Source organism: Microbacterium azadirachtae, assembly GCF_000956505.1.
Taxonomy (GTDB): domain Bacteria; phylum Actinomycetota; class Actinomycetes; order Actinomycetales; family Microbacteriaceae; genus Microbacterium; species Microbacterium azadirachtae_A.
Window position 1 is genome coordinate 56607 of sequence record NZ_JYIX01000027.1, and the last position, 57671, is coordinate 114277.

General features: G+C 68.4%; 41 protein-coding genes (1 of these 41 only partly in view). 31 read left to right on the top strand and 10 right to left on the bottom strand.

Annotated elements, in window-relative coordinates:
• From RS86_RS04075 to RS86_RS04125, 11 genes are all read left to right on the top strand, one after another.
• Nucleotides 1-290, top strand: partial view of an NIPSNAP family protein gene (locus RS86_RS04075; RefSeq protein ID WP_045270935.1) — the 3' portion only. It extends 37 nt beyond the left edge of the window; the window shows 290 of its 327 coding nt (coding positions 38-327); its start codon lies off the left edge, out of view; it ends in the stop codon at nucleotides 288-290.
• A gap of 183 nt (nucleotides 291-473) precedes the next feature.
• Nucleotides 474-2336, top strand: a complete 1863-nt coding sequence (gene dnaK, locus RS86_RS04080; RefSeq protein ID WP_045270936.1) for a molecular chaperone DnaK — start codon at nucleotides 474-476, stop codon at nucleotides 2334-2336.
• On the top strand, nucleotides 2336-2998 hold the full coding sequence (gene grpE, locus RS86_RS04085; RefSeq protein ID WP_045270937.1) for a nucleotide exchange factor GrpE: 663 nt from the start codon (nucleotides 2336-2338) through the stop codon (nucleotides 2996-2998). Before dnaK ends, grpE begins: the two co-directional genes overlap by 1 nt.
• 3 nt (nucleotides 2999-3001) lie before the next feature.
• Nucleotides 3002-3988 (top strand): DnaJ C-terminal domain-containing protein, encoded by a 987-nt coding sequence (locus RS86_RS04090; RefSeq protein ID WP_045270938.1) that lies wholly within the window; start codon nucleotides 3002-3004, stop codon nucleotides 3986-3988.
• A gap of 222 nt (nucleotides 3989-4210) precedes the next feature.
• Nucleotides 4211-4675, top strand: a complete 465-nt coding sequence (locus RS86_RS04095) for a heat shock protein transcriptional repressor HspR (protein ID WP_045270986.1) — start codon at nucleotides 4211-4213, stop codon at nucleotides 4673-4675.
• A 255-nt stretch (nucleotides 4676-4930) separates the two neighbouring features.
• Nucleotides 4931-6301, top strand: a complete 1371-nt coding sequence (locus RS86_RS04100; protein ID WP_045270939.1) for an ABC transporter substrate-binding protein — start codon at nucleotides 4931-4933, stop codon at nucleotides 6299-6301.
• 83 nt (nucleotides 6302-6384) lie between these two features.
• Nucleotides 6385-7311 (top strand): carbohydrate ABC transporter permease, encoded by a 927-nt coding sequence (locus RS86_RS04105; protein ID WP_045270940.1) that lies wholly within the window; start codon nucleotides 6385-6387, stop codon nucleotides 7309-7311.
• Entirely contained in the window at nucleotides 7311-8222 is a 912-nt protein-coding gene (locus RS86_RS04110; protein ID WP_200892745.1) for a carbohydrate ABC transporter permease, read from the top strand. Before RS86_RS04105 ends, RS86_RS04110 begins: the two co-directional genes overlap by 1 nt.
• 29 nt (nucleotides 8223-8251) lie before the next feature.
• Nucleotides 8252-9355 (top strand): DUF4185 domain-containing protein, encoded by a 1104-nt coding sequence (locus RS86_RS04115; RefSeq protein WP_045270941.1) that lies wholly within the window; start codon nucleotides 8252-8254, stop codon nucleotides 9353-9355.
• Nucleotides 9356-9504: 149 nt separating this feature from the next.
• Nucleotides 9505-11238: an ABC transporter transmembrane domain-containing protein gene (locus tag RS86_RS04120; RefSeq protein WP_052680063.1), complete on the top strand. Its 1734-nt coding sequence runs from the start codon at nucleotides 9505-9507 to the stop codon at nucleotides 11236-11238.
• The gene (locus RS86_RS04125; RefSeq protein ID WP_052680064.1) at nucleotides 11235-12998 is read left to right on the top strand and encodes an ABC transporter ATP-binding protein; all 1764 of its coding nucleotides are present in this window, start codon (nucleotides 11235-11237) and stop codon (nucleotides 12996-12998) included. Before RS86_RS04120 ends, RS86_RS04125 begins: the two co-directional genes overlap by 4 nt.
• Nucleotides 12999-13053: 55 nt before the next feature.
• On the opposite strand, the gene RS86_RS04130 is transcribed toward RS86_RS04125, so the two are convergent.
• A complete protein-coding gene (locus tag RS86_RS04130; RefSeq protein WP_045270942.1) occupies nucleotides 13054-13713 on the bottom strand; it encodes a fasciclin domain-containing protein in 660 nt (219 codons plus the stop codon).
• 163 nt (nucleotides 13714-13876) lie between these two features.
• On the opposite strand from RS86_RS04130, the gene RS86_RS04135 reads away from it, so the two are divergent.
• The 4 genes from RS86_RS04135 to RS86_RS04150 all read left to right on the top strand — a co-directional run bounded on the left by RS86_RS04135 (nucleotide 13877) and on the right by RS86_RS04150 (nucleotide 17612).
• Nucleotides 13877-15595, top strand: a complete 1719-nt coding sequence (locus RS86_RS04135; protein WP_045270943.1) for a cytochrome c biogenesis protein DipZ — start codon at nucleotides 13877-13879, stop codon at nucleotides 15593-15595.
• Between the two features lie 57 nt (nucleotides 15596-15652).
• A complete protein-coding gene (gene sigK / locus RS86_RS04140; RefSeq protein ID WP_152642060.1) occupies nucleotides 15653-16252 on the top strand; it encodes an ECF RNA polymerase sigma factor SigK in 600 nt (199 codons plus the stop codon).
• Nucleotides 16249-17034, top strand: a complete 786-nt coding sequence (locus RS86_RS04145; RefSeq protein ID WP_045270944.1) for an anti-sigma factor — start codon at nucleotides 16249-16251, stop codon at nucleotides 17032-17034. Before sigK ends, RS86_RS04145 begins: the two co-directional genes overlap by 4 nt.
• A gap of 146 nt (nucleotides 17035-17180) precedes the next feature.
• Nucleotides 17181-17612 (top strand): DoxX family protein, encoded by a 432-nt coding sequence (locus RS86_RS04150; protein ID WP_045270945.1) that lies wholly within the window; start codon nucleotides 17181-17183, stop codon nucleotides 17610-17612.
• 119 nt (nucleotides 17613-17731) lie between these two features.
• Here RS86_RS04150 and RS86_RS04155 read toward each other — a convergent pair whose 3' ends face one another.
• On the bottom strand, nucleotides 17732-19267 hold the full coding sequence (locus RS86_RS04155) for a DUF4185 domain-containing protein (protein ID WP_045270946.1): 1536 nt from the start codon (nucleotides 19265-19267) through the stop codon (nucleotides 17732-17734).
• A 49-nt stretch (nucleotides 19268-19316) separates the two neighbouring features.
• Nucleotides 19317-20444, bottom strand: a complete 1128-nt coding sequence (locus RS86_RS04160; RefSeq protein ID WP_045270947.1) for a glycoside hydrolase family 172 protein — start codon at nucleotides 20442-20444, stop codon at nucleotides 19317-19319.
• A gap of 142 nt (nucleotides 20445-20586) precedes the next feature.
• Here RS86_RS04160 and RS86_RS04165 point away from each other — a divergent pair, with 142 nt between their 5' ends.
• A complete protein-coding gene (locus tag RS86_RS04165; RefSeq protein WP_045270948.1) occupies nucleotides 20587-21567 on the top strand; it encodes a LacI family DNA-binding transcriptional regulator in 981 nt (326 codons plus the stop codon).
• 8 nt (nucleotides 21568-21575) lie between these two features.
• Here the strand turns inward: RS86_RS04165 and RS86_RS04170 are convergent, their stop codons facing one another.
• On the bottom strand, nucleotides 21576-21851 hold the full coding sequence (locus RS86_RS04170) for a hypothetical protein (protein ID WP_045270991.1): 276 nt from the start codon (nucleotides 21849-21851) through the stop codon (nucleotides 21576-21578).
• A gap of 183 nt (nucleotides 21852-22034) precedes the next feature.
• Between RS86_RS04170 and RS86_RS04175 the strand changes: the two genes are divergently transcribed.
• From RS86_RS04175 to RS86_RS04190, 4 genes are all read left to right on the top strand, one after another.
• Nucleotides 22035-23558 (top strand): FGGY-family carbohydrate kinase, encoded by a 1524-nt coding sequence (locus tag RS86_RS04175; RefSeq protein ID WP_045270949.1) that lies wholly within the window; start codon nucleotides 22035-22037, stop codon nucleotides 23556-23558.
• Nucleotides 23555-26194: a GH116 family glycosyl-hydrolase gene (locus RS86_RS04180; protein ID WP_082076552.1), complete on the top strand. Its 2640-nt coding sequence runs from the start codon at nucleotides 23555-23557 to the stop codon at nucleotides 26192-26194. Before RS86_RS04175 ends, RS86_RS04180 begins: the two co-directional genes overlap by 4 nt.
• Complete coding sequence (locus tag RS86_RS04185; protein ID WP_045270950.1) at nucleotides 26191-27822, top strand: fucose isomerase; 1632 nt, start codon at nucleotides 26191-26193, stop codon at nucleotides 27820-27822. The genes RS86_RS04180 and RS86_RS04185 overlap by 4 nt, the downstream gene beginning before the upstream one ends.
• 276 nt (nucleotides 27823-28098) lie before the next feature.
• A complete protein-coding gene (locus RS86_RS04190) occupies nucleotides 28099-28509 on the top strand; it encodes an MmcQ/YjbR family DNA-binding protein (RefSeq protein ID WP_045270951.1) in 411 nt (136 codons plus the stop codon).
• A 128-nt stretch (nucleotides 28510-28637) separates the two neighbouring features.
• Here the strand turns inward: RS86_RS04190 and RS86_RS04195 are convergent, their stop codons facing one another.
• Complete coding sequence (locus RS86_RS04195; RefSeq protein ID WP_235281603.1) at nucleotides 28638-29033, bottom strand: winged helix-turn-helix transcriptional regulator; 396 nt, start codon at nucleotides 29031-29033, stop codon at nucleotides 28638-28640.
• A gap of 123 nt (nucleotides 29034-29156) precedes the next feature.
• On the opposite strand from RS86_RS04195, the gene RS86_RS04200 reads away from it, so the two are divergent.
• The gene (locus tag RS86_RS04200) at nucleotides 29157-29687 is read left to right on the top strand and encodes an SRPBCC family protein (RefSeq protein ID WP_082076554.1); all 531 of its coding nucleotides are present in this window, start codon (nucleotides 29157-29159) and stop codon (nucleotides 29685-29687) included.
• A gap of 177 nt (nucleotides 29688-29864) precedes the next feature.
• Here the strand turns inward: RS86_RS04200 and RS86_RS04205 are convergent, their stop codons facing one another.
• Nucleotides 29865-30467, bottom strand: coding sequence for a hypothetical protein (locus RS86_RS04205; protein ID WP_045270952.1), 603 nt, complete (start codon nucleotides 30465-30467; stop codon nucleotides 29865-29867).
• Nucleotides 30468-30607: 140 nt separating this feature from the next.
• On the opposite strand from RS86_RS04205, the gene RS86_RS04210 reads away from it, so the two are divergent.
• The 3 genes from RS86_RS04210 (at nucleotide 30608) to RS86_RS04220 (ending at nucleotide 35754) form a co-directional block, all read left to right on the top strand.
• Nucleotides 30608-33067, top strand: a complete 2460-nt coding sequence (locus RS86_RS04210) for a polysaccharide lyase 8 family protein (RefSeq protein ID WP_235281605.1) — start codon at nucleotides 30608-30610, stop codon at nucleotides 33065-33067.
• 282 nt (nucleotides 33068-33349) lie between these two features.
• A complete protein-coding gene (locus RS86_RS04215) occupies nucleotides 33350-34510 on the top strand; it encodes a glycosyltransferase (protein ID WP_235281607.1) in 1161 nt (386 codons plus the stop codon).
• Nucleotides 34511-34515: 5 nt separating this feature from the next.
• Nucleotides 34516-35754 (top strand): glycosyltransferase family 4 protein, encoded by a 1239-nt coding sequence (locus RS86_RS04220; protein WP_045270955.1) that lies wholly within the window; start codon nucleotides 34516-34518, stop codon nucleotides 35752-35754.
• A gap of 75 nt (nucleotides 35755-35829) precedes the next feature.
• Here RS86_RS04220 and RS86_RS04225 read toward each other — a convergent pair whose 3' ends face one another.
• Nucleotides 35830-36324, bottom strand: coding sequence for a hypothetical protein (locus tag RS86_RS04225; protein WP_045270956.1), 495 nt, complete (start codon nucleotides 36322-36324; stop codon nucleotides 35830-35832).
• Nucleotides 36325-36905: 581 nt separating this feature from the next.
• A complete protein-coding gene (locus tag RS86_RS04230; protein WP_045270957.1) occupies nucleotides 36906-38132 on the bottom strand; it encodes a DUF2130 domain-containing protein in 1227 nt (408 codons plus the stop codon).
• A 97-nt stretch (nucleotides 38133-38229) separates the two neighbouring features.
• Here RS86_RS04230 and RS86_RS19780 point away from each other — a divergent pair, with 97 nt between their 5' ends.
• From RS86_RS19780 to RS86_RS04265, 7 genes are all read left to right on the top strand, one after another.
• The gene (locus RS86_RS19780; protein ID WP_152642061.1) at nucleotides 38230-40302 is read left to right on the top strand and encodes a hypothetical protein; all 2073 of its coding nucleotides are present in this window, start codon (nucleotides 38230-38232) and stop codon (nucleotides 40300-40302) included.
• 8 nt (nucleotides 40303-40310) lie between these two features.
• Nucleotides 40311-41993 (top strand): type I restriction-modification system subunit M, encoded by a 1683-nt coding sequence (locus RS86_RS04240; RefSeq protein WP_045270958.1) that lies wholly within the window; start codon nucleotides 40311-40313, stop codon nucleotides 41991-41993.
• On the top strand, nucleotides 41990-43216 hold the full coding sequence (locus RS86_RS19785; protein WP_052680068.1) for a restriction endonuclease subunit S: 1227 nt from the start codon (nucleotides 41990-41992) through the stop codon (nucleotides 43214-43216). The genes RS86_RS04240 and RS86_RS19785 overlap by 4 nt, the downstream gene beginning before the upstream one ends.
• 71 nt (nucleotides 43217-43287) lie before the next feature.
• Nucleotides 43288-44604 carry a hypothetical protein gene (locus RS86_RS04250; RefSeq protein WP_045270959.1) on the top strand — a complete coding sequence of 439 codons (1317 nt, stop codon included), beginning with the start codon at nucleotides 43288-43290 and terminating at the stop codon, nucleotides 44602-44604.
• On the top strand, nucleotides 44601-45818 hold the full coding sequence (locus tag RS86_RS04255) for an exonuclease domain-containing protein (protein ID WP_045270960.1): 1218 nt from the start codon (nucleotides 44601-44603) through the stop codon (nucleotides 45816-45818). The genes RS86_RS04250 and RS86_RS04255 overlap by 4 nt, the downstream gene beginning before the upstream one ends.
• Nucleotides 45819-45824: 6 nt before the next feature.
• Nucleotides 45825-49007, top strand: a complete 3183-nt coding sequence (locus tag RS86_RS04260; RefSeq protein WP_045270961.1) for a type I restriction endonuclease subunit R — start codon at nucleotides 45825-45827, stop codon at nucleotides 49005-49007.
• Nucleotides 49008-49091: 84 nt separating this feature from the next.
• Entirely contained in the window at nucleotides 49092-55577 is a 6486-nt protein-coding gene (locus RS86_RS04265) for a DUF3320 domain-containing protein (protein ID WP_045270962.1), read from the top strand.
• A 604-nt stretch (nucleotides 55578-56181) separates the two neighbouring features.
• On the opposite strand, the gene RS86_RS04270 is transcribed toward RS86_RS04265, so the two are convergent.
• Nucleotides 56182-56877 (bottom strand): lipoate--protein ligase family protein, encoded by a 696-nt coding sequence (locus RS86_RS04270; protein ID WP_045270963.1) that lies wholly within the window; start codon nucleotides 56875-56877, stop codon nucleotides 56182-56184.
• Nucleotides 56874-57581: an NRDE family protein gene (locus RS86_RS04275; protein WP_045270964.1), complete on the bottom strand. Its 708-nt coding sequence runs from the start codon at nucleotides 57579-57581 to the stop codon at nucleotides 56874-56876. The genes RS86_RS04270 and RS86_RS04275 overlap by 4 nt, the downstream gene beginning before the upstream one ends.
• Between the last annotated feature and the right edge of the window lie 90 nt (nucleotides 57582-57671).

The window sequence follows — 57671 nt, forward strand, 5'->3', positions numbered from 1 at the left end:
CCGGTGCCCGTCAGAGCTTCCACGACCTCTTCCACACGAAGGTCATGCCGATGCTCGCCGATCAGGGGATCCGCGTGGTGCGCTACGGCGCGAGCGAGCACGACGACGTCTCCTACGTCCTCATGCGCGCGTTCGATTCGACGCTCCACCGGGACGAGCAGGAGGACCGCTTCTACGGCAGCGCGCTGTGGCGAGAGGGGTACCGCGAAGAGGTGCTGGCGATGATCGCCTCCTATCAGGAGGTGGTCCTCACGCTGGACGACGCGACGGTGGACGCGCTCGGAGCCTGAGGTTCACGACGACGCGGGCCACCAGCACTCAAACTTGAGCCGACTGGTATCAAGTTTGTTGACAACGCTTGACGTCGGGCGTACCCTTGAGTCATCGCGACTCAGGTTTCGGAGGGATCTTCTCCGGCGGAACAGGGGATCGCGCAGACTTTCCCAGAAACTTCCGACTGAAGGAGAAAACAAATGGCACGTGCTGTCGGTATCGACCTCGGTACGACGAACTCCGTCGTCAGCGTCCTCGAGGGCGGCGAGCCCAAGGTCATCGCCAACGCAGAAGGCTTCCGGACCACCCCCTCGGTGGTCGCCTTCACCAAGGACGGGGAGGTGCTCGTCGGCGAGACCGCGAAGCGCCAGGCCGTCACCAACGTGGACCGCACGATCGCATCGGTCAAGCGCCACATGGGCACCGACTGGTCGTTCGACGTGGACGGCAAGAAGTGGACGCCGCAGGAGATCTCCGCGCGCATCCTGCAGAAGCTCAAGCGCGACGCCGAGGCGTACCTGGGCGACACCGTGACCGACGCGGTCATCACGGTCCCCGCATACTTCAACGACGCCGAGCGTCAGGCCACCAAGGAGGCCGGCGAGATCTCGGGCCTCAACGTCCTGCGCATCATCAACGAGCCCACCGCCGCGGCCCTGGCCTACGGCCTGGACAAGGGCAAGGAGGACGAGCTCATCCTCGTCTTCGACCTCGGTGGCGGCACGTTCGACGTCTCGCTGCTCGAGGTGGGCAAGGACGACGACTTCTCGACGATCCAGGTGCGCTCCACCGCCGGTGACAACCGCCTCGGCGGCGACGACTGGGACCAGCGCCTCGTCGACTACCTGATCAAGCAGTTCAAGGACTCGACCGGCGTCGACGTCTCGGGCGACAAGATCGCACTGCAGCGCCTCAAGGAGGCCGCGGAGCAGGCGAAGAAGGAGCTCAGCTCCTCGACGTCGACCAGCGTCAACCTGCCGTACCTGTCGCTCACCGAGAACGGCCCCGTGTCGCTGAGCGAGACGATCACCCGCGCGAAGTTCGAGGACCTCACCAAGGACCTGCTCGACCGCACCAAGAAGCCCTTCGAGGACGTGATCCGCGAGGCCGGCATCAAGGTCGGCGACATCGCCCACGTCGTGCTCGTCGGCGGATCCACCCGTATGCCCGCCGTGGCCGAGCTCGTCAAGCGCGAGGCCGGCAAGGAGGCCAACAAGGGCGTGAACCCGGACGAGGTCGTCGCCGTCGGCGCAGCCCTCCAGGCCGGTGTCCTGAAGGGCGAGCGCAAGGACGTCCTCCTCATCGACGTCACCCCGCTGAGCCTCGGCATCGAGACCAAGGGCGGCATGATGACCAAGCTCATCGAGCGCAACACGGCCATCCCGACCAAGCGCAGTGAGACCTTCACGACCGCCGACGACAACCAGCCGTCGGTCGCGATCCAGGTCTTCCAGGGCGAGCGCGAGTTCACCCGCGACAACAAGCCGCTGGGCACGTTCGAGCTGACCGGCATCGCGCCGGCTCCGCGCGGCATCCCGCAGATCGAGGTCACCTTCGACATCGACGCGAACGGCATCGTGCACGTGTCCGCCAAGGACAAGGGCACGGGCAAGGAGCAGTCGATGACCATCACGGGCGGCTCGTCGCTCTCGAAGGACGACATCGACCGCATGGTGCGCGAGGCCGAGGAGCACGCCGCCGAGGACAAGAAGCGCCGTGAGTCGGCCGAGGTCCGCAACCAGGCCGAGACCCTGTCCTACTCGATCGAGAAGCTCATCTCGGAGAACGAGGACAAGCTGCCGGAGGACGTCAAGACCGAGGTCAAGGCCGACGTCGACGCGCTGAAGACCGCGCTGGCCGGCGAGGACGACGAGGCCGTGAAGACCGCGTTCGACAAGCTGAACGCGTCGCAGTCGAAGCTGGGCGAGGCGATCTACGCGCAGTCCCAGGCCGACGCGGCGGCCCCCGGTGCCTCCGAGGGCGCCCCGGCCGGCGAGAGCGCGGCGTCCGATGAGGACGTCGTGGACGCCGAGGTCGTGGAAGACGAGGACGAGAAGAAGTGATGACGGATCCCAAGGACTTCGAAGAGCCCGAAGAGGGTCGTGAGGTCGGCGGTCAGGGGTCGGACGCGAACGCGTCCGGCCCCGGGCCGGTCCCTGAGCCCGTCGAAGGATCCGATGACGCGCAGGACGCCGAAGAGCTCACGGTCGACGACATCCTGAACATCGCTCAGAACGACGACGCGCTCGCCGAGGACGCCGTGGAGGATGCGGCCCTCCACGACGCCGAGCACACCCTGCTCGTCGACCTCAAGCGCCTTCAGGCCGAGTACGCGAACTACCGCCGCCGCACCGAGGAGCAGCGCGGTGTCGAGATCCAGCGCGCGAAGGGCGAGGCCGCCAAGGGCCTGCTCCCCGTGCTCGACGACCTCGACCGCGCCGCCGCGCACGGCGATCTGGAGGAAGGAAGCCCCTTCGCCGCGATCGCCGACAAGATCCGCTCGGTCGTCGAGCGCCTCGGCGTGGTCTCCTACGGCGAGAAGGGCGACGAGTTCGACCCGCAGCAGCACGAGGCGATCTTCCAGCAGCCCACTCCGGGTGTGGAGAAGACCATCGTGCTCGAGGTCGTCGAGGTGGGCTACCGCCTGGGCGATGTCGAGCTGCGTCCCGCCAAGGTCGTCGTCGCCGTTCCCCCTGACCCTTCGGCAGGCTCAGGGACCGCTTAGCATATGGCTAGCCAGGACTGGTTCGACAAGGACTTCTACAAGACCCTCGGCGTCTCGAAGGACGTGTCCGAGGCGGATCTGAAGAAGACCTACCGCAAGCTCGCGCGCAAGTACCACCCCGACTCCAACGCCGGCGATGCCGCGGCGGAGGCGAAGTTCAAGGAGATCAGCGAGGCGTACTCGGTGCTCTCCGACAAGGAGCAGCGTGCCGAGTACGACCAGATCCGCGCCATGGGCGCCGGCGGCGCGCGCTTCACGGCTCCGGGGAGCGCCGGCAACGGCGGCTTCGACGACGTGTTCAGCGCGTTCGGCCGTGGCCGTGGCGGGCAGCAGGGCGACTTCGACGACATCTTCGCGATGTTCAACCAGGGCGGCGGATCCTTCGGCTCCGGGCGCTTCGGTCAGCCGTCCGGCGGCTACCGGGGCTTCGGCGGCCCGCAGAAGGGCGCCGATGTCACGGCCCGCACGACGCTGTCGTTCGCGACAGCGGTGCAGGGCGAGACCGTGACGCTGCAGGGCGAGGACGGCCGGCCGCTCAAGGTGAAGATCCCCGCCGGCGTCAAGGACGGGCAGAAGATCCGGCTCCGCGGCCGGGGGCGTCCCTCGCCCGATGGCGGGGAGAACGGCGACATCGTGGTGCAGGTCGCCGTGAAGCCGCATCCGGTGTTCACCCGCGACGGGCTGAACCTGCGCGTCACCGTGCCGATCACCTTCACCGAGGCCGCGCTCGGCGCCACCATCGAGGTGCCGACGCTCGGCGGCGATCCGGTCAAGCTCAAGGTCGCGGCGGGCACGCCGTCCGGCCGGGTGCTGCGGGTCAAGGGCCGCGGGGTCACCACGTCCAAGGGCACCGGCGACCTGCTCGCCGAGGTCCAGGTCGCCGTGCCGTCGCACCTCGACGACGCCGCGCGCGAAGCGCTGGAGCGTTTCCGTGCCGCCGAACCCGCGGAGAACCCGCGTACCGAGCTGCTGGCGAAGGCGCGGGCGTGATGAGCCTCTCGGTCGTTGAGCGTCCTTCGTCTCGTCGCTGCGCTCCTCGCTCAGGAACCGGTTCGCCGGTCCCTGAGCGCCTCGCTTCAGGAACCGGTTCGTCGGTCCCTGAGCGAGCCGCTTCAGGAACCGGTTCGTCGGTCCCTGAGCGAGCGCAGCGAGACGAAGGGCGTCCGATGACCGGAACGGCAGTGCCGGAGGTGCGCCGTGGGCGATGAGCGCATGAGCGCGGACACCCCGGTCTTCGCGATCGCGGTCGCCGCCGAGCTCGCCGGGATGCACCCGCAGACCCTGCGGCAGTACGACCGGATCGGCCTGGTCGTGCCCGGTCGCACCCGAGGCGGGTCCCGCCGCTATTCGATGCGCGACATCGAGCAGCTGCGCGAGGTCGCCCAGCTGTCCAGCGAGGGCATGAGCCTGCCCGCGATCGCGCGCCTCCTCGACCTCGAGGACGAGGTGCGCACGCTGCACCGCCGCGTGGTCGAGCTCGAGCTCGCACTGCGCGAGGAGCGCGCCAACCGTCCCGGTCTGCGCGTGTTCGCCGCAGGCACGTCCGGATCCGTCATGGCCGTCCCGTCGGGCCGCCGGATCCGCCGCTCCACCGAGGTCGTGCTGTGGCGGCCGTGGGGGAGCACTCCGGAGCACCCCGACGACCTCGCCGACGACCCGGACGACAGCGCCCGCTGAGCGGCGCCGCGGGCGCCGTCTGCGCGCCCGCGATCGGTCCAATAGTATCTGAAATCGATTTCCATTGCGAAGCGTCTCACTGCCCGGTGGCGGGTTCGGAAGCGAATCCGCGAAGAGTGTCTTGTGTCTGAAATCGATTTCGCCTACTCTGAGTGCAGCCCGGTCGATGCCGACTCAGCGCGACCGCGGACCCGGCCCCCCGTGCCGGACCCAGCACCGAATCGACGAGGAAGTCGTGTTCCCGAGGAGGAACCCATGAAGACGGACACACAGCGCACGCGCCGGGTGGTGATGGCCGCTCTCGGCGGCATCACGGCGGTAGGACTGCTCGCAGGCTGCGGCTCGAGCACCCCTGGTCAGGCCGCAGGGGGCGGAGGCGATTCCTCCGGCAAGACCACGATCGAGTTCTGGCACCGCACGTTCACCCCGCCGGAGAACGCCTGGTACAAGGACATCGTCAAGAAGTTCAACGCCTCGCAGGACAAGATCGTCGTCAAGGACACGGAGATCCCGGCCGACGCCTGGGACCAGAAGATGAAGGCCGCCCAGGCCGCGGGCAAGGCCCCCGACATCTACACGCACTCCGGCAGCATCCAGGACGCGGTGAACGCGGGGCAGCTGTACGACCTCGGCAAGGTCGTCGACAAGTCCAAGCTCGGCGAGATCATCGACTCCGCGAAGTCGGTGTCCGAGATCGGCGGGACCTACTACGCCTACCCGCTCCTGCAGGAGGCCCAGACGGTGCTGTTCTGGAACAAGGACATGCTCTCCAAAGCCGGCGTCGACACCGACAAGGCCCCGGCCACCTGGGACGACCTGCTCGCCGACTGCGCGAAGATCCAGCCGACGCTCGCCCAGGGGCAGTACTGCATCTCGCCCTCGTCCGACGCCATCACCTTCGCCTGGTCGACCGTCGGCCAGCAGTACAACTTCGCCGGGCACACCGCGCTCACCGACGACTGGAAGTCGCCGAACATCGACAACGCCGGGTACCGCGACCTGATGTCCAAGTACAAGGAGCTGTGGGACAAGGGCTACATGCCCAAGCAGGCGCTCGCCGCCTACGTCGAGGGCAAGGACTTCGGCCAGAAGAAGGTCGCCTTCAAGGTCTCCGGCTCGTGGATGATGTCCGAGATCGGATCCGACTATCCCGACCTCCTCACCAAGACCGGGATCGGCGCCTTCCCGAACGCCTCGAACGCCGATGGTCGCACCGCCACCACGCTCGGCAACTTCAAGTGGGTCATCGACGCGAAGACCAAGAACGCCGAGGCCGCGGGGAAGTTCCTGGAGTGGTCGCTCGCCGGCGACCCGCAGAACCTCGTGCCCTTCTTCGTGAACACGCAGTTCACCAAGGTCCCCGTGCGCAAGTCGGTGCAGGACGCTGTCGCGAAGGACGAGGCCGCGGCCAAGGCGCCGTGGTCGACCGTCATCACGAACGACATCGCGCCCGACGCGATCTCCGAGCCGACCTACCCGTGGGACGTCTCGCTCGCGGTCGGCACCGCGATGGAGTCGGTGATGAAGGGCGCAGCCTCGCCGGATGACGCGATCAACACGGCGAACGCCGCGATCCAGAAGGTCATCCAGTCGCAGGACCTGCCCAGCAAGGCTCCCAAGAAGTGAGTGCGGCGCGGTCGGGGACCGCTGCGCGGCCGTCCCCGACCGCGCGGCCCGCGCCCAGCACCTCAGAACGACGGGGAGAGACGATGGCCACCGAAGCGATCGACGACCGGCGCACGATCAAGCGCCGGCACGCCAAGTACCGCAATCGCGACACGAAGCTCGCCTACCTGATGCTCGCGCCCGTGGTGATCCTGCTCGGCGTCTTCGTCGCGTGGCCGGCGGTGTACGCAGGGTTCCTGTCGTTCCAGGACTGGAGCTTCTACAAGGATCCGCAGTTCGTCGGCGTGAAGAACTACGCCGACGTCCTGACGGACCCGCTGTTCGTCGCCACGATCGGCCGCGGCTTCCTGTTCGTGCTGCTGACGGTGCCCCCGATGCTCGTTCTCGCATTCCTGTTCGCGAGTCTCGTGGTGACGCTGTCCCGCCGCCTGGCGACGATCCTCAAGGTCAGCATCTACATCCCGACGATCATCTCCGGCGTCATCGCCTCCATCATCTTCGTGGTGATCTACGCCTACGACGGCGGGATCCTGAACGCGGTGCTCGCCGCATTCCACATCGACCCGGTGTCCTGGATCGGGGATCCGGCGTGGGCGCTCCTCTCCGTCGCCGTGCCGGCGGTCTGGCTCGGCATGGGCCTGACGTCGCTCATCATGGTCGCCGCGATGGTCGACATCCCGACGGAGTACTACGAGGCGGCCGCGATGGAGGGCGCGGGGTGGTGGCAGAAGACCTTCTACATCACGATGCCGCAGATGAAGAACGTGTTCCTGTACCTGCTCATCACGGGCTTCGTCGCCGCGATCCAGCAGTTCGAGCTGCCCCTCGTCATGACGCAGGGCGGGCCGCTGGACTCGACCACCCTGCCGAACCTGTTCATCTTCAACCACTTCCGCAACGACGTGAACGTGGGCTACTCGATCGCCGCGGCGCTGCTGCTGTTCGTGGTGCTGGGATCCGTGTCGGCCCTCGTGTTCAAGTTCATCAACTCCGAGAGGCTGGTCGACTGATGAGCGCGACGCGCCAGAGCACCGTGCCCGAGACCACCCGGATCGTCCTCGACGGCAAGGATCACCGCCGCTTCACGATGCCGCGCGGCATCGGAGGCTGGGCCGCAGTCGTCGGCAAGGGCGTGGTGGGCCTGATCTTCCTGCTCGCCGCGCTGTTCCCGCTCGCGTGGATGGTGATCGCCGGCTTCAAGGCGAAGACCGAGGTGCTGAGCACGCCCTTCCAGTTCTTCCCCGAGGTGTGGCACTGGGAGAACTACGGCAAGATCCTGGGCGACGAGACCTTCCTGCGCACGCTCGGCTGGACCTTCCTCGGGGCGATCCTGTTCACGGTGCTCAGCCTCACCGTGAACTCCTTCGCGGCCTACGCGTTCGCGCGGCTCGAGTTCCGGTTCCAGCGGACGCTCTGGGTCGCCGTCATCACGACCATGTTCATCCCCGGGATGACGATCCTGCTCACGAGCTTCATCGTGGTGACGAAGCTCGCGATGCTGGACACGCTGGCCGTGCTGGTGATCCCGGGGGCGGCGAGCGCCGCGTCGGTCTTCTTCATCCGGCAGTTCTACCTGAACATCCCGGCCAGCCTCGAGGAGGCGGCGATGCTCGACGGATGCGGCCGGTTCGGGATCTTCGTGCGGATCTTCCTTCCGCTGTCGAAGCCGCCGTTCGTCGTAATGGGCATCACCGCGTTCCTCGCGTACTGGAACTCCTACGTGTGGCCGATCATGACGATCACGTCGCCGGAGAAGTTCGTGCTGCAGCAGTACCTCGCCGAGTTCCGCACCGGCCGAGGCTCGAGCGAGCTCGGCCTGCTCATGGCCGGATCCGTGCTCGCCGCGGCGCCGGTCGTGATCCTGTTCCTGATCTTCCAGCGTCAGATCATCGGCAACATCAAGATGGCCGGACTCAAGTAGCCGGTCGCGTTCTCGAAGAGGAGAAGGCCATGTCCGAAGAAGCGATCCGTCCTGCCCACCGGCTGACCCGCCGCGGCCTGCTGCAGGGAGCCCTCGCCGCGGGCGCCGCGCTCGGCGTCTCGGCGCTGGGGGCGAGCCCCGCGGCGGCCGCCGGGCTCACCGTGACCCGCATGAAGGTGCTGGCCGGCACGCAGGCCGGTGTCCAGTACGGGATCGGCGCGACCGATCTCGGGATCCCCGCGCGCACGCCCGACGGGCGGCTGCTGTTCATGTTCGGCGACACCTGGGCCGATGCGGTGGGAGGTGCGAGCTGGCGCTCCCCTGTCGCGCTGTACTCCTCGACGGCGAACCTCGCCTCCGGGGTCGTGTTCGACGGGGCGGCGGGGGCCGGCACCAACACCCAGGTCACCGCCCCGCAGCTCTGGTACTACCCGCACGACGCGTACTACGAGACCGTGATCCCCTCCGACGTGATCACGATCGGCTCGCGGATGTACCTGCACGCGATCGTGAACGGCCCGACGTTCGGTGCGGTGCGCTGGACGGAGCTGTGGCAGTCCGATGACTCCGGCGCGACCTGGCAGCACACCGGGCTGACCTTCCCGGCCGACATGGCCGACGGGCACTTCCAGTGCATCACCTGGGGTCAGGGCAACGACGGGTACGTCTACATCTACGGCACCGGGTTCCAGCGCGACAAGGGCATCGTGCTCTACCGGGTGCCGCAGAACAGCATGACCACCTTGTCCGCGTACCAGCCCTGGGGCTTCGCGAACGGCTCCTGGGGGTGGGGAAATCCGGCCACAGAGGTGCTGCCGGGCAAGTTCGGCGAGATGTGCCTGCGGCCCCTCGGCGGCAAGTGGATCCTGACGTGGTTCAACGCCGACGCCTACCGGATCGACGCGATGATCGTGAACACCCCGACGGACAACCTCTACACGGCCGCCAAGACGACGCTGCTGTGGGGCGGGAACTGGGGCGCCGAGGACGCGACCCATGTCGCCCAGCTCTACGGCGGGTACATCCTGCCCGGCTCGACGCTCTCGGATCTGCACCTGAGCGTGAGCCAGTGGAACACGGGGAACAACAGCGTCTATCACGTCGAGCAGTTCCGGATCCAGGGTCTCGCCTGAATCGGTGATATCGATTTCGCGCGAAAGTCGCTAGGGTGGCGACATGCGCCGTTGAACAGAGACTCCGCGGATCCTCGTGATCCTCCCCGACCGCCGTGCCGAGAGCCCGGGGTCGACGACTCTGTTCCCGCTGCGAGAGGAGACGGGCGATGATCGCCCTTCCCGAGAAGTACGTCCCGCCACCGGCCGGGGTGACCCCGGTGGGGTTCCTCGCCTGGCTCGTCCGCAGGCAGTGGACGACCGTGCTGCAGGGCGTCGTCTGCGACGTGATCTGGCTGCTCGGTCTCGCCCTCACCCCCTGGGCGATCGGCCGCGCCGTCGATGAGGGGCTGGTGGCGGGGGACTACGGCGCCTTCCTGAGGTGGCTGGGCGTCGTGGTGTGGTTGCAGCTGCAGCACTCCCTGATCCAGGGGCTCAGGGACAGAGCCGGATCCATCAACTTCGCCCGCGCATACTCGCGGCTCGAGATGGTGCTCGCGCGATCGACCTCGCACGTGACCGTGGCCGCAGAGCGCGCTCTGGCGCCGGGCGCGGTCGTGACGATGGCGGCGGAGTCGTGGAGCGCCACGTTCCTGCCGATCAACGTGGGCTCCATCACCTCGGCGCTCGTGGCCTTCATCACGGTGTCGGTGCTGCTGCTGCGGGACTCTGTGATGCTGGGGCTCTTCGTGATCGTGGGGGTCCCGCTGTTCTCGGCCGCGTCGTTCCTGCTGGTGCGCACGCTCAACGCTCGCAGCGAGATCGCCTGGGGTGCGCGAGAGGCGATGAACGCGGTCGCCCTGGACAGCGTGAAGGGCCTGCGTGTGCTCCGCGGTGTCGGTGGCGAGCAGCGCTTCCTCGCACGCTACCGCGAGCGCTCCGCCGAGCTGCGCGTCGCGGGGATCCGCCTCGCCCTGCCGAGAGCGGCCGCGGAGGCGCTGAACCTGCTCATCCCCGGACTCTTCGTCGCGGGGCTGACCTGGGTCGGAGCGGTCCTCGTGAGCCAGGGGCAGCTTCAGGTGGGCGCGCTCGTCGCCTTCTACGGCTACGCAGGCTTCCTGGTGCTGCCGGTGGCTCTCATCAACCAGGCGATGACGGTCGCGGTCGATGCGCGGGTGGCGGCGAGACGCATCATCGGGCTGCTCGCGCTGCAGCCGCTCTGGGCGGACGGAGCGGCCTCGGGACGTATGCCCGAACCATCGCCGGAGGAAGACGATCTGCTGCGCGACGACGTCACGGGGCTCGTCGTGCGGGAGGGCGAGCTCTTGGGCGTCGTCGTCTCCGAGGAGGGCAGCGCCCGGGCCCTGGTCGACCGCGTCGGTCGTCTCCTCCCCGACGTCGGTGAAGGATCCGTCGTGCTGCACGGTCGTCGCCTTGAGGACTGGGACATCGCCGTCGTGCGGGAACGGATCGTCGTGTCGGATCCTGTGCCGTTCCTCTTCAGCGGCACGCTGCGCGAGGTGCTCGATCCCTGGGGCCGCCATGACGACGATGCCGTTCTCGCCGCCGTCGCCGCGGTGGACGCCTCCGACATCGTGAAGTCGGTCCCCGGTGGCCTCGACGTGCTGGTCGGCGAACGGGGCGTCGAGTTCTCCGGCGGCCAGCGCCAGCGGCTCGGTGCGGCACGTGCCCTTCTCGCCGAGCCCGAGCTGCTGGTGATGCACGATCCCACTTCGTCGGTGGACGCTCCGACCGAGGAGCGGATGTCGTCGGGGATCCGTTCGCATCGTCGAGGACGCACCACGATGATCGTGACGACGAGCCCACTCGTGCTCGCACTCGCCGCTCGGGTCGTCCTCGTCGTCGGCGACCGGATCGTGGCGGACGGCACGCACCTTGGTCTTCTCGAGAGCCACCAGGAGTACCGCGCGCTCGTGATGCGCGCCGAGGGGGTGGAACGATGAGCGCTTCCGCGCTGCCCACAGCCGGGCGCCCGCACGTGTACGCCGCGATGCGCGCCATCTGGCGCGCGCGGCGGGCGACGTTCATCGCGGTGATCGCCCTGTTCGCCGGCGCGGCCGTGGCAGGACTCGCCCCGCCGCGCCTGATGGGGCTGCTCATCGATCGGCTTACGGCGGGCGCCGACGCGGGGGAGTTGGCGCTCTACTGTGCCGGCATGCTGGGCTGCGCGCTCGCGCAGGGCGTCCTCGTGCTGAGCGCGAGCAGGCTCGCCTACGTCGCGGGCGAGCATGTCTTCGCGCAACTGCGGGAAGAGTTCCTGGCGAGCGCGCTCGCGCTGCCGGTCGGCGTGCTCGAGAGGGGCGGCACGGGAGATCTCGTCGCACGCACCACCCAGGACATCTCCGCCGTGTCGGACACCGTGCGTCGTGCGCTCCCGGAGTCGCTGATCGCCGGGATCACGGTCGTCCTCACGCTGGCCGCCGCGGTACTCACCTCTCCGGTCATCGCCCCGGTCTACCTGCTCAGCGTGCCGATCCTCGTGCCGGTCATGCGATGGTTCATCCGTCGGGCCGGCGGTGTCTACGAGACACTCGGCGCGAGCTGGGGCCCGATCTTCGCCTCGATCAACGAGACGGCGACGGGAGCGCGGACGGTGGAGGCCCTGGGCATCGCCGGAGCGCGGGACCGCTCGATGGAGGCGGCGATCGCCGACATCGGCGTCGCCTGGTACGCGCGCATCCGGCTGCGTCAGGTGATGCTCCCGTGGACGAACCTCGCGTTCGCGATCCCTGTCTTCGCATCGCTGGCCTGGGGCGGATGGCTCGCGGCACAGGGCCACGTGTCCATCGGCACGGTCGTGAGCGTCACCCTCTTCGCGTCGGCTCTGGTCGCGCCGCTCGAATCGCTGATCGGCTGGACGGATGAGCTGCAGAAGGGATTCGTGTCATTCGCGAGGATCCTCGGAGTGGGCGAGGCCGCGGCAGACCGCACCGACTCTTCGGCCGAGCCGGCGACGAAGGACGTCGAGTTGCGCGACGTGCGCTTCAGCTATCGCGCAGGGTACGAAGTCGTCCACGGTGTGACGCTGCTCGTGATCCCGGGGGAGCGACTCACTCTCGTGGGCCCATCAGGGGCGGGGAAGTCGACCCTCGCACGGCTCTTCGCGGGGATCGACTCTCCGATGGGCGGGCGCGTGCTGATCGGAGGCGTGGACGCGGACAGGATCGCGCTGGATCGCCGGCGCCGTGAGGTCATGCTGGTGTCGCAGGAGAGCCATATCTTCGCGACGACGATCCTGGAGAACGTGCAGCTCGCACGGGGCGACGCCCGCGAGGGCGAGGTCCGCGATGCGCTCCGCACCATGGGTGCGCTCGAATGGATCGACGCGCTCGACGACGGGTGGGACACCGTGGTCGGATCCGGCGGGCATCCGCTCACCGGAGCGCAGGAGCAGCAGCTCGCGCTCGCCCGCGTGCTGCTCGCGGATCCGCACACGATCATCCTGGACGAGGCGACGAGCGCGATGGATCCCACCGCGGCGCGCGACCTCGAGGCCGCGCTGGCGGCGACCATGCAGGGGCGCACGGTGATCGCGATCGCGCATCGGCTGTCCACCGCCTATGAGGCCGACCGGATCGCGGTCGTCGACGGCGGCAGGATCGTGGAGCTCGGATCCCACGACGAACTGGTCGAGGCGGGCGGCGCATACGCCCGGCTCTGGGCGCTCTGGCGCGACGACGGCGCCCGCTCCGACGGTCGCTGAACCTGTCGGGGCGGGCGCACGGTCCGGGATCCGGACCCGGGGTGGAGGGGGCGGGTCAGTTGGCCGGCGGCATCAGCACCGAGTCGATCAGGTAGACGGTGGCGTTGGCGGTGTGCACGCCGCCGCAGATCACCTTGGCGTCGCCCACCATCAGGTTGTCGCCACTGCCGGTCACGGTCAGATCCGCGCCCTGCACGGTCTTGTGCGTGCCGGCGATCTTCGACGGATCGATCTGGCCGGCGACGACGTGGTAGGTCAGGATCGACGTCAGCGTCTTCGCATCCGTCTTCAGGCCGTCGATCGTCGAGGCGGGGATCTTGGCGAACGCGTCGTCCACCGGCGCGAACACCGTGAACTCGCTGCCGTTCAGCGTGTCGACGAGGTTGACGTCGGGGTTGAGCTTGCCGCTGACGGCGGAGACGAGCGTCTTCAGCATCGGGTTGTTCGACGCGGCCACGGCGACCGGGTCCTGCGACATGCCCTGGATCGACCCTGCCCCATCGGGAACCGCCTTGGCGTAGGCCGCGCATCCGGGGCCGACCAGGTCTGCGGCCGGATCCATGGTCGGCGCCGCACTCGGCATGGCCGACGACGGAGCCGCCGAGGAGGACGACCCCGCCGCCGAACCGGATCCCATCGAGCATCCCGACAGGACGAGCAGGCCCGCGAAGCCGAGAGATGCTGCGGCGGCGAACTTCTTGGTGGTGCTGAACATCGTGTACCTCCGGAGATTCGCGTCGCGGACCTCCCGCGGCGTCGAGCATTCTTCGGAGCGCTCCGGCGATCGGATGGGAGCGGATCCGATCCGTCGTCCGTCCCGGCGGAAACCAATCCGTTCCGGCCTCTCGTCCGAACTACCGGCGACGGAAGGCGGGCACATGGACCTGGTCATCATCGGAGTGCTGGGCGGGCTCATCACGGGTATCTCGCCCTGCATCCTGCCCGTGCTGCCGGTCATCTTCCTCACGGGAGGGACCCCGTCGGCGCGCGACGGGGCGGGCGACGGTGAAGTCCTCCCTGCACGCCGCAGCCGGCCGTTCCTCGTGATCGCGGGACTGGTGCTGAGCTTCTCGCTCGTCACCCTGGTCGGATCCCTCCTGCTCGGCCTGCTGCATCTGCCGCAGGACGTGATCCGCTGGGCCGGGATCGCGGTGCTCGTCGTCCTCGGCGTCGGCCTCATCATTCCGCGGTTCGAGCAGCTGCTCGAGAAGCCGTTCCAGTGGCTGCCGCGCAGGAACGTCGAGAACCGCGGGAGCGGGTTCGGCGTCGGCCTCGCCCTCGGAGCCGTCTTCGTGCCGTGCGCCGGCCCTGTGCTCGCCGCGATCATCGTCGCGGGCGCGACGGGGAGGATCGGCCTGGACACCGTGGTCCTCACCGTCTCGTTCGCGGTGGGAGTCGCGCTCCCGCTGCTGGTCTTCGCGCTGGCCGGCCGCGGAGTGATCCAGCGGATCCGCGCGTTCCGCAACCGCGAGCGCGGCCTGCGGATCACGGCCGGCGTCGCGATGATCGCGCTCGCGATCGGCCTGGTCTTCAACGTGCCGCAGATGCTCCAGCGCCTGGTGCCGGACTACACCGCAGGGTTCCAGCAGGGACTGGCGAACTCGCCGCAGGGTGGCGCGCTCGGGCTCGGGGGCCTCGTGACCGATGAGAACCGTGACCTGGACAAGTGCACGAACGATGCGACCCCGCTGCAGAGCTGCGGGACGGCGCCGCAGATCCGGGGGATCCAGCAGTGGCTGAACACCCCCGGAGGGGCGCCGATCGATCTGAAGAGCCTGCGCGGCAAGGTCGTGCTGATCGACTTCTGGGCGTACTCGTGCATCAACTGCCAGCGTTCGATCCCCCACGTCGTGGCCTGGGACAAGGCCTACTCCGCGGCGGGGCTGCAGGTGATCGGCGTGCACTCGCCCGAGTACGCGTTCGAGAAGGATCCGGGCAATGTGGCCGCGGGGGCGCGGGATTTCGGGATCGACTATCCGGTGGCGCTGGACAACTCGCTCGCGACCTGGACTGCCTACCGCAACCGCTACTGGCCGGCGCACTACCTCATCGACGCGAAGGGCGTCGTGCGGCACATCTCCTTCGGCGAGGGCGACTACGCCACCACGGAGCGGCTGATCCGCGAGCTGCTGCAGCAGGCGGATCCCCGGGTCGAGCTGCCGAAGCAGACCGAGGTCGCCGACCGCACGCCGAAGGCCGGATCCACGACGCGGGAGACGTTCCTCGGTGCGACCAAGGCGGTGAACTTCGGGGGAGGGACGGCATACCGCGCCGGCACGGCGGACTTCGCCCTGCCGTCCGCCCAGCCCGAGGACAGCTTCGCGATGGACGGCGCGTGGGACGTGCAGACGCAGTACGCGACCCCGAAGGACCTGCCGGCACAGGTCCGGCTGCGCTACCACGCGACCGAGGTGCGGATGGTGCTCGCGGGAAGCGGTGAGATCACGGTCCGGGACGACGAGGGCGCGACGAAGACGATCGCCGTCAGCGGGACGCCGCGGTCCTACGCGCTGCGCACCGGGTCCTCCTCGCATCAGGGCACCCTCACCGTGACCGTTCCCGCCGGCGTGCAGGCGTACTCGTTCACCTTCGGGTGAGGACGGACGCCGGGGCAGCGACGCGCGTTGCGATACGGGAGGAGCGGGAGGTGAGGCATGCTGGACACGATGGTGATCGACGACAGAGAGCACGTGGAGCGGGACGGCGGCGACGACCCCGCGTCCGCCCTGCTGACGCGCATCGCGGGCGGGGACCAGGCGGCGTTCGCCGATCTCTACGACCTGCTGTCGTCGCGCGTCTTCGGCCTCATCCTCCGCGTGCTGGTGAACCGGTCCCAGAGCGAGGAGGTGCTGCAGGAGGTGTTCCTGGAGATCTGGCAGACCGCCTCGCACTTCACCGCCGACCGGGGACGGGGAAGGACCTGGATCCTGACGATGGCCCACCGCCGTGCGATCGACCGCGTGCGGTCCTCGCAGGCGAGCGCCGACCGCGATGTCCGTGCCGGTGCCCGGGATCTCGACGTCGCGCACGACAGCGTGGCAGAGCAGGCGGAGCTGTCGATCGATGCGGAGCGGGTCGTCGACGCCCTCTCCGCACTCCCGGAACCGCAGCGCGAAGCGCTCGTGCTGGCCTACTACGGCGGATACTCGCAGAGCGAGATCGCCACGATCACGGGCTCGCCGCTGGGAACGGTGAAGACCCGGATGAGAGACGGACTCACGCGCCTGCGGGCGCACTGGGGGGTGAACGCATGAACGAGCCGGAGTTCGCAGAACTGGCGGCCGGCCGCAGCCTCGGCGCGCTGTCCGCGGCGGACGAGCAGCGCTTCCGCGCCGCTCTGGCCGAGCACCCGGACTGGACGGCGATCGCCGACGACGACGCCGGAACGGCCGCGCTGCTCGCTGAGGGCGTCCCTGCCGTCGCGCCGCCGCCCGGGATCCGCGACGCGCTCCTCGCCCGCATCGCGGCGACGGCGCAGGAGCAGGGCGACGTCGCGGAGACTGCGGGGGAAGCGCGCCCCGAGGAGGCGCCGCGTGCGGCCGTGTCCGCGGGCGCCGGAACCGTCGCGCCGTCGATCCGCCGGCCGCGGCGACTTCTCTTCGGACTCGCCGCCGGTCTCGTGCTGCTCATCGGGCTCGGCGTGGGCGCCTCCGTCGTCATCCCGCAGCTGCTCCGCCCTGCCGCCGTGGTCGCGCTCGACCGGATCGAGAACGCGCCGGACGCCGCGGAGAAGACCGTGCCGCTGCCCGAAGGGGGCAAGGCCACGGCGCACTGGTCGGCGTCGATGGGCGCCGCGGTGCTGGTGGCGGACGGACTCGGGCGGCTGGAGGCCACGCAGACCTACGAGCTGTGGTTCGTCCGCGGCAGCACCCCGGTCTCGGCCGGAGTGTTCGAGGCGGCGCAGGGAGTGACCACGGCGCAGCTCAAGGGCGCCATGCACGCGGGCGATGCGATCGCCGTCACGGTCGAGCGGGCCGGCGGATCGCCGACGGGAAAGCCCACGAGCGAGCCGATCCTCGTCATCCCGACCTCTTGATCCGGACGGCACGGACATGTGCCGAACGCGCAATATCCGTCTCGTGTTCAGAAACATGACAGGCGCGGCTCCGTAGCGTGGAAGACCGGGGCGGACGCCCCGAGCCGCGCTCGCCGCGGTGTCCTGCCACGAAGGAGCTGTCCGGAATGACGAACACCACGAAGCCCGCCGCCTCTCTCGGACTCCTGGTCCTGCGCCTCGTGATGGGCGGCGTCTTCGCCGCGCACGGTGCGCAGAAGGTCTTCGAGTTCACTCTGCCCGGCACGGTGCAGGCCTTCGCGGGCATGGGCGCCCCGCTGCCGGAGATCGCCGGACCCGTGATCGCGTTCCTCGAACTCATCGGAGGGATCCTGCTCATCGCCGGCCTGTTCACGCGTCCGGTCGGCGTGCTGCTGGCCGCGGACATGGTCGGCGCCATCGTGCTCGTGCACCTGGGCAACGGCATCTGGGTCGGCGACGGCGGCTGGGAGTTCGCGGCCGTGCTCGGCGCCGGCGCGCTGGCCCTCGCCTTCACCGGCGCCGGCCGGTACGGGCTGGATCGCGCCGTGCTGCGCGGACCCGTGCGCGCTCTGGCCTGAGCCCGGATCCGCCTCTGCGACGGATGCACGATCGCGACACGGATGCACGACGGATCCGCTGATCGCGTCGTGCATCCGTGCCCGCGTCGTGCAAGTGTGCCGCGGCGGCCGCGGCCGCGTCAGGGCGCTCGGACGAGCGCGACGTCGTCCATCTGCATCCAGATGTCTCCGCTGTTCGTCCAGACTCCGCCGTAGAGCTGCACCTGATCGCGATCCCCGGAGTCGAACGTCACCGTGAAGCGCGTCCACGCCCCCACCGAGACGAAATGCGCCTCCGCGATCACGGTGCCATCGACCGTGCGCGCGCCGAAGTAGCCGTTGTCGCTGTTCACCGAGGTGCGGAGGAATCCGGTCAGCTGATATCTCGTGTGCGGCTGCACCGCCACGTCCTGCCAGATGTCGCGCCACCCGTCGTCGTAGCGGACGAACACGCGGTGATCGCCGGTGAAGCCCGCGGCAGGGGCGTCGTCGATGCCCGAGTTGGGCTTCGCTCCCCAGGCGCCGTTCGTCCCGTCGCCCAGCGTCGTCGCCCGCTCGAAGCTCGGATCCGCGACGAGGTTGGGATCGATGATCGTGCCGTTGCGGTCGATGCGCAGGTGCATCAGATAGACGTTGTACGGATTCCACTGCGACATCGTGAAGTAGATCTCGCCGTCCTTGCTCCAGGGGTGGAAGTAGCCGCCGTAGAGCGCCGGATAGTCCGTCGAACTCGCCACGGTCTGCGCCGGCGTCCACGGGCCCTCGGGGCTGGTCGCGGTCCGCAGGATGATGTCCTCGCCCGAGAGCGTCATCATCAGGAACCGCTTGCTGTAGCTGTCCCACCGCACCGACATCTCGCTCATCGGCGCGTCGAGCACGGGCTTCGCGGCGGACTCGTCCTTGCTCCACGACGAGCCGTCCCAGTACCGGTACGAACCCTTGTCGAGCAGCTTCTGCGCCGGCACCTTCGCGACCGAGGCAGGGCCGTTGCGCCCGTTCTGCGTGCCGAAGACGTAGATCGTGCCGCCCTTCTGCACGTAGGCCTGCATCTGGAACGGGTCGTGGCCGTCGGGGTTCTCCCAGCGGGTGTCGGAGACGGTCCAGGTCTCGCCGTCGTCGTCGGAGTACGCGATGCCCGCGTGATTCGTGTCCCACATGCCGGGCGGGCCCCATTGCCGCACCGACATGAAGCCGAGGTACTGGCGGCTGCCGACCGAGATGCCGCTCGTGGGGATCACCGTGATCTCATCGCCGTTGATCTTCTTCGAGGGGATGATCTGCTTCGCGATCCCCTGCGGATCCTGTGCGGCGTGATCGAAGAGCATGCCGTCGGCGAGATCCGCGTCGCTCGAGCGCAGCAGCACGTTGCTGCGCCAGTTGCCGTTCGGCGGTGCGCCGCCGCCCGGTCCGGTCCAGGAGTTGCCGAACGTGTCGCCGAAGGCGGTGAGGACGTGGCCGGATCCGTCGTCCCACATGATCCCGAGGTCGGTGGACTTCACGTCCCACCGGCCCCAGGTGTTGTTCGGCGCATCCGGCCCCGTGAGCTTCTCGACCACGGTCGCCGGCGTGGTCGCGGTCGTGGCGACCGCGGGCGGAGGCGCCGCCGCGGTCGCGAAGGCGACGACGGCGAGGGAGGCGATCGCGGCGCCGGCCGTGATCTTCGTCAGGGGCTTCATCGCCCTCTCCTTTCGGGGCGTCGCCGGGCGGCCCTCGCCCGCGACGGCATCAGCCGCGCGGTGCGCGCGGCGGAGTGGATCCCAGGTCCGGCACCGGGGCCGTTCCTAGGTGCACCTCCATGTCGGAGGCAGCGGGCGCCTTCGGGCGGCGGGCGGTCGGGCGGTCCAGGTAGAACAACGCGGTGGAGGCGATGTCGTCGCGCAGGGGCAGGTAGCGCCATCCGCTGCGCCACCCGAGCGCCTGGATGTCCACCTTCGGGATCCCGGTGGAGAAGTGGATCGGATCGGCCAGATGCCAGCGGTACATGCCGAAGCGCTGCTGCGAGACGTAGAGCCCGTCGGGGCGGATCACCTGCGGCATGCCCAGATACGGCGTCGAGAAGGCGGTGTAGCCCTGGCCGGGGATGTCGAAGTTCCAGGCGCCGCCGAAGTAGTCCTCCGTGCCGGTGCCGCAGATCGTGGGGTAGTCGGTGTCGTCGTCGAGGTAGAACTTGATCTCGCCCTCGCCCCACCACCCGTTGGAGTTGACGCCCCACGCGATGTAGGTCCCGACGTACTGCCCCTGCCCCTCGATCCCCTCCAGGATCGTGTGCGGCACGAGCTCCTCGAGCGGGTCGGAACGGCGCCACTGGGCGTGGAAGTATCCGTCGCGGGAGTAGTCCCCGCCGACCTCATAGGTCACCTGGTAGTACACCCGCACGTCGACGACCGAGGTGTTCTCGATCGTGAGGCGGGCGCCGTCCCGGAACGGCATGGGCCAGTAGGAGTTGAAGCCGCCGTGCGGGTTCGCGGCGATCACCTGCGAGTTCACCTGCGCGAAGACGCCCCAGCCGTTGCAGAAGAAGTCGCCGTAGGGCACCTCGACGGCGGGCTCCGACGCGCCGTCCCAGTAGGCGCGCAGGATGAGGGTGCGCCAGTTGTCGGTGTGCGTCGTGATCCAGATGTGGGTGATCTTGCCCGCGCCCTCGATCGCGGCGAGATCGAACGTCTCGCCGGCCTTGATGTCGACGCTCGGCGAGATCTTCCAGCCCGGGCCGAGGTCGCGCGCGCAGTCCGCGCCCGTGCCCTCCGTCGCGCGTCCGCCGCCGCCGACGGCGCCGTCGAAGTTCTCCGGCGAGATGGACCGGGTCTGCACGGTCCGCAGGGCGGACAGGGACGACAGGTCGGGAAGAGTCATGGCGGGTGCACATCCTCGTGTCTGTGGGGCGGATCCGCGCGCGGGTCGTGGCAGCGCGTGCGGCCACCCTACCGATTCCCCCCGACTGTTGCAATCGATTTCATCGCGGTAGTGTGTCCTGACGGACAACGGAGGGGGCGAGATGGCGACCATCTATGACGTGGCGCGGCTCGCGGGGGTGTCCCCGGCGACGGTGTCGCGCGTGTTCAACGGCGTCGGAGTCTCCGAGGAGAAGGTCGCGGCCGTGCGCCAGGCGGCCGCGCAGCTGAAGTTCTTCCCGAACCGCACCGCCCGCACCCTGCGCCGGCAGAGCTCCGAGGTGATCGCCCTGGTGATCCCCGACATCGAGAACCCCTACTTCACCGAGATGGCGCGCGGCGTCGAGGATGTCGCCTCCGAGGCCGGCTTCTCGGTGGTGCTGTGCAACTCCGACGCGCAGGTCGAGAAGGAGCAGACCTACCTGCGCATCGCGATCGCCGAGCACATGTCGGGCGTGATCCTCGCGGCGGCGTCGGACCGCACCAGTCTCGAGGAGATCATGGCGGCGGGCCGTCCTGTGGTCGCCGTCGACCGCGGCACCGGCTACGACATCGACGGCGTCGTGATGGCGAACCGCGATGCCGGGCGCAGTGCGACCGAGCAGCTGATCGAGGCCGGATACTCCCGCATCGCGCACATCGCGGGACCCGAGCACATCGAGACCGCGGTGGAGCGCGTGGACGGCTGGCGGACCGCCCTCGCGGCGCACGGTCTTCCGGCGGATCCCGGCCTCCTGCGGTTCTCCTCGTTCCGGGTGGACGGCGGGCGCGAGGCCATGGAGGAGCTGCTGGCCCTGCCCGAGCCTCCGGACGCCGTGGTCGCGGGAAACAACCTCATCGGTGTGGGAGCGATCCAGGTGCTCACCGAGCACGGTCTGACTCCGCCGGCCATGGGCGTCGCGGTCGTGGGCTCGCTGCCCTTCACGACCCTGTCGCCGAGCGTGGTCACGGTGGTGCGCCTTCCCGCACGGCACATGGGCGTGACTGCGGCGCGCATGCTGCTGGACCGGATCGGCGGCGACGACCAGCCCGCGCGCACGATCGTGCTCCGCAACGAGATCCAGGCCGCGACCGTCTCGCGCTGAGCTCGGACTCAGGAGCGCCAGAAGCGCTCGGCGAGTGCCGCCACACCCTTGTCGAGGGCGGAGACCTTGACGTCCATGGCGTCGAACCGGGCGTTCATCTCGTTTCGAAGCCCCGTGATCCTGCCGTCCATGGCCTCGAACTTGCCGTCGAACGTGCCCTCGAGGGCGGCGAGCCGTCCGCCGATGGCCTTCGTCAGGAGCGTCGTCATCAGCGTCATTCCGCCGAGCATGATCGCCGCGAAGACCCCGATCAGGGTCCACACCTGCGGTTCGGTCATGTCCATGCGCCCATTCCCTTCGGTGCCGCCGAGCTTGTCATCCCCTGCGCGCGGGTGGATCGGTTTCATGGAATCGGTGGAAAGTCGCCGCAGATTCTGAGCTGTGGGGTGTGATTGCAAGCCGATTGCGCTTGAAATCGATTTCGCGTAGTGTGATCGCCGTCCGGTCAGGACGAGCGATCGAGGAGGATGCGCGTGCGATGCACCATCGGTGTCGACATCGGCACCTCCAGCAGCAAGGGCGTCCTGGTCGACGCCGGCGGTGCGATCCTCGCCCAGGCGACGCGGGCGCATGACGTGAGCCGTCCGCGCACCGGCTGGGTCGAGATGGACGGCGGGAACTGGTGGGACGAATTCGTCGCGCTGTCCCGGGAGCTTCTCGCCGCCGTGCCGGATGCCGAGGTCACCGCGGTCGGGGTGAGCGGCATGGGGCCGTGCGTCCTCCTGACCGACCAGGACGGCGAGCCCGTGCGCCCCGCGATCCTCTACGGCGTCGACACCCGCGCGGGAGAGCAGATCGCGCGGATGACGGCCGACCTCGGGGTCGAGGCGATCACGCGCGTGGGCGGATCCGCGCTCACCTCCCAGGCCGCGGGCCCGAAGATCCTCTGGATCCAGGAGGAGGATCCGGCCGCGTGGGGCCGTGCCCGTCGGATCTTCATGCCGGCCTCGTGGCTTGCGCACCGGCTCACCGGCGCCTATGTGCTGGACCACCAGTCCGCGAGCCAGGTCTCGCCCCTCTACGACATCGATCGGGAGCAGTGGCACGACGACTGGTGGCAGCGGTACGCCGCGCCCCTCGAGCAGCCAGCCCTGCTCTGGGCGGGCGACGTCGCCGGCACCGTGACGGACGAGGCCGCGGTGCTCACCGGGATCCCCGAGGGGACGCCCGTGATCGCCGGCACGATCGATGCCTGGAGCGAGGCCGTCAGCGTCGGCGCGCACGGCCCTGGCGATCTCATGCTCATGTACGGGACCACCATGTTCATGGTCTTCACCCGCAGCGTGGCGACGGGGGAGGAGACGCTCCGCACGCCCTCGATGTGGACCACAGCCGGAGCCTTCGCGGGCACCCGCAACCTCGCCGGCGGGCTGTCGACGTCCGGCGCCCTCACCGCCTGGTTGAAGGATCTCACCGGATCCGACTACCCCGAGCTGCTGGCCGAGGCCGAGGGCTCGGGCGCCGGCGCTCGCGGCCTCGTGTTGCTGCCGTACTTCGCGGGGGAGCGCACGCCGATCCAGGATCCGGACGCGCGCGGCGTGATCGCCGGCCTCACCCTCGCGCACGGCCGTGGCGACCTGTACCGGGCCGCCCTCGAGGCCACGGCGCTCGGCGTGCGGCACAACGTGCAGACCATGCGCGACGCGGGTGCGGACATCCGGCGGATCGTGGCGGTGGGCGGCGGCACGCAGGGGCGGCTCTGGCTGCAGATCGTGTCGGACGTCACGGGCCTCGAGCAGGAGGTGCCGCGGGTGACGGTCGGCGCGAGCTACGGCGCGGCCTTCCTCGCCGCGGGCGCCGTCTCCGACCCCGCCCCGGCGATCGCGGACTGGAACCCGGTCGTCATGACGATCGCGCCGGATCCCGCCCTCGCGCCGGTCTACGACACGCTGTTCGACCGCTACCTGCGGCTCTACGCAGGCACGGCCGAGGTCGTGCACGAGCTCGCAGCGCAGCAGCGGGCCGATGACGAGAAGGAGACGCCCGCATGACCCGCCGCGCCCGTCCCATCCCGCACACCGCCGAGCGTGCGGCGTTCCTCCTCGGTGGCATCGGCACCGGCAACGTGTCGCTCGGCGCCCGCGGCGAGCTGCGCGACTGGGAGCTGGAGAACCATCCCGACAAGGACCGCCGCAATCCCCGCACCTTCTTCGCTATCCACGCGGCGCCGGAGGGGGCGGATCCGGTCACCCGGGTGCTCGAGGCGCGGGTGACGGGCCGGCGCGACCTCGATGCGGGGTTCTCCTTCGACGACCTCGCGGGTCTCCCGCGACTCGACGCGGCCACGATGCACGGCGAGTACCCCGTGGTCGACATCGACTTCGCCGACCGCGTGCTTCCGGTCGAGGTGTCGCTGCACGCGTTCACCCCGCTCGTGCCGCTCGACGCGGACGCCTCCGGCATCCCAGGGGCCGTGCTGCGCTACCGGGTCGCGAACCCTGGCGATGTGCCGGTCGCGGTCACGGTCGCCGGCAGCGTCTCGCACACGGCCGGCCGCGGCGAACCCGGGCCGGACGCGCCCTGGGGGATGCGCGGCACGCAGACCGTGCGCTGGCGCGACGACTGCGATGTGCGCGGCCTCGACTTCGGGATCGACCTGTCCGAGGACGATCCGGGCTACGGAACGCTCAGCCTCACCACGACCGACCCCTCCACCACGGTCAAACCGCAGTGGGTCACGAGCTACTGGCCCGACGGCGCCCGCATGTTCTGGAGCGATCTCACGGCCGACGGACTGCTCGACGTCGAGCCGCGCCTCACGCTCGAGGACCGGCCGCGAGGCCTGTTCGCGGAGCAGGACGTGGATGCGGCGGCGCGACCGCTCACCGAGGAGGAGATGCTCGCGAAGCTGCCCCGGCTGCGCACCGGATCCGTCGGGATCGTGCACACGCTCGCGCCCGGCGAGGCCCGCGACTTCGAGTTCGTGCTGAGCTGGTCCTTCCCGAACCGGCGGCGCGGCTGGCACGGGCACATCATCCTGAACGACGAGCCGACGGATCCGACGCTGTCGCCGATCGTGCGCAACCACTACGCGACCCTCTGGCCCGATGCCTGGGCCGCGGCAGTCCACCTGCATCGCGAACTCCCCTCACTCGAGGCGGCCACCGACGCCTTCGTCGAGGCCCTGTACGGCGGCACTCTGGATCCCGTGCTCGCCGAAGCCGCCGGGGCGAACCTCGCCGCGGTGCGCTCCACCACCTGCTTCGTCCTGGAGTCGCCGAACCCGGTCATGGGGGAGGGGCCGGTGTTCGCCGCGTGGGAGGGATCCTTCGACCACGGCGGCTCCTGCGAGGGCACCTGCACGCACGTCTGGTCGTATGCGCAGACGGTCGCCTGGCTGTTCCCTGCGCTCGAGCGCAGCGCCCGCCGCCCGGAGTTCCTGCTCGAGACCGACGGGGACGGCGCGCAGAAGTTCCGCGGCAACCGGATCCTCGGATCCTCGCCGTGGTTCATGGGGCCCGCCGTCGACGGGCAGCTCGGCACGTTCCTGCGGCTGCATCGGGAATGGCGGTTCTCGGGCGACGACGCATTCCTGCGCGAGCTCTGGCTCGCCGCTGTGCGCACCCTCGAGCACGCGACCCGCGAATGGGACCGCGACGGCGACGGCCTCCTGGACGGCGAGCTGCACAACACCTATGACATCGAGTTCCACGGAATCGACCCGCTCGCCAACGGGATCTACCTCGCCGCGCTCCGCGCCGGGTCCCGCATGGCGGCGCACCTACGCGAGGCGGAGCGCGCCCGCGACTGGGCGGCCCGCGCCGATCACGTGGCCGCGGCGATGGACGATGTGCTGTTCGACGGCGAGTACTACCGGCAGGTGATCGACGACGTCGACGCGCACCGCTATCAGTACGGGGACGGGGTGCTGTCGGACCAGCTGCTCGGACAGTTCCACGCCTTCGTGAACGGACTCGGCCCGCTGCTGTCGCGGGAACACCTCGACAGCGCGCTCGCCGCGATCGTCGCGCACAACCACCGGGCGGACCTGTCCGCGCACGAGAGCACGCAGCGGGTGTACGCCCTGAACGACGAGGGCGGGCTGCTGCTCGCGTCGTGGCCGCGCGGCGGCCGGCCGGCGATCCCGTTCGTCTACTCCGACGAGGTGTGGACAGGGATCGAGCATCAGGTCGCGGCGACCCTGCTCTACGCGGGGCGGGTCGACGACGCACTGCTCGTCGAGCGCACCCTGCGCGCCCGCTACGACGGGGTGCACCGCAATCCGTGGAACGAGATCGAGTGCGGCAACCACTATGCGCGCTCGCTCGCGTCCTGGGCGCTGCTGCTCGCGGCGAGCGGCGCGCAGTGGGACGCCCCCGCCCGCGCGCTGTCCTTCGCCCCGGTCGCGGGAGCGTTCGCTGACGACGAGGTGCAGCGCTTCCTGTTCACCACCGGCACCGGCTGGGGGCGCGTCGAGATCCATGCAGACCGGCTCCTGCTCCACCTCGACGGTGGTGCGCTCGATCTCGCCGAACTGCGTCTGCACGACGCGGTCCTCGCGCGCGACGTGCACCTCGACGGCGGCGGGATCCGTTCGTTCCCCATCCCGGTCCCTGACACTTCCGTCCCCATCCCGGTCCCTGAGCTCGTCGAAGGGCCATCCACCCGCAACCGGAGTAACTCATGACCTACGCAATCCCCGCGCCGACCGAGCGCCCCGCCTCCGCGCCGAAGACCGCCTACCTGATCACCTCCGGCGACCTCCGCGAGTCGGCGAACATCGCGGGATGGCCGGTGCAGGAGGCGACAGAGGCGGCCGTCACCGCGGCCTTCGCGGACCTCGGCTGGACGGTCATCCGGCCCTTCGGCGTGGATCCGAAGACGGGCCACGGCTACATCTCGAGCCAGCGCATGGGCATGCAGGTGTTCACGGCGATCCCCGAGGACGCGCCGCTCATCGTCGCGACCGCGAACTGGCAGTACTCGCACCATGTGCTCGCGGGACTGCGCACGCACCGCGGTCCGATCCTCACCACGGCCAACTTCGCGCCCGACTGGCCAGGCCTCGTGGGCCTCCTCGGCCTGAACGCGGGGCTCACGAAGATGGGGAAGCCCTATTCGACGATCTGGTCGGTCGACTTCTCCGACGACTGGTTCCGGCAGGGCCTCAAGGAGTGGACCGAGACCGGCGGCATCACGCACGACGCCTCGCACGTGCGGGCGCTGCCGACGCTGCCCGAGAGCCCCGAGCGGCAGCTCGGCGAAGCGCTCGCGGCGCAGCTGCGCGCGGACAAGGCCATCATCGGGGTCTTCGACGAGGGCTGCATGGGCATGTACAACGCGATCTTCGACGACGAGCTGCTGAACGCCACCGGCATCTACAAGGAGCGCCTGTCGCAGTCGGCGCTGTACGCGGAGATGCTCGAGGTCGCCGACGCCGAGGCCGACGCCGCCTACGACTGGCTCATCGCGCACGGCATGACGTTCGTGTACGGCGAGGATGCCGCCACCGAGCTCACCCGCGACCAGGTGCAGTGGCAGCTGAAGATGTACATCGCCGCCCTCCGCATCGCCGACGACTTCGGCCTGGACGCGGTCGGGATCCAGTACCAGCAGGGCCTCAAGGATCTGGTCCCCGCGTCGGATCTCGCGGAAGGGATCCTGAACTCCACCGAGCGTCCGCCGGTGACGTCGCGCGACGGATCCCGGATCCTGCACGAGGGACGCGCCTTCCCGCACTTCAACGAGGCGGACGAGGGCGTCGCGGTCGACGCGCTCGTGACCGACCGGGTGTGGCGGGCGATGGGGCTCGTGCCGGACAACACGCTGCACGACGTGCGCTGGGGCGAGGACTACGACGACGAGTTCGTGTGGGTCTACGAGATCTCCGGATCCGTCCCCGCCTCGCACCTCGGCGGCTGGGACAGGGCGGAGGGGTGGCGGCAGGGGCACGTGTTCTTCCCCGCCGGCGGCGCCACGATCAACGGGGTCTCGAAGCCCGGCGAGGTCGTGCTCTCGCGCATCTTCATCGCCGACGGGGTGCTGCAGGCCGACGTGTTCCGCGGCACCGTCGTGGAGCTCCCCGCCGAGGAGACGCAGCGCCGCAAGGACGCCACGAACCCGGAGTGGCCGATCGCGCACGTCGTGCTGCACGGGCAGAGCCGCGACCAGTTCATGGCCCGGCACAAGGCCAACCACGCTCAGCTCGTCTACGCCCCCGACGCCGAGACCGCGGACAAGGCTCTCGTCGCCAAGGCCGCGATGCTCGACGGCATGGGCATCAGGGTCAACCTCGTGGGGGACGTGAACGTGTGAGGCGTGCCCGCCAGGGCGGATGCTGGACCGGGGCGGGACGGATGCACGATCACGACACGGATGCACGACGGATCCGGCGATCCGGTCGTGCATCCGTGCCCGGATCGTGCAGGTGAATCGCGACGGTCCCGTCGCGGCGCCTGAATGCGGGCGACGGATGCAGGACCCTGCGACGGATGCACGACGGATCCGGCGCAGGGATCCTGCATCCGTCGCCGGTCCATGCATCCGTCGCAGCCCTTGAGGGCGGAGCGCAGGCGGGGGAGGATCGGATCCATGGCGACGATCGACGACGTCCGTGCTCTGGCCCTCGCGCTGCCGGGCGTCGAGGAGAAGGTCGGCGGGCACACCGGCGAAGCCGCCTGGCGTTGCAACGGCGGCCAGATCGCGTGGATGCGCGGGCCGTCGCAGACCGATCTGCGTCAGCTCGGCGAGCTCGGCCGCTCCTGGCCCGAGGGGCCGGTGCTCGCGGTGCGCACCGAGACGGTCGCCCTCGCCGGAGAGCTCGTGGCCGCGGATCCGCGGGTCTTCTTCACGATCCCGCACTTCGCCGGCTACCCGGCCGTGCTGCTGCAGCTCGATGCGATCGCGCACGACCACCTCGGCGAACTCCTGGCCGACGCCTGGCTGCTGCGCGCCCCGAAGGCCGTCGCGCAAGCCTGGCTCGACGAACGCGGGCTCGCCTGATCCGCGCCGGATCCGCGCCCGATCCGCGAGAAACCACTTCCTGCGCGAGACGCCACGGCAGTGCTGGTGTCTCGGGCTGGATCTGGTTTCTCGCCGGGGAGCCGGGCGCGGCGTCGAGGCGGGCGGGTTCAGCCGAGGACGTCGGATCGGACGCGGTTGTCCATGATCTCGTCCTGATGCTGCGTGACCCACCCGACGAGGTGCTCGACGGCGGAGGCGAGGGATCGGCCGAGGTCGGTGAGCTCGTACTCGACGCGGGGCGGGACCTCGGGGTAGGCGGTGCGGGTCGCGAGGCCGTCGCGGGTGAGCGCGCTGAGGGTGTGGCCGAGCATGCGCTGGGAGATGCCCGTCACCTCTCCATGCAGAGCGGTGAAGCGCATCGGTCCGTCCTTGAGCGCGCCGACGATGAGCATCGTCCACTTGTCGCCGACGCGGGCGAGCACCTCGCGGACGACCACGATCGTCTCGACGCAGTCGGGCGCTATCCCTCGCTCGGCCAGTTCGGTCCGGAGATCAGCGTTCACCGTTTCCTCCTTCCGGGTGCGTTGCTGACGTTGAAGTGCGTATGGTGCGGGCGGAATCATCGCCGCCGGTGCACGTTTCCTACGGATAGTAACTGTTCGCATCAGCTGACCGATGGAGACGACATGCCAGCCCAGCCCGAGACCCGCGGCGATGCCGTGACGCGGTCGACGACCAGCGCCCTCGACGTGCGTCACGACGCCTTCACCATCGAGCGCCATGTCGATGCGGCGCCCGAGGAGGTGTTCGCCGCGTTCGCCGACGACGCGACCCGGCGGCGCTGGTTCCGCCTGCCCGGCGCTCGGGGGTCCGATCATCACGAGTTCCGCGTCGGCGGAGGCGCGGATGCCACCAGCACGTTCGCGCTCCCCGGCATCGCACCGGAACGCCTCGCCTATCACTCCCACTACCTCGACATCGTTCCCGATCGTCGGATCGTGTTCTCCTACACCTCGACGGTGGACGACGTGCCGCGGTGGGCGTCGCTGGCGACGGTCCTGTTCGCCGCCGACGGCGCCGGCTGCCTCCTGACCTGGACCGAGCAGGTCGCGTTCCTGACCCGCACGGGAGACGGAAGTGACGACTTCCCCCACCTGCGCGGGGGCACGGCCCTCCGCCTGAACGGCCTGGCCGCGGTGCTGCAGCCCGACCGCTGACGGCCGGGTGCGCGGCCGGGCGCGGGGGCCGGCGCGCGGGCCGGATCCCGCGAGAAACCACTTCCTGCACGAGACATCCCGGCAGCGCTGGCGTCTCGCGCAGGATCTGGTTTCTCGCCGCGGAGCCGGGCGCGGAGCCGGGCGCGCGGAGGCCGGCCGCCGGGCCGCGCCCCGGGGTCAGGCCGGCGGCAGCCGCAGCACCGGACCCGCCTCGCCGACTGCGAGGTCGTCGGCGGTGCGCAGCGTGCGGGCGATCTCGTCCACGGCGGAGATCACCGTGCCGAACCGTTCCCGATCGCCGCACACGGCCTGCAGCGTGATGAGGTGCGTGCCGGTGTCCCAGGTGTACGTCGCGAACGGCGGCGTCGCCTGCCCGGAGGGGCCGGGCGGCGGCAGCGGCACCACGAGCTTCTCGCCCGCGCCGAGGTAGGGGTTGCGGAACTCCTCGGTGTCGTCGTACTCCATCGGCATCATCGCGCGCGCGGTGCGCACCTGCGGGGTGAGCTCCTGCGCGCTCGCCATGGCCACGATGAGCTCGGGCTCCGCCTTCCAGGTCCACACCAGCACGCGCCCGTCGGCCTTCCGCATGAGGAACGGGGCGGCCTGGCTGAGCGCCCAGGCGCCGAAGCCCGATCCGGGGCGGGACTCGGCACCGACGGCGGCGCCGGCCTGGCCGAGCAGCATCCGGATCGCCGCCTTGCGGTGGCGGCGGCCGCGCAGGCCCAGGGATCCGGTCACGGGGATCCAGCGTGCGGGGTCGGCGTCGGCGAGCAGGCGCATGCTCAGAGCGTAGGGGGCGAAAGTGGGGGTCAGCCGTGCGTCCGCCCCGCGATGAAATATGTACACCGCCTCTACTATTCGATTGGGAAAGCGCATACCATAGTGCGCGAATCCTTCCCCGAATCACCCGGAGGCCGATGATGTCCCCCCTCGAAATGAACCGCCGCGCCCTGCTCGGACTGCTCGGAGCCGGCGCTCTCGTCGCCGTCGCCGGTGAATCCGCGAGCGCCCGCACGCTGCCCGGCGTCAGGGCCGCCGCCGAAGATCCGCTCGCGCTGCTCGTCCAGCGCCGCGCGATCATGCTCGCCGGGGACGGCAGCGCGGCAGCCGTCCCCGAGCTCGCCGGCGTGCTGAGCGGCATGAGCGACGCGGCGGCCGCGTCGTGGAACGCGATGGTGCGCCCCGCGGCGTCCCCCGGGATCTGGAGCGACCTGCCGCTCTCCGGCGTGAGCGGCACCGTGCTCTCCGGGAACATGGGCGTCACCTTCAACCGGATCTTCGATCTCGCCCTCGCGTACGCCACCGCGGGGTGTGCCCAGCACGGCGATGCCGCGCTCGCCGCCGATCTCGTGGGCGCCCTGACCTGGCTCAGCGCGAACGTCTACAAGGCGGGCAAGTCTCCGGTCGGCAACTGGTGGTTCTGGGAGATCGGCGTGCCTCGCAAGGCGGCCGACATCTGCATCCTGCTGCACGACGTCGTCCCGGCCGACGTGCGCACGTCGCTCCTGGCCGCCGCGCGCTACTTCACGCCCGACCCGAACTGGCGCGGTCGCGGCACGAGCCTCGCCGAGACGGGCGCCAACCGCACCGACAAGGCGCTGTCCTGCGCCCTGCGCGGGATCCTCGACGGGCGCGCCGACGAGATCGCACTCGCCCGCGACGCCCTCAGCGACACGGTCCGCGCAGGGAAGAACAGCGTGTTCGGCTACGTCACGAGCGGCGACGGCTTCTACGTCGACGGATCCTTCGTGCAGCACACCTACCTGCCCTATGTCGGCACCTACGGCGTGGTCACGCTGGGCGGCATCGCCGAGATCCTCGGGCTCCTCGGCGGAAGCGACTGGGACGTGACGGATCCGAAGAAGTCGGTGGTCCTGGACGCGGTCGAGGCCTCCTACGCCCCGTTCGTCTGGAACGGCCGCATGATGGAGGCCGTCCGCGGCCGGGCGGTGTCGCGTCAGGCGGAGCCCGACTACGTCGACGGCGCCGCGGCGATCACCGCGATCCTGCTGCTCGCCCAGGGCGCGGGAGAGCCGTACCGCGCCCGCTACCTCGCACTCGTGAAGGGCTGGCTGCAGCGCTGCACCGACGAGAAGCTCTACGGGCTGCCCACGCAGACCGTGGCGAAGTCGCTTCTCGTCACCTCGATCCTCGGCGACAGCTCGGTGGCGCCGGCCGACGCCCCCGTCTACACGAAGGCGTTCGGCGATCAGGATCGGCTCGTGCACCACCGCCCCGGCTTCAGCGCCGTCGTCAACCTCTCCTCGAAGCGGATCGGCCGCTACGAATGGGGCAACCGGGAGAACAACCTCGGCTGGTACCAGGGCGACGGACTCACCTTCTTCTACAGCGCTGCGGATCCCGCGCAGTACAGCGCCGACTTCTGGCCCACGATCGACCCGTACCGGCTGCCGGGCACGACCGTCACCGCGGCGCCTCGGGCGAACGGCGCGACGGACGGCACGGGCATCCCACGCGCGTTTCAGGCGTTCGGCGGTGGCCTCGCGCTCGACGAGCGCTGGGGTGTGCAGGGCATGGACCACCTGAACTTCGACAAGTCGCTCAGTGCGCGCAAGTCGTGGTTCTTCCTCGACGACAAGGTCGTGTGCCTGGGATCCGCGATCGCGTCGGCGTCCGGGTTCGACGTGTTCACCACGATCGACAACCGCTCGTTCGCGCAGGGAACCGTGCCGAACGTGCGCACCGACAACCGCAACCGGGTCCTCACCTCGGCCGACGGGGCGATCACGGTCAAGCGCAACGTGCACATCATGGGCCACGGCGGATACGTCTTCCTCAAGGGCGAGAACGTCTCCGGTGCGATCGATGTGCAGGTCGTGCCGCGCTCCGGCGACTGGCAGACGATCAACTCCGGATCCGACACGGGCGGCACCACCGATGTCAAGAACCGCGACTACGTCACGGTGACGCACCACCACGGCACGAACCCGTCCGGCGGGGGCTACGCCTACATCGTGCTGCCGAACGTGGCGCACTCGGTGACGTTCACGGAGTCGGACGCGCCGACCGTCGAGGTCCTCGCGAACAACGCGCAGGCCCAGGCGATCCGCGTGGCGGGGCAGGGGCTCGTCCTCGCGAACTTCTTCCAGGCGACGCCGGCGGGTACGACGCCCGCATACGGCGTGACGGTCGGTGGGCCGTGCTCCGTCGCCGTGCGCACCGACGCGGGACGCACCACGGTCGCGCTGTCGGATCCGAGCCGCACCCAGACGACCGCGCGGGTCGTACTCGCCGGTGTCGCAGAGTCCACGGTGGCCGAGGGCGACGACGGTGTGCGGGTCGTCGGAACGTCGCCGCTCACGCTCGAGTTCGACCTCGACGGGCACGGCCACGCCAAGAGGATCGTGCTCGGCGCCTGAGCGGCGCGGAGGGCCGGCCTGCGCTCCGCGGGCCGGCCCTCCGCCGTGCGGTGCGGCCATGCCGGATCCGCCTCCCTCGGATCCCCAGGCCCCTCCGGTAGAGTGGCCAGCGCCCGATCCAGGCCATCTCCGCGGGGTTCGAGCGGCCGATGAGGTGCTCGCCGGCACCGCGGCCCAGCAAAAGGCAGCAATCACGTGACTTCCCCCGGCGACCATCGCCCGCAGGCCACCTCCGACACCGCCGCGTCCGCCGCAGCCGAGCCCGCCGCGGCGGCACGCCCGCTGCGGATCCTCATCGGCGCCGACACCTTCGCTCCCGACGTGAACGGCGCCGCCCGGTTCACGGAGCGCCTCGCCGCCGGCCTCGTGCAGCGCGGCCACGACGTGCACGTCGTCGCCCCCAACCAGGCGTACCGCACCGCGAAGCCTCGCATCGAGGTGATCGAGGGCGAGGCGATGACCCTGCACCGACTGCCATCGGTGCGTTGGGCGCCGCACGACTGGCTGCGCTTCGTGTGGCCGTGGCGCTCGAAGCACTACGCCAGGAAGGTGCTCGACGAGGTGCAGCCCGACGTGGTGCACATCCAGTCGCACATCGTGATCGGACGCGGCCTGTCGCGGATCGCGCACCAGCGCGGCATCCCGGTGATCGCCACGAACCACGTCATGGCCGAGAACATCCTCGACCACACCACGATGCCCAAGTTCATCGACGACATCGTGCTGCGCCTCGCCTGGGCCGACGCGGGCCGCACGTTCGCGCTCACCCGCGCCGTCACGACGCCGACCCGCCGCGCGGCGGACTTCCTCGAGCGCACGATCGACGTCGAGGGCGTCATCCCGATCAGCTGCGGGATCGACCGCACGCAGTACACGCCGGTCATCGGTCCGCGGGAGAAGAACCGCATCGTGTTCGTCGGCCGCCTGACCGCCGAGAAGCAGGTCGAGGTCATCCTCAAGGCGATGACCAAACTGGATCCCGCTCTCGACGTGACGTTCGACATCGTCGGCGGCGGAGACCAGCGCAAGCAGCTCGAGTCGCTCACCCAGCAGCTGGGCCTGCAGGATCGCGTGACCTTCCACGGCCGCACGACCGATGCCGAGCTGCGCGGGCTGCTCAGCCGCGCGTCGCTGTTCGTGATCGCCTCGATCGCCGAGCTGCAGTCGATCGCGACCATGGAGGCGATGGCTTCGGCGCTGCCGATCGTCGCGGCCGACGCGGTCGCGCTGCCCCACCTCGTGCATGACGGCGAGAACGGCTACCTCTTCGAACCCGGCAACGTCAACGAGCTGGCCGCGCGGTTGACCGACGTGCTCACCGCGGATCCCGCCGAACACGAGCGCATGCAGCGCGCCTCGCTCGAAGGTGTGCTCGTGCACGACATCAACCGCACGCTGGACACCTTCGAGGCGCTGTACCGCGACGAGCCGCTGCCGGAGTAGACCGGATGCACATCGTCTTCTTCGGCGACCAGCACGCCGAGTCGCTGGGCGGGGCGCAGGTCTCGATGCGGCTGCAGCGGAAGTATCTGGAGCGGGCGGGGCACACGGTCACGATCGTGGCGCCGCGGATGCACGCCGAGCGGGCGAGGCTCACCGGCGCCGAGGACGACCCGGGATACGTCGACCTTCCGTCGATGCCGATCACGGCCGACCGCGAGTACTCGCTGACCTGGCCGGGGCGGCGCACCGACCGCTTCTTGGACCGAGCGCTCACGCGCCGTCCGCCGGTCGATCTCGTGCACGTGCAGGCCGACTTCTGGGGTGCATACATCGGGCACCGCTTCGCGCACCGGCACGGCATCCCCGCCGTGCACACGATGCACAACCGGGTGGATGTCGGGATCGCCGCGGTGACCCCGCTGCACCGGCCGGTGCTCGGAGCGCTGAACCTGTGGCGGCGCACGGCGCTGCGCGGGATCGGCGTGCAGCCGCATGGCGCCGACGGGTGGGCGTATCTCGCGGGGATCGCTGCGGAGTCGCGTGCGGTGACCGCGCCATCGGGACACTTCGCCCGCAGGCTCGAGCAGCACGGCGTCTTCGGATCCGTGGACGTGATCTGGAACGGCATCGATGACGAGGTGCGCGAGCAGGTGCTCGCCGCCCTTCGACAGGCTCAGGGACCGGCCGGCCAACGGCAGCCGGGCCGGCCGCGGTTCATCTGGCTCGGCCGGATGAGCCCGGAGAAGCGGCTGCTGCCGTTCCTGGAGGCGGTCGTCGCGAGCGACGTGGACGCGGACATCGAGATCGTCGGCGGCGGGGGAGAGCGGCGCGCGGCTGAACGCATCGCCGCGCGGGCGGGGCGTCCGGGGATCCGCTTCGCGGGACGGATCGGCTACTCCGACGTGCTCGCCCGGATCGCCGCGGCCGACGCCGTGGTGCAGACCTCGATCGGTTTCGAGACCCAGGGGATGACGCCGTTCGAGGCCGCGACCCTCGGCACCCCGACGGTCGTGAGCGACCCCGACATCGCCGACGAGCTGCGCGGCGGGCTGTGGGCCGTGCCCGACGCCGGGTCAGGCGAGCCGCGGCGGATCGCCGCCCTGGCCGACACGCTGCGCATCGCCGCGGACGACATCGCGGCCGGTCGTGCGCCCGAGCCGGATCCGCAGGTCGCCGCCGACTTCCGGCAGTCGTCGCGGACCGCGGCGATGCTCGAGGTCTACGAGCGTGCGATCGCGGGTTGAGCGCGCCATCGCTGGTTGAGTGCGCGATCGCTGGTTGAGCGCGCCAGGGCTCAGATCCGTCCCCGCGCGGACGCGTCAGAGCGCCGAGGCGATCAGGCCCGACAGGAGGGCGAACGCGATGCCGACGACGCCCGCTCCGCCGACGCCGATCGCGATGCCCGCCGGCAGCGTGCGACTCCTGCGCGCACCGAGGATCCCGAGGATCAGCGTGACACCGTAGGCGAGGAAAAGGACGACCTCGCCGACGATGTTGTACAGGCTGATGGCGTTCGCGCCCAGGTGCATGTCGTACGAGAGCCGGATGATCACGAAGCGGAAGAGCGCGGTGGAGAGCAGGCTCAGGGCGACGCTCACGATCGCCAGCACGAATGCGGCGCGGGCAAGGCCGCCGGAGTCGCGGGCGGCCGGTGCTCCCGGATAGCCGGCCTGCGTGGTGCTCGCCGGATAGCCGGTCTGCGCGGTGTTGTACGGCGGCGCGGGGGTCGACGTGGCCGGCGCGGGCTGCATGCCCGGCGCGGGCTGCGCGCCCTGCGCGCCCGGCGCGGGCGGGAACTGCTGCGGATCGCTCATGCCGCCGACGCTACCGGCGCCGCCGCGATCGCGGAATGGGGAGCGCTGCCCATGGGGCGAGGGGGACGACGGAGCGGCCGCCGCGGCCCTGGCTCCGGCCGCGGCGCGAGTTGGGCGCGTCGACGGCGGCGGTCGCGTAGAGGAGCGACTGCGTCAGATAGCCGTCTTCAAGTTCGCGCTAGCTGACCTCGACCGTTGTTGATTCGATCGATGGGGGTTCGGGATCTTTCGCACAGGGGTTTTCTCGTGGCGCAGGTACGTGTAGGGGAGTGCTTCTGCACGGTTTCGCTCACCCGTGGCGTCTTCGTGCATTGCTGGTTCTCCTCTCCTCTTCTCTTCTTGGTTCGGTCCTTCGTTCTCCCTTCGCGGCTCGGTTCGGCTTGACTCCTGACTCCTGGCTCTGGCTCTTGGCTCTTGGGTCTCGGCAGCGTGATGTCAGTGCGTCGCTATGGTTCTCTCGGATGCCGGGAGCTTGTCCGGCGATCCATCCTTTGAATCGCTCGCCGGGCCGGCTAACAGTTCGTTGGCACGACCGCTGGTGGGGAGTCCTCACGGCCAGAGGACTCCCCTTCCGCAGAGTGCTACGCGGCGTCCAGCTCTTCGGGGACATCCAGTTCGGCGAACTTGGCCGCCATCGTCGGGTTTCCCTTGGTGAGCTTCTTGACCGTGAGCGCCGTGGCCTTGTCGTTCGCGAGGCGGAGGTTGTTTTCGGAGCCGAGCAGGCCGTCCTTGACCTTCTGGAGACGGTCGATGGCGACGTCGATGTCCTTGATCGCCGCATCGAACTTGCGCTTAGCGAGGTCGTAGTTGCGTCCGAACGCCGACTTGAAGTCTTCGAGCTCGGACTCGAAGTCGGTGATGTCGATGTTCTGCTTCTTGATCTGTTCGAGTTCCGCCTTGACCACGATGGTGTCCTGGGCGGCATTGCGCAGAAGCGCGATGATCGCAAGGAAGAACTGCGGGCGGACGACGAACATCTTCGGGTACAGGTGCGACACGTCCGTGATGCCGGTGTAGAGGTCGGAGTCCTCTTCAAGCATCGAGACGAGCACCGCGTACTCGCAGCCCTTGTCGTTACGGTCCTTGTCGAGCTTGGCGAAGAAGTCGCTGTTCTTCTTCTTCGTCGTGGTGGCGTCGGACTCGTTTTTCATCTCGAACATGATCGAGACGTACTCCACGTCGTCGTCGCTGAAATCGCGGAAGACGTAGTCGCCCTTCGTGCCGGCGGACGCGTCGTTGTCCTTGCCGAACTGCGCGTTGGGGAAGGCGAGCGAGCGCATGCGGTTGAACTCGATCTCGCAGTGCTGCTCGAGGGTTTCGCCGAGGAGCTTCACCGACAGCTTCGCCTTCATGTCCTTATAGCGGTCGATGAGCTCATCCTTCAGAGCGAGCTCCTTGGTGTGCGACTCCTTGAGTGCGGCGTCCTTGACCTTCTGCTCGGCCGCCCGAAGGTCCAGCTTGCTCTTCGCCTCGTTGAGGTTCTTCTCCGCGGCCGAGACCGCTCTTGCAACCGTCAGCTCCTGGTCGGTAGCAGCTGACTTGAGCTCCGACTTCAGCTGCTGGATCTCGGTGTCCTTTGCGGCGCTGACCTTCTGCGCCTGATGCGTCGCATTCGCCACCGCGAGAGCGATCTCGGTTTCCTTGGCCTTCTCGGCTGCCGCGAGACGCGTGTGAAGCTCGTGCTCGAACTCGGTCGTGCGCACCTGCTGCACGATGTCGGCGTACTGCGCCTCGTCGACGGTGAAGAGGGTGCCGCAGTGCGGGCACTTGATCTCGTTCGCAGCGATGGTCGGCGTGATCTCAGTCATGGGTATCTCCAAGTAGGGGCGAGAGCGGATCCTGCAGACGGGCGGCCCCCGGTAGCACCCCGCCTGCAGCGGCGACGTGATGCCGCCGGAACAGATCGTGAACCAGATCGTGGCTCTGCAGGCGGGAGAGACTGATAAGGTGACTTATCACCAAATGCACGCCCAGAGAACCGGCTCCGAGTACCTTGGTCGCATGCCCACAGAGCCTTCGCTTCTCATCGACCTGGCCGGCGTCGCCCGGCTGGCCGCCGTGCAGCGACCCGTAGCATCGATGTGGCGTTCGCGATTCGCAGGTACGACCGATCCCTTTCCGGGGGCTGTCAGTGAGGAGAGCGGTCGGCCGCAGTTTGAGGCTCAGCAGGTCGCCGACTGGCTCGTCCGCACAGGGCACGGGAACAATCCAGAAGCACGCGAGGATGCCGCGGCAGCGGCCGCCCCTGCGGACTTCTCGTTCGCCGACTCGAACGCGGTCGCCGAACTGGAAGCGCTCATCACCCTCTATTCGCAGACTGATGACCCGGGCGAACTCACCCAATCGCAGATCGAGGATGCCGCGGCCAAGGTCGACCCTCTCGATGACATGCTCCAGGCCGAGATCTCCGCTCACGTGCAACGGGGAGCACCATGGCTCGAATACTCAGTTCATCTGATTGACGCGACATACTCGCCGTCGGCTGCGATGGCGCTCGTAGCCCGTCGGCATGCTGTCTCGCGTCGAGCCGCCGGGTCCGCAGGGCCACTCGTAGCCGACGCGATCGCGCTCGTCATCGACGCCACGCTCGCGCTCGTTGGCGACGGCGATGCTGTGACCTTGGATGCTGGCGACGCCACGCTCTCCTCGACGCTCGCGGGCAGACTTGGTGACGACGTGATCATCGTGCTGCCTGCGGGAGCTGACAGTCGGCGAGTTCGACGCCAGCTGCGTGTCGAGGGCCATTGGCTCGCTGATACAGAGCAACCCGCGACGCGCTCCGTCGTTGTCGCGCGCGTTCCGTCTGAGCCAGGTGACGACGTGGCAAGGATGCTGCGAGCGGTCGATGAGGTCTCCTTGTCGTTGCGTGATTCGGACGCGGCGGTGATTATCGGCCCCGCGAGGACCCTCGTCGATCCGTTGGCGCCCACCGACGAGCGGGCGCGCACCGACATCCTTCGATCTGGCCGGGTGCGGGGCATCGCACGCCTGTCTGCCGGCCTGGTCGATAGCGCGACTCGCGAGTCGCTCGCGCTCTGGGTGCTCGGCGAGCCGGTAGGTGAGGTCTCGCTGGCGGAGCGGGTCACCGCCATTGCCGATCTCACCGCGATTCCGCTCACTCTCGCCGCGCGCACCGACCTCGTATCGGACCTGATTGCGGGCATGGGTGGTGGGCGCGACCTGCGCGCCCATCAGTTCCGATTCGCGAGGTTCGTGCGTACGACGTCGCTGCAGGCACGAAGCGGCTCGCTCGTGGCATCGGCGACTCGAAAGCCTGTGCCCGACACCACGGACGCGGCAGAGATTCCCGCTCTTCTCGACCTCGCCGCCGATGCAGTTCGTAACGACTTCGCCCCGATCGAAATCGCTCCCGATGCGCATGACGTCCCGCGCGCCACTTCCCTGCCCGAGCTGATAGATGCCCGACACTTGAGGAGGATTCAGGGCGCCCGCCTCGATCCTGACCTGCTGGGCTCGGAAGGACTCGTCGTGGTGACCTCGTCCGATCTCGATCGTCCTGCGTCGATCGGTCGTGCCCGCGTGGATCAGCTCGCGTTCGCGACCCAATACCCGAACGCGCAGCTCACTCGCCCAGGTGATGTGATCTTCCGAACGAGCCCGACCGCCGCCGCGTGGGTCGACGTCGATGGCTCGAAGGTCGTCGCCTACCCAGCGCGCGTTCTGCGCATTACCGCGGGCGACCCCGGCGGACTGGTGCCCGAGGTTATCGCCGCCGACATCACTGGCGCGGCCGCCGGCCCTGGAGCATGGAAGCGATGGATCCTCCGCCGCGTCGCTCCTCGCACCATCGCGCCGCTCCGCCGGGCCCTCACAGACATCGCCACCGCCCGCGAAGACCTCGCGGCCCGCGCCGCGCGCCTCGACGACCTCGCCGCCCTGATCGTCGCCGGTGCGACGTCGGGCGCGGTAACCATGATCGATACGAACCACGCCGCGGATGCGGCATCCACGCAGTAAGGAACACCATGCCCCGCACACCGAAAGCCGCGCCGCAGGCGCCGTCGACGATGAAGGAGTTGAAAGACACGCTCTGGAAGGCCGCCGACAAGTTGCGCGGCTCGATGGATGCCTCGCAATACAAGGACGTCATCCTCGGGCTCGTTTTCCTCAAGTATGTCTCGGATGCCTTCGACGAGCGCCGTGCCGGCATCCGCACTGAGCTGACCGCCGAGGGGTACGACGACGAGCAGATCGCCGAACTCATAGACGACGCCGACGAGTACACCGGCCGCGGCGTCTTCTGGGTTCCGGCCAACGCTCGATGGGGGTTCCTCGCCGAGAACGCCAAGGGGCTGGGCCCTTCGATGGACGTCCCCGAGAAGTCGGTCGGCGCGCTGATCGATGAGGCGATGGATGCCGTCATGCAGGCCAATCTGCAGCTCTCGGGCACGCTCCCGCGCATCTTCAACCGCGACAACGTCGACCAGCGACGGCTCGGCGAGCTGATCGACCTGTTCAACTCGGCGCGGTTCGCCGCGCAGGGGCAGGGTGGTTCGGACGGACGTCGCGCCCGTGACCTGCTCGGCGAGGTGTACGAGTACTTCCTGGAGAAGTTCGCGGCTGCCGAAGGCAAGCGGGGCGGCGAGTTCTACACGCCCGCCGGAGTCGTACGTGTGCTCGTCGAACTGCTACAGCCGACCCATGGCCGCGTATACGATCCGGCGTGCGGGTCGGGAGGCATGTTCGTGCAGGCCGAGAAGTTCATCGACGCCCACCACGGCGAGGGCAGCGACATCTCGGTCTATGGCCAAGAGCTCAACGAGCGCACCTGGCGCATGGCCAAGATGAACCTCGCCATCCACGGGCTCTCGGGCAACCTCGGCCCCCGCTGGGGCGACACCTTCGCCCGCGACCTGCACCCGGACCTGCAGGCCGACTTCGTGATGGCCAACCCGCCGTTCAACATCAAGGACTGGGCACGCAACGAAGAGGACCCGCGCTGGCGGTTCGGCGTGCCGCCAGCCGGCAACGCGAACTACGCGTGGATCCAGCACATCCTCTCGAAGCTCGCTCCGGGCGGGCAGGCTGGCGTCGTCATGGCCAATGGCTCGATGTCGTCGAACTCCGGCGGTGAGGGCCAGATCCGCGCCGAGATCGTCGAAGCCGACCTAGTCGCCTGTATGGTCGCTCTGCCGACCCAACTGTTCCGTTCCACCGGAATTCCGGTGTGCGCCTGGTTCTTCGCGAAAGACAAGGGTGCGCGTGCGGGCGAGGTGCTCTTCATTGACACCCGCAACCTCGGCCACATGGTCGACCGCGCCGAGCGAGCTCTATCGGATGACGACATCGCACGTATCGCGGGAACGTTCCACGCCTGGCGAGGAATCGAATCGGATGCCGCCTCCCTCGCCTTCCCGGCCAATGAGCTCCCCGTCGTTGATCGAGCGGAGCGAGACGACACGCCCAGGTCGACGGTCGGCATCTATCGTGACGTCCCAGGCTTCTGCCGCTCCGCAACCCTCGCCGAGATCAAGGCCGCCGACTACGCACTGACCCCGGGCCGCTACGTCGGTGCCGCCGAGGCCGAGGATGACAGCGAGCCGATCGAGGAGAAGCTCCCGCGGTTGCAAGCGGAGCTTGAGGCGCAATTCGCCGAGTCAGCGCGGCTGGCACAGGTAGTTCGCGAACAACTTGGGAGGATCTCGTGAATGTCGCGTTCGGTGAACTTGTGGAGTTCGCGGTCGGTGGCGGGTGGGGTGAGGAACAGCCCTCCGATGGCATGGTGCCGGTGCGCGTGATTCGAGGTGCTGACTTCCCCGCGGCGGAGTCTCGCAATCTTGCGTCTGCACCCCTTCGCTATGAGCGGTCAAAGAAGGCCGCGAGTCGCACCTTGCGCGAAGGTGACATCGTGCTCGAGGTCTCAGGCGGTACAAAGGACCGCCCTACCGGCCGATCGATCTTCGTCTCGCCTGAGCTGCTTTCGTCTGTTGACCATGACGTGATTCCCGCCAGCTTCTGCCGGCTGGTGCGCATTGACCGATCGAAGGCATCTCCCGCATTTGTGTATTACGCGCTGAAGGATCTATACGATCGCGGCGGGACCTGGGAATACCAGAATCAATCGACCGGGATCTCCAATTTTCAGTTCGAGACGTTTCGCGCGCGATGGCGACTCGATGTCCCGCCGGTCCACGAGCAGCAAGCGATCGCCGAGGTGCTGGGCGCCCTCGACGACAAGATCGCCGCCAACACAGCCCTCGCCGTCAACACAGAACAGGTTCTTCGAGCCGAGGTCGATGTGGCGTGGTTGCGCAGAGAGGACAGATCATCGACGCTCGCTGACTTCGTCGAGTTCAATCCCAAGGTCAGTGTGCCGCGCAGTGAGTCCGCGATCTACATAGACATGAAGCGACTTCCTGAGTCGGGTTGGTCGATCGACGGGTACGACCATCGAGAGCCGAAAGGTGGCGCGCGATTCCAGAACGGTGACACACTCATGGCTCGGATCACTCCGTGTCTCGAGAACCGAAAGACTGGCTTTGTTGACCATCTGGAGGATGGTGCTGTCGGCATTGGCTCAACCGAGTTCATTGTCATGCGCGCGCGCCATGGCATCGCAGCGCCGACTTCATTTCTCTTGGCTACGGAAGCACGATTCCGCGAGTTCGCGATTCAGCACATGATCGGCACCTCCGGACGTCAGCGAGTGGCTGCTTCCGACCTCGCTGCGTTCGAGTTGCCGACGCCCGACTTCGCTTGGCTCGATCAGTTCGGAAGACGCGCCGATGCGCTCTTCGCGGCGGTTGCTGCGCAAGCACGCGAGAACCGAACCCTTGCGGCGACTCGCGACGCGCTGCTCCCGCAGCTCATGTCGGGCAAGCTTCGCGTCCGTGATGCCGAGGCGGCGGCATCCCGCCGAGCCGGCGCCTGATCACGAACGCTGCCGAGACCCGATACATTCACAAGACCGCACCGTTGCATGAATCTTGGGGGATTCACCGCATGACCGATTACTCCGAATTCCACGAAGCACCCGACGACACGGGAAACGAGATTGAGCTGATCAGCGATGGCGACGGGCTCATCGCCATCGGCCCGCCGGCGGCCGTCGAGCTCCTCGTCGCGTCGGCGGGAGTGCCGTCGCGTGAGCTGGACCTGCGCCCGCTGAACTCGGCGGTCGCGAAGTCCGGATCGGCACTGCAGGGTGCGTCCGAGATCTCGGCCAACGCCGGGCGGTGGATGAAGCTGACCGAGGAGTCGGCGCGTGCCGCGCATAGCGCGAACCTCGTTCAGCGTTCGGGTGGCCAGTTCGTCCAAGCTACGACCCGCGGGGCGAGCGGCCAATTCACGAAGAACCTGCAGATCATCAAGCCAGGCAATGCAGGCGCGTTCCTCACGAACCCCGCGATGCTCGCTGGGGTCGGCGGCATCATGGCGCAGTACGCGATGCAGCAGCAGATGGAAGAGATCACCGAGTACCTCGCGAAGATCGATGCGAAGGTCGACGACATCCTCCGTGCCCAGAAGGACGCAGTGCTGGCCGACATGATCGGCGTCGAACTTATGCTCGACGAAGCCATGGCCGTCCGGACCGAGGTCGGCCGGGTCTCTGAGGTGACCTGGTCGAAGATCCAAGGATCGGCTTCCACGATCGCCCGCACCCAGGCGTATGCGCTGCGCCAGCTCGACGGGCTCGCTGAGAAGCTCGAGAAAGAAACGAAGATGGGCGACCTCGCCGAGCTGTCGAAGCAGGCGCAAGATACCGTGGTCGAGTGGCTGGCAGTCCTTGCGCGTTGCTTCCAGCTGCAGGACGCGATGGCGGTGCTCGAGATCGATCGTGTGCTCGACAGTTCACCCGACGAAATCGATAGCCACCGGCTTGCGTTGCACACAGCGCGTCAGCGGCGACAGGATGCTATCTCGATGGCCACGTCGCAGCTCGTTTCGAGGATGGACGCGGCAGCCACTCGTGCGAACGCCAAGGTGCTGCTGAACCCCGTTTCAGCGAAGGTGGTAGTAAACGCGAGCAACGAGGTCGCGTCGGGTGTCAGAGACCTTCATCTGACCCTCGGGCTCGCTGACGAGCGTGACTTCGTCGAGGCCCGCCGCTGGTCCGCTGCGGCCGCCGATGTGCGCGATGACATGCTCGGTGCCAGCAAGAACGGGCTCCAAGCTGCGGGCCGTTTCAGCACCGAGATGCTCGAGAATGCCCGTCAGTCGACAGGCCGACTGGCAGAGAAACTCGCGAACCGCCTCCAGCGTACCGGCGATTCCTCGTCAACGGACAACCAAAGCCACCTCGAAGAGGAACAGTCATGAGCTTCGCGGTCGTAGATTTCGAGACCACCGGCATCTTGCCGTCGTACCACCACCGGGTCGTGGAGATCGGTGTCACGCACGTCGAGGATGACGGCACGATCACCGCGCGCTGGGAGACGCTGGTCAACCCTGAGCGCGACCTCGGGCCGCAGAGCATTCATGGCATCCGCGCTGCCGACATCCTGGATGCGCCCGTGTTCGCTGACATCGCGGCGGAGTTCGCCGACCTGCTGCGAGGACGAGTGTTCGCGGCACACAACGCGACGTTTGATCTGCGGTTCTTGCACGCTGAATTCGAACGGGCCGGGTACTGGCTGCATGCCGATACGCCGAGCGTTTGCACGATGGCGTTGGGATCGAGCTTCGGCCTCGGTTCTTCCTGCTCCTTGGCGCATGCGTGCGTTACGTGTTCCATCGAACCCGGCCTCTCGCACAGTGCGGGCGCGGATTCTTACGCGACCGCTCAGTTGCTCTCGCATTACCAATGGACGAGCTCCACGTGGCCCGGATGGGCCGAGTATTGGCAGCGCACAGCAGAAACCGGCCGGGCGCACGCATATCCCACGGGTCGGCGGACCAGCACAACGGCAAAGCCTCGGGCCGCGGTATCCGCCTCTCGCGTCAGCTTTCTCGAGCGCATCTCGACCGAGTCTGTACGGTATGCGGTGGAAGGACCAGCGGCAAAGTACACCGCGCTTCTCGACCGCTGCCTCCTAGACGGAATCATCTCTCTGAGCGAAGGTGCACAGCTCGGTGATGTCGCCACAGAGCTCGGCCTCACACGAACTGCGGTTCACGGCATCCACCGCGACTACTTCGTCGAGCTTGAGCGACGCGCGTGGGCGGACGGAGTGCTGACAGAGGACGAGAAGGCCGACCTCCGAGCTGTGGGCGCATTGCTGCAGCTCGACGAGAGCGACATTGCGGCGGCAGTCGATGGTGTGCGGCCCGACGTCAACCTGCCTGCCTCCGAAACGTTTGCTCTCGCGACGGGAGACATGGTCGTACTCACTGGCGACATGATGCGCCCACGCGAGGCATGGGAGGCGGAACTGCGCGACCGCGGGTACCTGCCGCACCCGACCGTGACCAAGAAGGTCAAGCTCGTCGTCGCCGCCGATCTTGACTCCCTGTCCGGCAAGGCGAAGAAGGCCCGCGACTACGGAATCCCGATCGTCACTGAAGACGGACTCGCAAAGCTGCTCGAGAGGTGATGAGCGATGACCGCGCTACCTGAATCTGCATGGGAGCAGGACGCTCTCGAAACGCTCGCCGAGCCGCTGGGGTGGCAACCGGCGAAGGGCGATGAAGTCGCACCAGGGAGCGGTGAGCGCGACACATGGGACGATCTGCTGATCCGTCCCCGTCTGCTCGACGCGCTGCGCCGACTCAACCCCGGCGTGCCCGCTGAGTATCTGCAGCAGGCAGTCGCCGAGATCGCTTCACCGAAGTCGCAAGATGCGATTACCGAGAACCACCGCATCCACCAGTTCCTCGTCAGCGGGTACCCGCTGAGCTACATCGATTCTGACGGAGTCGAGCAGAACCCTCGGCTGCGGCTGCTTGGCTCCGACCCGTCAGAGAATGACTGGCTCGCCGTCAACCAGGTCACGTTGCGACAGGGCGATCTGCATCGACGTTTCGACATCGTGCTGTTCGTCAACGGGATGCCCCTCAGCGTCGTCGAGCTGAAACGTGCGGGGTCCGCGTCCACCGGTGTCGCCCCGGCGCACGCACAGCTGCAGACGTACCTGCGCGAGTTCCCGATGGCGTTTCGGTTCTGCGTGCTCACGCTCGCCAGCGACGGGCTCGAGGCCAAGTACGGCACCCCGTTCACTCCGCTGAATCACTTTGCGCCCTGGAACGTCGACGACGACGGTGCGCCCCTCACGCAACCGCGGATCGAGTGCGGTGCGTCGGTCGAGCCCATCGACGATGCGCTCAGTGGGCTCTTCAACCAAGAGCGCTTTCTGCAGCTCGTGTGCAGCTTCACTGCGTTCGACGAGAACGCCGACGGGCTGACCAAGCGCATCGCCAAACCGCACCAGTACTTCGCGGTGACCAAGGCCGTGGGCTCGACCGTGCAGGCCGTCGAGACCAACGGCAAAGCCGGCGTCGTGTGGCACACGCAGGGCTCAGGCAAGTCCATGGAGATGGAGCTGTACGCGAACCTCGTATCGCGGCATCCGAAGCTCAAGAACCCCACCGTGATCGTCGTGACGGACCGCACCGAGCTCGACGGACAGCTCTTCCAGACGTTCAACCAGAGCCTGCTGCTCGCCGAGAAGCCGGTGCAGGTGCGCGAGCGCGCCCAGTTGCGCAGCGAGCTGAGCAACCGCATCACCGGTGGGATCTACTTCACGACGCTGCAGAAGTTCGGCCTGACCGAGGCCGAGAAGTTGTCGGGCACGCAGCATCCGCTCCTCGCCGACCGACGCAACGTGATCGTCGTCGTCGACGAAGCGCATCGCAGTCACTACGACGATCTGGACGGGTACGCCCGTCACCTACGCGACGCGCTGCCGAACGCAACACTCATCGCCTTCACGGGCACGCCGATCTCGTTTGCCGAGCGCGATACTCGTGCGGTGTTCGGCGACTACATCGACATCTACGACCTCACGCGGGCGGTCGATGACGGCGCGACCGTCCCGGTGTACTTCGAGCCGCGACTCATCAAGGTCTCGTTCGCCGAAGGCGCGACCGAAGAAGACATCGACCGCGCCGCCGACGGATACACGCTCGGCCTCGACGACACCGAACGGGCTCGGCTGGAAGCATCCGTCGCCGTCGTCAACGCCGTGTACGGCGCGCCTGAGCGTATCGAGACCCTGGCCGCCGACCTCGTCGCGCACTGGGAGGAGCGTCGCGAGCGTATGAAGCCGTTCCTCGATTCGCCGGGCAAGGCGCTCATCGTGGGCGGAACGCGCGAGATCTGCGCGCGGCTCTATTCGGCGATCATCGCGCTGCGGCCGGACTGGCACTCTGATGCACTGGACTCCGGACGGATCAAGGTCGTCTACTCGGGATCAGCATCCGACCAGCCGCCGGTGAGCGATCACGTCCGGCGGGACTCTGAGAACAAGGCGATCAAGGCACGGCTGAAGAACGCCGACGACGAGCTGGAGCTCGTGATCGTCAAAGACATGATGCTCACCGGGTTCGACGCCCCGCCGCTGCATACCCTCTATCTCGACCGTCCTCTTAAGGGCGCGCTGCTGATGCAGACGCTCGCGCGTGTGAACCGCACGTTCAAGGGCAAGCAGGACGGACTGCTCGTCGCCTATGCGCCGCTGGCCGACAACCTCGCCAAGGCACTGTCGGAGTACACCGTCTCGGACCAGGAGAACAAGCCGATCGGGCGCGACGTCGACGATGCGGTGGGGATTGCAACCGAACTGGTGGCGCAGATCCGGGAGATGCTTGCCGAGTGCGACTGGCGTTCGATAGTCGCGCAGGGTGGGTCGCGCGCGTGGCGCACCGCGGCGACGACGGCCACGAACTACCTGCGCAACGCCGCGAACCCGCTCAATGCAGAAGAGCTCGGGCCTGAGCGCCTGTCCTACCGCTTCCGGACGGCGACCGGACGGCTCGCTCGCGCGTGGGCCCTCGCCTCGGGCCGCGCCGGACTCGCCGAATTGCACGACGAGATCGGGTTCTACGAAGAGGTCCGCGTATGGATGGCGAAGTTCGACGCCGCTGAGCGGCAGTCACGCGATGAACCGATCCCCGAAGAGATCTCGCGCCTGCTCGGCACTCTGGTCGCGGACTCGATCGCGCCCGGAGACGTGCTCGACATCTACGAAGCGGCCGGACTCCCGCGCCTCGCGCTCGATGACCTCGGACCCGAGTTTCTCGCGAAGGCGCAGGCCGCGCCGAACGCACACCTCGCCATTGAGGCGCTGCGGAAGTCGCTGACCGATGCCGGGGGTGCGGCGATCCGCGGAAACCTCGTGCGTCAGCGCGCGTTTTCGGAACGGATCGCCGAAATCATGAACCGCTACACCAACCAGCAGCTGACCTCGGCGGAGGTCATCGCCGAACTGGTGGAGCTGGCGAAGGAAGTCGCGGCCGAGGCATCCCGCGGATCGCAATTCTCGCCGCCGCTGTCGAGCGACGAGCTCGCGTTCTACGACGCTGTCGCCTCGAACGAGTCAGCGGTGGATGTGCAGGGCGAGGATGTGCTGGCGCAGATCGCGCGCGAACTCGTCGCCGTGATGCGACGCGACGTCCGCACCGACTGGACGGTGCGCGATGACGTGCGCGCAAAGCTGCGTTCGTCGATTAAGCGGCTGCTGGTGAAGTACAAATACCCGCCCGACAAGCAGCCCGAAGCAATCAAGCTCGTGATGGATCAGATGGAGTCGATGGCACCGCGCTATGCGGACGACCGACGACCGTAGCCTCAGCAATTGACGAAAGGGGAACACGGATGGCAATTGCTGGATCGATGACGAGTTCGCCGGAAGAGTTTTGCAAGGAGTGCGATGCCTGAGTTCGATACGCGGGACCATGTCGAAGAGGCGCTCGATGCGCTGAGCGATGGGCTGAACCCCGTTGTTGCGGAGCGCTTCCGCGAGCTCGCGCCGGAGGTCAAGGACTGGACCGAGATTCTCGAGCGCAAGGACCGACAAGCGGGGCGCAGCTTCGCCTGGTACAACCCCCGTGACCTCTCGCTGATCCTCCGCGCGTTCACCGAGTCGTTTGGGTCGCTGGGCTACCCGTTCGCGGGGCTCCTCGGCCGGCAGGCGCAGAACTGGGCGAGCGAGTTGCGAAACGTCCGTAACAAGTGGGCGCACAACGAGGAATTCTCAATCGCCGAGACCTATCGCGCGCTTGACTCGGCGGAGATGCTCTTGCGCGGACTCCGTGCGGATACTCAGGCGGATCGGCTGCGAGAGCTCAAAGTACCGGTGCTCGCGGCGATGACTGCCGAATCGGGAACGGCGGCACCAGTGCAGGATTCCGGTTCAACGCTCGACTCCCCGCTCGCGGCTCCCGACGCCTCAGCAACCAGGCCCGAGGTCGCAGCGACCCCCACGGTCGCGGGCCCCGTCTTCCCAGAACGTGCAGCATCCCTTCCTGACGCCACTGTGGCGATCCGAGTCAGTGCTCTGCCAGATCTGAGCTATGCGCACGCCCGCAACTCCATCGCAATCGTGGATGAGGTCACGATCGACTATCAAGGCGAAGAGATGCGGGGGGCGTCAGTCGAGATCGAGGCGATCTGCAGGCTCGGCTCGCTGGGCGACCCGAAGGTGCTCATCGTCGATCTCGACGGGACAACGCCCACCACTTTGCGCAACGCGGACCTCGTCCTCGATCCGGTGCGCATGCTCGCCGTCGAGCATCCGACCGACGGCGTGGTGCGTGTCACTCTGCGCGATGCCGAAGGCGGTGTGATCGCGTACCACGACAGTCCCGTGACGGTGCTCGCGGCTAATCAGTGGCGCGCGAATCCGCCACAGCTCAGCCTCGAGCTGCTTGCCTCTTTCGTGCAGCCGAACTCTCCCGCAATCGCGGCTCTTCTGGTCGAGGCGTCCGACCATCTTCAGGCCAAGACGGGCAACTCTGCCCTCGACGGTTATCAGCAGGGCTCTCGGGAACGGGTCGATGCGATCGTCGACGCCGTCTACGAAAGCATGCGGGCCCGCGACATCCGCTACGCCGAGCCGCCTGCCAGCTGGGGGCTCGACGGCCAGAAGGTACGCACGCCTTCCGAGGTTCTCGAAGGACGGCTCGGCACCTGCCTCGACACCACGGTGACGCTCGCGGCTGCGCTGGAGGAAGTCGGGATCAACTCCACCCTTTGGCTGCTCCCCGGGCACATCTTCCTCGGCTATTGGCGCGATGAGGCCAGCCTCGACGGGCCGGCTCAACTGGACCCCGCCGAAGCAGTGAACTACGTCGGCATCGGGCAGATCGAGGTCGTCGAGACCACGTTCCTCACGGGCGGAACCACGTCGAAGCCGTTCGGCGATGCACGCCGGCACCACCACATCAGCACCCTCGCCGGCGACGTGTCAGCGGTGCACGGGATCACCGACATCATGCAGGCGCGACTCGCGCGCATCTACCCCTTGCCGAGCCGGGCCATAAGCGAGTCGGGTGAGGTGAAGATCTTCGAGTACGCCGTCGCCCAGGCACCGGACGCCCTGCACTATGCGCCGTCCGCCGAGGCGATCGCCGGAGGCGTCGCTCGCGACGTACCTCCGCGCGTCGCCCTCTGGAAGAACGCGCTGCTCGACCTGAGCCTGCGGAACCGACTCATCAACTACGGCGAGAAGTCCGGATACCCGCTCGCTGTCCCGCAGCCGTCTCTGGCCAAGTTCGAGGACATGATCAACAACGGCACCACCGTCACTCTGGTGCCAAACGACCGCATCCCCACGGTCGACGGCAGCCGCGGCATCCGGTTCGGGCAGGACCTCCCGGAAACCGCTCGCGCAGGGATGCTGACCGAGCGAAAGCAGGTCTTCGTCGGCGTGACCGAGGCGACCTACACGGCCCGCCTGCGGGCGCTCGCCTACAAAGCCCGAACGATCATCGAAGAGACGGGCGCCAACAACCTCTACCTCGCGTTCGGGATGCTGCGCTGGACATTCAACGATCGTGAGCTGCGTTCTCCGCTCGTTCTCGTCCCCGTCAGACTTGCGGCATCGGGTGGCGGCAACACCTTCCGCCTCAGCATCGATGAGGCCGGGGAGTCCGCGCCGAACTATTGCCTGTTGGAGAAGCTGCGACTGAGCTTCGGGCTCGACATTCCCGGCCTCGCCAACCCAGCGAAGGATGACTCTGGAATCGATCTGCCCGCGGCATTCGCCGCGACGCGACGGGCGCTCGCTTCCGCACGGCTGCCGTTCACCGTTGAAGACACCGTCGACCTCTCGATACTTCAGTTCGCCAAGTACAGACTGTGGAAGGACCTGGACGAGAACTGGAAGGAGCTGGCGAGCAACTCACTGGTCACGCACCTGATCCAGACGCCGACGGCCGAATACGTCGACCCGTTCGAGGCACCGACCGCCGTCGACCTCGACGCACTGAACAATGCCGTCCCTGTCTCGGCAGACTCATCGCAGCTCGAAGCGGTTGCCGAGGCGGAAGCCCGACGCACGTTCGTCCTCGAAGGTCCCCCGGGCACGGGCAAGTCCCAGACCATCACCAACCTGCTCGCGCACGCGCTCGCAAATGGGAAGCGCGTGCTGTTCGTCGCCGAGAAGCGCGCCGCCCTCGACGTCGTCAAGGACCGGTTGGATGCCGTGGGCCTCGGCCCTTTCTCACTCGACCTGCACGACAAGGGGGCACGCCCGGCGGCCGTGCGCGCACAGATCCGCGCGGCGATCGACGCGATCGCGCGACCGGACGGAGCAGCCCTCAAGGCGGACACAGAGACCGCAGCAACGAGTCGCAGCTCGCTCAGACGGTACGCGCAGCGCCTCCACGAGCCGAACTCCGCCGGCCTGTCCCTCTACTCCGCCCGCGCACAGCTTCTCGCCTCGGCAGAAGACATCGAAGCCCTTGACATCCCGGCGACGCTGGTCGCGACAGGGACAGAAGAACAGTTCGGCTATCTTCGCGAGCTGCTGCGTACCTTGCCTGAGACCGCGGACCTTGCCCATGCCAGCCCGTTGCATCCTTGGGGCTTCGTGACGGTGTCGATGGCGAATCCAATCGACACGAACCCACTCCACTTCGCCGCACGGGAGTTCGACGCGGCGCTCGCCGACCTCGTCGCTCGTCAGCCGAATCCCGAACTGCTTGCCCTCGCGTCCGCGCCCGGTCAGCTCGATTGCTGGGCGTCGCTGGCGAGTGCGCCACGACACCTTCTCGACGCGATCGACGCCGTGCATGCAAGAACCCTTTCCGGCGAGGTGCCCGCCCTCCAGGATCGGCTCAACGCCAGCAACGCAGATCGCCCTTGGTTCGCCTCGGTAGGTCCCGAAGCGCTTGATGGGGATGTGCAGTCAGTGCATCGGTCAGCGGTCGCCGCGGATGCCTCTGGCTTCTTCGGGCGCCGTAAGCGCCAACGCGCGGTCCTCGCGGGATACGGCACCGCCCTGCGAGTCGAGGCACGCTCGTTCCCTGCCCGGGATGTGACCCCTCTCGCCGCCGACGTCGCACGCACAGCCGACGAGATCGGCGCGTTGCGCGCGGCTCTTGCGACCCTTCCGCTCCCGCTCGTGTCGTCCAACTGGAACCCCTACCTGCGCGAAGGCGTGGAGCCCGCGAAGGCCACTCTCGCGTGGGGGGTCTGGTTGGGCTCCGCACTGTCATCGACCGGCGAGAACGCCGATCTTCGGCAGGCGGTCCGCGGCTACTACGCAGCAAGCCTCCCCGACGCCGACCTCGCCAGCGCGCTCACCAGACTCGCAAGCGCGTGGCGTGCACTCGCGGCAGCGAGCGGCGTGGCCGAGCCGTCGGGCGATGGAATGGACGCGTTCGCCATGTGGGCCGAGCCAGATGGCTTCTTCGCGACGTGGCGGTCTACCGCACCTGCCCGCAATCTCGCGACCACGGAACCGGTCACCCTCGATCGGTGGGTTGCCTTCCGGCAGCACCTCGAGCCGCTCCTTCGCTTCGGCATGACCGCCGCCCACGATGCCCTCCTCACCGGCGCGCTTCCCGCAGACCTCGCTTCGCTCTCCCTCGACAAGGGTATCGCCCAAGCGTCGATCGCTGAGCGGGCGGACTCGCAGGCCATGGCGGCGTTCGACGTACCCGCGCACAACCGCACCATTGGGCGGTTCACCTCGAGTGCGGCCGCAATTCGTGACGCCCTCCATCGGTGGATCCCCGCGGAGATCATCGCCAAGCGCCGAATCGATCCCGCGTATGAGGGGGGCATGATGGGCGAGCTCAAACGGCAGCTCGCACGCCAGCGCGGCGGAATGACAGTGCGCGCCCTGTTCGAGAACTACGGCGACCTCATTACGCAGATCGCCCCCTGCGTTCTCATGAGTCCCGAGTCGGTGGCGCGCTTCTTCCCTGCGAGGGCGAAGATGTTCGACATCGTGGTGTTCGACGAGGCATCCCAGATCCGTGTGGCGGATGCAGTCGGGGCAATGGGGCGCGGCACCTCGGTCGTTGTCGTCGGCGACAGCAAGCAGATGCCACCGTCAAGCTTCGCCGACGTGAGCAATGACATCGACGCGGATGCCTCGTCTATCGCCGACGTCGTTGCCGATGAGGAGTCTATCCTCATCGAGTGCGTCCAGGCCCGGGTTCCGCGCAAATGGCTGTCGTGGCACTACCGCAGCCAGGATGAGGCTCTGATCTCATTCAGCAACCACGCGTACTACGACAGTCGGCTCTCGTCCTTCCCCGCGCCCTGGTCCGCCGACGCCCCCAATGTGGACACCGACCACGGGATCTCCCTCGTGCGCGTCGCCGGCCATTTCAACCGCGCCGGCCGTGGCCGCGACCTGCGAACGAATGCCGTCGAAGCCGAAGCCATAGTTCGTGAGGTCGCGCAGCGATTCGCGAACTCGCCCAACGAAACGCCCTCGCTCGGGATCATCACCTTCAACGCCCAGCAACGCACGCTCATCGAGACCCTCCTGCGAGAAGCCCCCGACGAGAGGCTCGCTCATGCCCTGGATGAGCGCGACGGCCTGTTCGTGAAGAACCTCGAGAACGTTCAGGGCGACGAACGGGACACCATCCTGTTCTCGGTCGCGTTTAGCGCGAACGAGCGCGGGATCATCCCCCTCAACTTCGGGCCACTCTCGCGCGCAGGCGGCGAGCGACGACTCAACGTCGCCATCACCCGCGCCCGTCGCCAGGTGATCCTGTTCGCCAGCTTCGACCCTTCCGAGTTGCGCGCGGAGGAGACCGCGTCGATCGGCATCAAGCACCTCAAGGGGTACCTCGAGCTCGCCGCATCCGGAGTCGAATCGACGACTGACATTGCCCACCGTGACCGGCTGATCGATCGCCACCGGGAGGAGATCGCGGACGAGCTGCGCTACCGCGGATTCGCTGTCCAGACCGACATCGGGCTGTCAGACTTCCGCGTCGATATCTCGATCGCCGATGCGGCCGCCCCCGGGCAACCCCTCGTCGCGGTTCTCCTCGACGGCGAGAGCTGGCGTGCACGCCGCACGGTCGCGGACCGCGATGGCCTCCCCGTCGACGTGCTGAAGGGCCTCATGAAGTGGCCGGGTGTTGAGCGGGTATGGCTCCCTGAATGGCTCCAAGAGCGCGAGTCTACGCTCGCTCGACTCTCGGCCGCAGTTGTGAAGGCTGGCGCCGTGCTCCGGCTTGAGCAAGCGAAGGCCCAGCCGCGACCTTCCCCGTCGCGGCCAAACGCGCCGGACGTCCCGCAAGTGACCGATGAACCCAGCCTGCTTCGTTCAGCATCGCGGAGCGACGTGGCCGCACCCGTCAGCACGGAGCTGCGCCACCCGCGCCTACGCCAATACGTCGAGTGGGAACCAAAGCGATTCGGTACGACCGACACACTCGATCGGCTCCCACACGACGCCGCAACCGAGAAGGTGCGCTCTGTCCTGCGAGAGATCGTGCAGAAGGAGGGACCCATCCACAAGATGAGGCTCGCGCGGCTCGCCGCTGAGTCGTTCGGACTGAACCGTGTCGCCGCGGCGCGCGCCGAGGCGATCCTTCGCTGCCTGCCGCCGGAGTTTCTCCGCACGACCGACCGATCTTGCGCTTGGCCGACCGGGGTCGATCCTGTCGAGTGGCGAGATGTCCGTCGCAGCCAACCTGGCGATGGTCGCATCATCGACCACGTTCCCCTTGAAGAGATCGCGAACGCCATGGCGGTCGTCGCCGAACTCGGCGGTGGCATGAACGAGGACGAGCTCAAGCGCGAGTCGCTGAGTCTCTTCGGCGGCAAGCGCCTCACCGAAGGGGTTTCGTCGCGACTCGATTCCGGACTGCAGCGCGGCCTCGAGAGTGGACGAATCGAACACGACAATCGAGGGCTGTTCCAGGCCGTCGACGCTTCATGATTGGAAGGTGCACGAGAAGCGCTCGGTGCCCTCCCCGGAGCGTCTCGTCTCGGTGATCGAGCAAGCCTACGCCCGAAAGGGCCCGGCGGGTTGCTCTTGGGTGACGGCGTCAACCACAAGCGCAATTCAGGCGCACAGAGTTGGGCCGCGAACACAGTCCGCCGCGCGCAGGCTGAGGATCTGTCGATCCCGCGGCTGATGCCTCACGGCTTCCGGCAGTCCGCAGCATCGCTGCGATCAGCTCGGGCGCGAACGTGAGGCCGTGCCGCGGATGCTGGGGCACGCGTCGGTGACCATGGCGCCCTACACCTACGCCGACTTCTTCGACGACGATCTGGATGCTGTCGCATCGCGCCTCGACGATGCAACGCCACTCGTGGCGCTGTCGGCGGGTCCGCAAACCCGCTGCGCTCGACCGCAGGACCCCGCAGAGAGCAGATTGCTCAGATATCCGAGGGGGTTCGAGACGCCCGAAATGCTCGTTTTCGGCGTTCCTAGACGCCCGGAGAAGCACTTCACGTCGACTTATAGCATTTCTCAAGATGCGACCGAAAAGCGGCAATAGACGCATCCGAGTGCTCTGACTTCAGAAGAAAACACGTGATCAGACGATGGGCGCCGCCGCCAGCGCTTCCTCAACGTCCTCGCGCGAGATCCCCGGAGCCTCGGTGAGCATGGATCCGAAGGTCCGCGGATCCCACTCCAATCCCAGCGCGGCGTTGGCCTCCGTGAGCACCGCGACGAAGCGGTTGACGGGACCGAACGCGAGCATCCCGCTGAGGAGTCGTGCGCCGCGCACACCGCGTTGCGATGTGCCGACGAGCTTCACGGAGCCTCGGGCGTTGATGCTGTACTCTCCGGGGCAGTACTCGCCGGGCACCTCACCCAGCCGGGCGTCGACGCCGAGCCCGCGCAGGGCGTCGACGATCGTCCTGCCCGCCTGGGCGAACAGGGCGGTGGGGTCGGCATGTGACTCCTCGCGCTCGACCAGGTCGAAGACGAGGCACGTCTCGTCATAGGCGGCGGCGCGGCCGCCGGTCGGGCGGATCGCCGGTGTGAAGCCGAGTCGCTCCGCCGCGGCTACGGCGATGTCGTAGCCGGGCATCAGGCTCTCCCGCCGGGTCAGGGCGAGCGTCGGCGCCGGCGTGTACAGACGGAGCAGCCGCTGCGGACCCTCTCCGGACGCGACCTGTCGGAGCAGCGCGACTGACCGCTCCAGGTCGTCCGCGCCGGGGAACGACTGCCGGATCACGTCCCCGGGGATCGGGACGAGGCGATCCGAGGACCCCTCCGGCGTCATCGTGCCCAGTGCGCCGGCGCCGGGAGCGCGTGGTCGCGCACCTCGATGCCGTCGGGGCCGATCGACGCCGTGCAGTAGAGGAGCGACTGCGTCGGGTAGCCGTGCGTGCGGTTGTCCCGGATGATCGCGCGGTCGTCGGAAGGATCCAGCTCCGCCGTCGTTGCGAGCAGCCGGATCCAGGACTCCGGCCAGTCCTCGTCGCGGGTCGGATGTGCACGGAACTCCGGGAGCCAGCGCGCGATGCGGGCGGTCTCCGGGTCGTCGAGATCGGAGTGCGCGATCATGTGCACGCCCGGGGGCACCGGAGTCTCGCGCAGCGCGGTGCCGTCCCAGGACAGCACGCGGGCGCCGTCGGGGGAGACCTCGAGGAGGTTGAAGCCGTGCATGTGCTCCGAGCCGGTGGGCGAGGTGCCGGTGACGGACGCCGGTGCCAGCGTGCCGCGCGAGACGGCCTGATCGTTGGGGAGGTCGAGCACATCGGCGCGGTTCAGCAGCACCGCGAGCCGGTGCGAGGCGGGATCGACCGCGAGCCATGCGCCACCCGCACGGCGGTCGCGGATCCCGATCACCCCTGGGCGGTCGGGCCACCACTCGCCGAGCGCGTCCCACTCGCGCAGCGGATCCTCATCCCGCACGGCCAGCAGCCGCACCACCGGTTCCTGAGCCCCTCGAAGGGCGCCGACCTCGATCACGACGGTGCACACGCGCCTCAGTCTAGGCACGCCACGCCCCCTCGTGGCGTCGATGCCCCCTCGTACGAACGTCTCCCAAAGGGGGCGTCGATCGCACGAGGG

Coding starts and splice junctions, on each gene's coding strand:
- dnaK (WP_045270936.1), top strand. CDS start 474: ATGGCACGTGCTGTCGGTATCGACCTCGGTACGACGAACTCCGTCGTC.
- grpE (WP_045270937.1), top strand. CDS start 2,336: ATGACGGATCCCAAGGACTTCGAAGAGCCCGAAGAGGGTCGTGAGGTC.
- RS86_RS04090 (WP_045270938.1), top strand. CDS start 3,002: ATGGCTAGCCAGGACTGGTTCGACAAGGACTTCTACAAGACCCTCGGC.
- RS86_RS04095 (WP_045270986.1), top strand. CDS start 4,211: ATGAGCGCGGACACCCCGGTCTTCGCGATCGCGGTCGCCGCCGAGCTC.
- RS86_RS04100 (WP_045270939.1), top strand. CDS start 4,931: ATGAAGACGGACACACAGCGCACGCGCCGGGTGGTGATGGCCGCTCTC.
- RS86_RS04105 (WP_045270940.1), top strand. CDS start 6,385: ATGGCCACCGAAGCGATCGACGACCGGCGCACGATCAAGCGCCGGCAC.
- RS86_RS04110 (WP_200892745.1), top strand. CDS start 7,311: ATGAGCGCGACGCGCCAGAGCACCGTGCCCGAGACCACCCGGATCGTC.
- RS86_RS04115 (WP_045270941.1), top strand. CDS start 8,252: ATGTCCGAAGAAGCGATCCGTCCTGCCCACCGGCTGACCCGCCGCGGC.
- RS86_RS04120 (WP_052680063.1), top strand. CDS start 9,505: ATGATCGCCCTTCCCGAGAAGTACGTCCCGCCACCGGCCGGGGTGACC.
- RS86_RS04125 (WP_052680064.1), top strand. CDS start 11,235: ATGAGCGCTTCCGCGCTGCCCACAGCCGGGCGCCCGCACGTGTACGCC.
- RS86_RS04130 (WP_045270942.1), bottom strand. CDS start 13,713: ATGTTCAGCACCACCAAGAAGTTCGCCGCCGCAGCATCTCTCGGCTTC.
- RS86_RS04135 (WP_045270943.1), top strand. CDS start 13,877: ATGGACCTGGTCATCATCGGAGTGCTGGGCGGGCTCATCACGGGTATC.
- sigK (WP_152642060.1), top strand. CDS start 15,653: ATGCTGGACACGATGGTGATCGACGACAGAGAGCACGTGGAGCGGGAC.
- RS86_RS04145 (WP_045270944.1), top strand. CDS start 16,249: ATGAACGAGCCGGAGTTCGCAGAACTGGCGGCCGGCCGCAGCCTCGGC.
- RS86_RS04150 (WP_045270945.1), top strand. CDS start 17,181: ATGACGAACACCACGAAGCCCGCCGCCTCTCTCGGACTCCTGGTCCTG.
- RS86_RS04155 (WP_045270946.1), bottom strand. CDS start 19,267: ATGAAGCCCCTGACGAAGATCACGGCCGGCGCCGCGATCGCCTCCCTC.
- RS86_RS04160 (WP_045270947.1), bottom strand. CDS start 20,444: ATGACTCTTCCCGACCTGTCGTCCCTGTCCGCCCTGCGGACCGTGCAG.
- RS86_RS04165 (WP_045270948.1), top strand. CDS start 20,587: ATGGCGACCATCTATGACGTGGCGCGGCTCGCGGGGGTGTCCCCGGCG.
- RS86_RS04170 (WP_045270991.1), bottom strand. CDS start 21,851: ATGGACATGACCGAACCGCAGGTGTGGACCCTGATCGGGGTCTTCGCG.
- RS86_RS04175 (WP_045270949.1), top strand. CDS start 22,035: ATGCGCGTGCGATGCACCATCGGTGTCGACATCGGCACCTCCAGCAGC.
- RS86_RS04180 (WP_082076552.1), top strand. CDS start 23,555: ATGACCCGCCGCGCCCGTCCCATCCCGCACACCGCCGAGCGTGCGGCG.
- RS86_RS04185 (WP_045270950.1), top strand. CDS start 26,191: ATGACCTACGCAATCCCCGCGCCGACCGAGCGCCCCGCCTCCGCGCCG.
- RS86_RS04190 (WP_045270951.1), top strand. CDS start 28,099: ATGGCGACGATCGACGACGTCCGTGCTCTGGCCCTCGCGCTGCCGGGC.
- RS86_RS04200 (WP_082076554.1), top strand. CDS start 29,157: ATGCCAGCCCAGCCCGAGACCCGCGGCGATGCCGTGACGCGGTCGACG.
- RS86_RS04205 (WP_045270952.1), bottom strand. CDS start 30,467: ATGCGCCTGCTCGCCGACGCCGACCCCGCACGCTGGATCCCCGTGACC.
- RS86_RS04210 (WP_235281605.1), top strand. CDS start 30,608: ATGTCCCCCCTCGAAATGAACCGCCGCGCCCTGCTCGGACTGCTCGGA.
- RS86_RS04220 (WP_045270955.1), top strand. CDS start 34,516: ATGCACATCGTCTTCTTCGGCGACCAGCACGCCGAGTCGCTGGGCGGG.
- RS86_RS04225 (WP_045270956.1), bottom strand. CDS start 36,324: ATGAGCGATCCGCAGCAGTTCCCGCCCGCGCCGGGCGCGCAGGGCGCG.
- RS86_RS04230 (WP_045270957.1), bottom strand. CDS start 38,132: ATGACTGAGATCACGCCGACCATCGCTGCGAACGAGATCAAGTGCCCG.
- RS86_RS04240 (WP_045270958.1), top strand. CDS start 40,311: ATGCCCCGCACACCGAAAGCCGCGCCGCAGGCGCCGTCGACGATGAAG.
- RS86_RS04250 (WP_045270959.1), top strand. CDS start 43,288: ATGACCGATTACTCCGAATTCCACGAAGCACCCGACGACACGGGAAAC.
- RS86_RS04255 (WP_045270960.1), top strand. CDS start 44,601: ATGAGCTTCGCGGTCGTAGATTTCGAGACCACCGGCATCTTGCCGTCG.
- RS86_RS04260 (WP_045270961.1), top strand. CDS start 45,825: ATGACCGCGCTACCTGAATCTGCATGGGAGCAGGACGCTCTCGAAACG.
- RS86_RS04265 (WP_045270962.1), top strand. CDS start 49,092: ATGCCTGAGTTCGATACGCGGGACCATGTCGAAGAGGCGCTCGATGCG.
- RS86_RS04270 (WP_045270963.1), bottom strand. CDS start 56,877: ATGACGCCGGAGGGGTCCTCGGATCGCCTCGTCCCGATCCCCGGGGAC.